The sequence below is a fragment of the Pseudomonas sp. LARHCG127 genome, from assembly GCF_052871455.1.
This window is the reverse complement of sequence record NZ_JBIXJT010000004.1, coordinates 247,660-302,066: the sequence shown is the minus strand read 5'-3', so window position 1 is coordinate 302,066 and position 54,407 is coordinate 247,660. Positions and strand designations below refer to the sequence as shown.

Here is a 54,407-nt window from a genome sequence, read left to right as displayed (position 1 = left end):
ACCACCGGCCGTGTCTACGAGCACGTCCTGCGCAAAGAGCGTCGTGGTGACTACCTGGGCGCGACCATCCAGGTCATCCCGCACATCACCGACGAAATCAAGCGCCGCATCATCAAGGGTGCCGGCGACGCCGACGTGGCGATGGTGGAAATTGGCGGTACCGTGGGCGATATCGAGTCCCAGCCATTCCTCGAAGCCATCCGCCAGTTGCGTTTCGAAATCGGCGCCAAGCGCGCGATGCTGATGCACCTGACATTGGTGCCGTACATCGCCACCGCCGGCGAAACCAAGACCAAGCCTACCCAGCATTCCGTCAAGGAACTGCGTTCCATCGGCCTGCAGCCGGACGTGCTGATTTGCCGCTCCGATCACCCGATCGACATTTCTTCGCGCCGCAAGATCGCCCAGTTCACCAACGTCGAAGAGCGCGCGGTCATAGGCCTGGAAGACGCTGACACCATCTACAAGATCCCGGGCATCCTGCATTCCCAAGGCCTGGACGACTTCGTCGTCGAGCGTTTCGGCCTGCAGTGTGCCGGCGCCGACCTGTCCGAATGGGACGCCGTGGTCGATGCCAAGCTCAATCCGGAACACGAAGTCACCATCGCCATGGTCGGCAAGTACATGGAGCTGCTGGACGCCTACAAGTCGCTGATCGAAGCGATGAGTCACGCCGGTATCAGCAACCGCACCAAGGTCAACCTGCGCTACATCGATTCCGAAGACATCGAGAACCAGGGCACCGGCCTGCTCGAAGGCGCCGATGCGATCCTCGTGCCGGGCGGCTTCGGCCTGCGGGGCGTGGAAGGCAAGATCACCGCCGTGCAATACGCTCGTGAAAACAAGGTGCCTTACCTGGGGATCTGCCTGGGCATGCAAGTGGCGGTCATCGAGTTCGCCCGTAACGTGCTGGGCTGGAAAGACGCCAACTCCACCGAATTCGATCGCGCCAGCGGCCATCCGGTCGTCGGCCTGATCACCGAGTGGGAAGATGCCACCGGCGCCGTGGAAGTGCGTACCGAAAGTTCGGACCTGGGCGGCACCATGCGTCTCGGTGCCCAGGAGTGCCTGCTCGAAGCCGGCTCCAAGGTGCACGATTGCTACGCCAAGGATGTGATCGTCGAGCGTCACCGTCATCGCTACGAAGTGAACAACAACCTGCTGCCACAACTGATCGAGGCCGGCCTGAAGATTTCCGGTCGTTCCGGTGACGGCGCGCTGGTGGAAGTGGTCGAGTCCCCGGACCATCCATGGTTCGTCGCCTGCCAGTTCCACCCCGAGTTCACCTCGACGCCACGGGACGGTCATCCGTTGTTCAGCGGTTTCGTGAAGGCCGCTTTGGCTCAACACCAGAAAAAGGCATAAGACGATGGCCCAGAAAATCATCCGCGTCGGCGATATCGAGATTGCCAACGACAAGCCCATGGTGCTGTTCGGCGGCATGAACGTACTGGAAAGCCGCGACATGGCGATGCAGGTCTGCGAGGAGTACGTGAAGGTCACCCAGAAACTGGGGATCCCTTATGTGTTCAAGGCCAGTTTCGACAAGGCCAACCGCTCGTCCGTGACGTCCTACCGTGGCCCGGGCCTGGAAGAAGGCATGCGAATCTTCCAGGACATCAAGCAAGCCTTCGGCGTGCCGATCATCACCGACGTCCACGAGCCTGCCCAGGCCGCGGTCGTCGCCGAGGTCTGCGACATCATCCAGTTGCCGGCCTTCCTGTCGCGCCAGACCGACCTGGTGGTCGCGATGGCCAAGACCGGCGCGGTGATCAACATCAAGAAGGCCCAGTTCCTCGCGCCCCAGGAAATGAAACACATCCTGAGCAAGTGCGAAGAGGCTGGCAACGACCAGTTGATCCTCTGCGAGCGTGGTTCGAGCTTCGGTTACAACAACCTGGTGGTGGACATGCTCGGCTTCGGCATCATGAAGCAGTTCGAGTACCCGGTGTTCTTCGACGTGACCCATGCGTTGCAGATGCCTGGTGGTCGTTCCGACTCCGCTGGCGGTCGTCGCGCCCAGGTCACCGACCTGGCCAAGGCCGGTATCAGCCAGTCCCTGGCAGGGCTGTTCCTCGAGGCCCACCCCGATCCGGACAACGCCAAGTGCGACGGCCCTTGTGCCTTGCGCTTGAACAAGCTGGAACCTTTCCTGTCTCAGCTCAAGTCCCTGGATGAGCTGGTCAAGGGTTTTCCGACGATAGAAACCGCGTAACGCGGTTTTCTCCGGTAAAGTACCGCTCGATAAACGCTCTGGCCTGCGGGCCGGGCGTTATCGTCGGCAAGCCTGCCCGCTGCTCTCTACCCGCCGACGGTAAAAGATTTCCTCTCGCTGCGTCGTTTTCGTCAACTTTGGAGTGTTTACAACAATGGCAAAAATCGTCGACATCAAAGGTCGTGAAGTTCTCGACTCCCGTGGCAACCCCACTGTTGAAGCGGACGTGCTTCTCGACAACGGCATCATCGGCAGCGCATGCGCGCCGTCCGGTGCTTCCACTGGCTCGCGCGAAGCGCTGGAGCTGCGTGATGGCGACAAGAGCCGTTACCTGGGCAAGGGCGTGCTCAAGGCCGTTGCCAACATCAACGGTCCGATCCGCGAACTGTTGCTGGGCAAGGACCCTGCCGACCAGAAAGCCCTCGATCATGCGATGATCAAGCTCGACGGTACCGAGAACAAAGCCACCCTGGGTGCCAACGCAATCCTCGCCGTGTCCCTGGCCGCCGCCAAGGCTGCCGCCCAGGACCAGGACCTGCCGCTGTACGCGCACATCGCCAACCTCAACGGTACTCCAGGTGTCTATTCGATGCCGGTGCCGATGATGAACATCATCAACGGCGGCGAGCATGCCGATAACAACGTCGACATCCAGGAATTCATGGTGCAGCCGGTTGGCGCCAAGACCTTCTCCGAAGGCCTGCGCATGGGCACCGAGATTTTCCATCACCTCAAGGCCGTGCTGAAAGCCCGTGGCCTGAGCACCGCCGTTGGCGACGAAGGCGGTTTCGCACCGAACCTGGCGTCCAACGAAGACGCGCTGAAAGTGATCTCCGAAGCCGTGGCCAACGCTGGCTACAAGCTGGGCACCGACGTCACCCTGGCCCTGGACTGCGCCGCCAGTGAGTTCTACGAAGACGGCAAGTACAACCTGTCCGGCGAAGGCCAGGTGTTCACCGCCGAAGGTTTCGCCGACTACCTCAAGGGCCTGACCGAACGCTACCCGATCATCTCCATCGAAGACGGCCTGGACGAGTCCGACTGGGCCGGCTGGAAAATCCTCACCGACAAGATCGGCGAGAAAACCCAGCTGGTGGGTGACGACCTGTTCGTGACCAACACCAAGATCCTGAAAGAAGGCATCGACAAGAAGATCGCCAACTCGATCCTGATCAAGTTCAACCAGATCGGCACCCTGACCGAAACCCTGGAAGCCATCCAGATGGCCAAGGCTGCCGGCTACACCGCCGTGATCTCCCACCGCTCCGGTGAAACCGAAGATTCGACCATTGCCGACCTGGCCGTGGGCACCGCGGCAGGCCAGATCAAGACCGGTTCGCTGTGCCGCTCCGACCGCGTTTCCAAGTACAACCAACTGCTGCGTATCGAAGAGCAGTTGAATGGCAAGGCCAAGTACAACGGTCGCGCCGAGTTTCGCGGTTAAGCGGTAAATGGTAAAAAGACAGCGGGTTAGGTCGTAAAGGTCGCCATGACGGCGGTTTTGCCTCTAACCTGATGCCTTATCAAGCACAAGCCTGGGTTCTCCAGGCTTCGTGCTATCAGACGCTTCAAAGTTTGGCATGGCGGTCTTTTTTCACTGGATACCTGATATTCGATGCGCAGTCCCAATTGGTTGTTTCTTGTCTTGCTCCTGTTGCTGGCCGGCCTGCAGTACCGCCTGTGGGTGGGTAATGGCAGCCTGGCGCAAGTGGCCGACCTGACTCAGCAAATTGCCGATCAACACGCTGAGAACGAGGCGTTGCTGGAGCGTAATCGGGTGATGGATGCCGAAGTGACCGAGTTGAAAAAAGGCATGGAGACCGTTGAAGAGCGGGCTCGTCATGAATTGGGCATGGTCAAGGAGGGCGAAACCCTCTACCAGTTGGCCCAATGAGCATTCGTCTACCGGCCTTCTGGGCCGTGATTCCTGCCGCGGGCGTTGGTGCCCGGATGGCCGCCGACCGTCCCAAGCAATACCTGCAGTTGGGCGGACGGACAATTCTCGAACACAGCCTCGGCTGTTTCCTCGATCACCCTACCGTCAAGGGGGTGGTGGTCAGCCTTGCCCACGACGATCCTTACTGGCCGACCCTGGCCTGCGCCAACGACACACGCATCCAGCGCGTCGACGGTGGCGAGCAGCGTTCGGATTCGGTACTCAATGCCTTGTTGCATCTTCACGAGCAGGGCGCCGATGATTTCGATTGGGTGCTGGTGCACGACGCCGCCCGGCCCAACCTGTCCCGGGACGACTTGGACACATTGCTTGGCGAGTTGGCGAACGACCCGGTTGGCGGCTTGCTGGCCGTCCCGGCGCGGGACACCCTCAAGCGCGTCGACAAGCATGGCCGTGTGCTGGAAACCGTTGATCGCAGCGTGATCTGGCAAGCCTACACGCCGCAGATGTTCCGCCTCGGTGCCTTGCATCGGGCCCTGGCCGACAGCTTGGTGGCGGATGCGGTGATTACCGACGAAGCCTCTGCCATGGAATGGGCGGGGCAGGCGCCTCGGTTGATCGAAGGGCGCTCGGATAACATCAAGGTCACCCGGCCGGAAGACCTGGAGTGGTTGCGTCAGCGGTGGGCGAATCGGCATTAAGCTGGATCTGTTTGCTCATTGGATCGTCATCGTCTGGGCCGGCGCCATCGCGAGCAAGCTCGCTCCCACAGGGTTTATCGTCGAATGATGGACGTGTGTTCACACCGGTCCACTGTGGGAGCGAGCTTGCTCGCGATGACGTCACCCCAGGCAACGAAGAACTCTAATCATCCCCGATATTCAGGCCGCTCAGCCAACCCCCCCTTCAAATAATCCACTAACTTGCGCACCTTGGGCGATAGGTGCCGCTGCTGCGGATATAGCGCCCAGACGGCCGTATTCGGCGGTTGATGCGCTTCCAGCAGCGAGATCAACGCACCGCTGTGCAAATGTTCCAGCACGTAATAGTCCGGCAATTGGCACAAGCCCACCCCTTGCAGCGCTGCATCGAGCACCGCTTGCCCACTGTTGCAGCGCCAGTTTCCCTGGACTCGCTGGGAAAACTCCCGCCCGTTCTGCTCCAGTTGCCAGATGTCGGAGCTGCCGATCAGGCAATTGTGGCGGCTCAGCTCCGACACGCTATGGGGGCGGCCGTAGCGTTCCAGGTAAGAGGGTGAGGCGCACAGGTACATGCGTCGCGGTGCCAGGCGCGTGGCGACCAGGCGCGAGTCCTGCAAGCGGCCAAGGCGAATCGCCAGGTCCAGGCCTTCATGCACCAGATCCAGCGGGCGATTGCTCAGCTCGATGTCGACCCGCAGCTGCGGATAAAGCCCCATGAACCGCGTCACCAGCGGCACGATAAACCGCTCGCCATAGGCCACGGCACAGGTCATGCGCAGCATGCCCTTGGGCTCACTGGTCAGGTCGCCGACGGCTCGCAGTGCTTCCTCGCGTCCGTCCTGCAGGCGCTGGCAATGCTGCAAAAAGGTTTGTCCGGCTTCGGTCAGCGTCACGCGGCGGGTACTGCGGTAGAGCAAGCGCGTCTGTAGACGCTCTTCAAGCCGTACGATTTGTCGACTGATATGGGAAGACGACACCCCGAGGCGTTCGGCGGCGGCAGTGAATTGGCTGCATTCGGCCACGGCGACAAACTCGTCGATGCCTTCCCAGCGGTTATCAGACATGCAGGATTATCCCTATGCAGCAATAATGTTTTGCTTTTGGCTGGATTATTCATTGTCCGGCGGAGGATTACACTCCCGGTCTTGTTTTTATTTGCTGGAGAATCCGGATGATCAAGTCGCGCGCTGCCGTTGCCTTCGAGGCCAAGAAACCCCTGGAAATCGTTGAAGTCGACGTGGCCATGCCCAAGGCGGGCGAAGTGCTCTTGCGCGTGGTGGCTTCCGGCGTCTGCCACACCGATGCCTACACCTTGTCGGGCGCCGACCCGGAAGGAATCTTCCCGTCGATCCTGGGCCATGAAGGCGGCGCCATTGTCGAAGCCATCGGCGAAGGCGTGACCTCGGTGGCGGTGGGTGACCATGTGATCCCGCTGTACACGCCGGAGTGCGGCCAGTGCAAGTTCTGCAAGTCGGGCAAGACCAACCTCTGCCAGGCGATTCGCGCCACCCAGGGCAAAGGCCTGATGCCGGACGGCACCTCGCGCTTTTCCTACAAGGGCGAGACGATTTTCCACTACATGGGCACCTCGACCTTTTCTGAATACACCGTGCTGCCAGAAATCTCCGTCGCCAAGATTCCAAAAGAAGCGCCGCTGGAAAAAGTCTGCCTGCTGGGGTGTGGCGTCACCACCGGCATCGGCGCGGTGCTCAACACCGCCAAGGTCAAGCCGGGTGACACCGTGGCGATCTTCGGCCTGGGCGGCATCGGCCTGTCGGCCGTGATCGGCGCCGTGAAGGCCAAGGCCGCGCGCATCATCGCCATTGACATCAACCCGGCCAAGTTCGAAATCGCCAAGCAACTGGGCGCCACCGATTGCGTCAACCCGAAAGACTTCGACCGTCCGATCCAGGAAGTCATCGTCGACATGACGGACGGCGGCGTGGACTTTTCCTTCGAGTGCATCGGCAATGTCCAGTTGATGCGTGCCGCCCTGGAGTGCTGCCACAAAGGTTGGGGCGAGTCGGTGATCATCGGCGTGGCCGGGGCCGGCCAGGAAATCGCCACCCGTCCATTCCAGTTGGTAACCGGGCGCGTCTGGCGCGGTTCGGCCTTTGGCGGCGTGCGTGGTCGCAGCGAGTTGCCAAGCTACGTGGAAATGGCCGAGAAGGGCGAGATCCCGCTGGATACCTTCATCACCCACACCATGGGCCTGGAAGATATCAACAAGGCGTTCGACCTGATGCATGAAGGCAAGAGCATCCGTACCGTAATCCATTTCTGAGGTCGGTCATGAGTCTGGAAAACATCTCTTGCCAGAAAAGCTTCGGCGGCTGGCACAAGCGTTACCGGCACCGTTCCGATGTGCTGGGTTGTGACATGGTGTTTGCCGTGTACCTGCCGCCGCAAGCGGAGCAGGGCGGCAAGTTGCCGGTGCTGTATTGGCTGTCCGGGCTGACCTGCACCGACGAGAATTTCATGCAAAAGGCCGGCGCCCAGCGCATGGCCGCCGAGCTGGGCCTGATCATTGTCGCGCCGGACACCAGCCCTCGTGGCGCCGACGTGCCCGGCGACCCGGACAATGCCTGGGACTTCGGCCTGGGGGCAGGTTTTTATCTGAACGCCACGCAGGATCCGTGGGCGCGGCACTATCGGATGCATGACTACGTGGTGCAGGAATTGCCGGCGCTGGTCGAAGCGCATTTCCCGGCTTCGGACAAACGCGGCATCAGCGGTCACTCCATGGGCGGCCACGGTGCGCTGGTCTGCGCCTTGCGCAACCCGGGGCGTTACCGTTCGGTGTCGGCTTTTTCGCCGATCAACAACCCGATGGATTGCCCATGGGGCCAGAAGGCTTTCTCCCGTTACCTGGGAGAAGACCGCTCGAAATGGCGGGAATGGGATGCCTGTGCATTGATTGCCGAGGCGCAGGAGAAGCTGCCATTGCTGGTAGACCAGGGCGATCGCGATGATTTCCTGGCCAACCAACTCAAGCCCGAAGCGTTGCAACAGGCGGCCAAATCCGCCGATCATCCGTTGGAGCTGCGCCTGCAACCAGGCTATGACCACAGCTACTTCTTCATCGCCAGCTTCATTGACGACCACTTGCAGCATCATGCGCGCGCTCTAAACGCCTAATGCAGGTAGAATCACGCCCTGACAAAAATCGGGGCGTTTTTTTATGCGTATTGGCCACGGCTACGATGTTCACCGTTTCGCTGAAGGCGACTTCATTACTCTGGGCGGCGTGCGGATCGCACACGGCTTCGGGCTGCTCGCGCATTCTGACGGTGATGTCCTGCTGCATGCCTTGAGCGATGCATTGCTCGGTGCCGCAGCCCTGGGTGACATCGGCAAGCACTTCCCCGACACCGACCCGCAATTCAAGGGTGCCGATAGCCGCGTGCTGTTGCGCCATGTGGTCGCGCTGATCCATGCCAAGGGCTGGAAAGTCGGCAATGTCGATAACACCATCGTGGCCCAGGCTCCAAAAATGGCCCCGCATATCGAGGCGATGCGCCAGTTGATCGCCGAGGATCTCCAAGTTGAGTTGGACCAAGTGAACGTGAAAGCCACCACCACCGAGAAGCTGGGTTTCGTCGGTCGCGAAGAAGGCATTGCCGTCCACTCCGTTGCCTTGTTGCTGCGCCCATGACCGAACTGGAATTGTTGGGGCCGCGGGCCTACGGCGAGTCGTTGGGCAGCGCGGTACTCAAGGCCAGCGCTGAAGATTTCCAGGTCGATGAAGTGCTCGACATCCCGTTGACCGGCGATGGCGAACACTTGTGGATCTGGGTTGAAAAGCGCGGCTTGAATACCGAAGAGGCCGCCCGGCGAATCGCCAAGGCCGCCGGCGTGCCGTTGCGCACCGTCAGCTATGCCGGGCTCAAGGACCGTCAGGCCCTGACCCGCCAATGGTTCAGTGTGCAATTGCCAGGCAAGGCCGATCCCGACTTGTCGGCGGCAGAGAACGACACGCTGAAAATCCTCAAGACCGCACGCCATCGGCGCAAGCTGCAAAGGGGTGCGCACTCGGCCAACGGTTTTACCTTGCGCCTGACTCAATTCAAGGGCGACGCGGCGGCGATCGACGCGCGGCTGCAACAGATTATTCACCAGGGCATCCCCAACTATTTTGGCGCCCAGCGCTTCGGCCATGACGGCGGCAATGTCGTCGATGCTCGTGCCTGGGCCGCGCGCAAGGCATTGCCAGAACAGCGCAATGTGCGCTCGCGGCTGTTGTCCACCGCCCGCAGTTTCCTGTTCAACCGGGTGCTGGCGGCGCGGGTCGTCGACGGGACCTGGCAGCGTGCCCAGGTAGGCGATCTACTCGCCTTCACCGACAGCCGCAGTTTCTTCCCCGCCGGGGAGGCTGAGTGCAGCGATCCGCGCCTGGCGATTCTCGACTTGCACCCGACCGGACCCCAGTGGGGCGAAGGACCTTCGCCCGCCGCTGGCGTGGTCTTCGAGTTGGAGCAGGCTATCGCCGAAGGCGAAGCGGATTTGCGCGACTGGTTGATAAACGCGGGAATGAGTCACGAACGTCGCATCCTGCGACTGCCCATTGGCGGGCTGTCGTGGCATTATCCCTCGCCTGACATTCTGCAACTGGAATTCGTCCTGCCGGCCGGATGTTTCGCCACTGTATTGGTGCGCGAACTCGTCGATCTGGTGCCGGTGGGGCAGACGGACAGCCCATGCGTATTCTGATTTCTAACGACGACGGGGTGACAGCACCCGGTCTTGCCGCGCTTTATGCTGCGCTGGCGGATTTTGCCGAGTGCGTGGTCATCGCCCCGGACCAGGACAAAAGCGGCGCCAGCAGCTCGCTGACGCTCGACCGTCCTTTGCATCCCTGCTATCTGGACAACGGTTTCATCAGCCTCAACGGCACCCCGACCGATTGCGTGCACCTGGGCCTCAACGGCTTGCTGGAGCGTGAGCCGGACATGGTGGCCTCGGGCATCAACCTGGGGGCCAACCTGGGGGATGACGTGTTGTATTCCGGCACGGTTGCCGCTGCCCTGGAAGGTCGCTTCCTGGAAAAGCCGTCGTTCGCCTTTTCGTTCGTATCCCGGCAGGTCGATAACTTGCCGACCGCCGCCTACTTCGCCCGAAAACTGGTCGAAGCCCATGGCGAGTTGGACTTACCGCCACGCACGGTACTGAACGTGAATATCCCCAACCTGCCGCTCGATCACATCCGTGGCATCCAACTCACGCGCCTGGGCCATCGTGCCCGCGCCGCCAAACCGATGCACGTCGTCGACCCGCGCGGCAAGGCCGGTTACTGGATCGCCGCCGCCGGCGATGCCGAGGATGGCGGGCCGGGCACTGATTTCCATGCGGTGATGCAAGGTTATGTCTCGATCACGCCGTTGCAACTCGACCGTACCTTCAACGATGCCTTCCGAAGTCTCGATGGCTGGCTGGAGGGGCTGCGCTGATGGCTCGTGAGCAAGACGATATGCTGCGCCGTGGAATCGGCATGACCTCCCAGCGCACCCGTGAACGACTGATCCAGCGTCTCTACGAAGAAGGCCTGTCCAACGCCCAAGTGTTGGAGGTGATCCGCCGCACGCCGCGTCATTTGTTCGTCGATGAAGCCCTGGCCCATCGCGCCTATGAAGACACGGCGTTGCCGATTGGCCACAACCAGACCATTTCCCAGCCGTACATGGTGGCCCGCATGAGCGAGTTGCTGCTGGAGGCGGGACCGCTGGACAAGGTGATGGAGATCGGCACCGGTTCGGGTTACCAGACGGCGGTGTTGTCGCAACTGGTCGAGCGGGTGTTTTCCGTGGAGCGGATCAAGGTCCTGCAGGATCGCGCCAAGGAGCGCCTGGTGGAGCTGAACCTGCGCAACGTGGTGTTTCGTTGGGGCGATGGCTGGGAAGGTTGGCCGGCCTTGGCGCCCTACAACGGCATCATCGTCACCGCCGTGGCCACCGACGTGCCTCAAGCCCTGTTGGATCAGCTCGCCCCCGGTGGACGGCTGGTCATCCCGGTGGGTGCCGGCGAGGTTCAGCAACTGATGCTGATCGTGCGCGAGGAACACGGTTTTTCGCGACACGTCTTGGGGGCGGTGCGGTTTGTGCCGTTACTCAATGGACCGTTGGCCTGAGCATTTATATACAGACGCTGAATTCCGTGGCAACGCCTGTGTCTTACAGCGGTATCGATTCGCTGAACAGAGCCCAATGGCGTCGAGCAAACGTGTGCGGTGGTGAATTGCGCTTCATTAATAGAGGCGCAGTCGTCGCCAGCTATATTTGTATGAACGCTGCCTGGACAGGCAGCCTCCAATTTTTCAGCCACCACAAAGGGAGCGGCGGGTGAGTCTCACAGTCATTGCGCAGCGTATGGGTATCACGAGCTTTCAGCGCCTGGTGACTGGCCTTGTCTTGAGCACTTTGCTGGTCGGTTGTTCCAGTACGCCGTCGAGCAATGTCCGGGTTGTCGATCGCAACAGCGCAACACCTCAACGTCCTACGGTAACGACCGGCCAATATGTAGTCCGTCGCGGCGATACGCTGTTTTCCATCGCTTTTCGCTACGGCTGGGACTACAAGGCCCTCGCGGCGCGGAACAACATTCCTGCGCCTTATACGATTCACCCCGGTCAGACGATTCGCTTCGATGGCCGTAGCGGTTCAACGCCTACCGCGGTGGTGACGCAGTCGGGTTCGACGCCTTCATCGTCGAGCAAAACCACAGTCATCCGCCGGCCAGCGGGGGCTGGAACGGCTGTAGTACCGTCCGTCGCGAGCAAACCGACCCCTGTTCCGATGCCTCCCGCAGGCCCCGCCCCGACAGGCTGGGGATGGCCTTCTAATGGCGTTCTCATTGGAAAATTCTCTTCAAACGGTAGTTTGAATAAAGGAATTGATATCGCCGGGGATTTGGGACAGCCTGTTTTAGCTGCGTCTGATGGCACGGTTGTGTACGCCGGGAGTGGTTTGAGGGGCTACGGCGAACTCGTCATCATCAAACACAGCGATACCTACGTCAGTGCCTACGGTCACAACCGCAGGCTGTTGGTTCGGGAGGGGCAGCAGGTCAAGGTCGGACAGACAATTGCCGAAATGGGATCAACGGGAACAGACCGGGTGAAACTGCATTTTGAGATTCGCCGGCAAGGTAAACCAGTCGATCCGCTGCAATTCCTGCCACGTCGTTGATTTGATTGTCAGCCTGTTCCGTCACGTAGAGGGAACAGGCTCCAGCGTTGCCAAGGATAAAGGCGTCGCTCGAGCTTGAGGTCGAACTCACCAAAGGACTATAACAATGGCTCTCAGTAAAGAAGTGCCGGAGTTTGACATCGACGATGAGGTTCTCCTTATGGAGACCGGCATCGCTATGGATTCGATGTCGAATGATGAAGGGGCGACTCCACCTTCCGTTCGTGCCAAATCCAAACACTCCGCTTCACTTAAACAACATAAGTACATCGATTACACCCGGGCGCTGGACGCCACTCAGCTGTACCTCAACGAAATCGGTTTCTCGCCACTGCTCTCCCCCGAGGAAGAAGTTCATTTTGCGCGGCTGTCGCAAAGTGGTGACCCGGCCGGTCGAAAACGCATGATTGAAAGCAACCTGCGCCTGGTGGTGAAAATCGCCCGACGCTACGTCAATCGCGGGCTTTCGCTGCTGGACCTGATCGAAGAGGGCAACCTGGGCCTGATTCGCGCCGTCGAGAAATTCGACCCTGAGCGCGGCTTCCGTTTCTCGACCTACGCCACCTGGTGGATCCGCCAGACCATCGAACGGGCGATCATGAACCAGACCCGGACGATCCGGTTGCCGATTCATGTGGTCAAGGAACTGAACGTCTACCTGCGGGCTGCCCGTGAGTTGACCCAGAAACTCGATCATGAACCTTCACCTGAGGAAATCGCCAACCTGCTGGAAAAACCGGTGGGTGAGGTCAAGCGCATGCTTGGGCTTAACGAGCGGGTTTCCTCGGTGGACGTTTCCCTGGGGCCGGACTCGGATAAAACCTTGCTGGATACCCTCACGGACGATCGGCCCACCGACCCGTGTGAACTGCTTCAGGATGATGACCTGTCCCAGAGCATCGACCAATGGCTCTCGGAGTTGACCGACAAGCAACGGGAAGTGGTGATTCGCCGCTTTGGCTTGCGGGGGCACGAAAGCAGCACGCTTGAAGATGTCGGGCTGGAGATTGGGTTGACGCGTGAGCGGGTCAGGCAGATCCAGGTTGAAGGTCTCAAGCGTTTGCGAGAGATCCTGGAGAAGAACGGCTTGTCGAGTGAGTCGTTGTTTCAGTAACACCCAGGTAAGTGCAGCAGAAACGCGCCCTGACTGGCGGTGATGCTGTGCAGTTTGAAAAAGCGGTGCTTCCCAGAAATGGGAAGTGCCGTTTTTTTGGGCTTGGGTTTAGGGGGATATCCGTTTCAAAACGGGGTGGCCTTGTAGCCGACCTGGTTCTTGGTGAGACCGCGTTTCCCCTGTGGAGCGGGCTTGCTCGCGAAGGCGGCGTTACAGTCGATGATGATTGAATGTACTGGCCCCATCGCGAGCAAGCTCGCTCCCACAAGGGGACTGGGTGCGCATGAATTTTATGTCTGCTGAAAATCCAATGTGGGAGCGAGCTTGCTCGCGATAGCGGTGGCTCAGTCAATGAAGATTGAAATGTGTTGGCCTCTTCGCGAGCAAGCCCGCTCCCACAGGTTTTGCGGTGTGTATGGGTTTTGTGTCTGCTTTAGATCCAATGTGGGAGCGAGCCTGCTCGCGATAGCGGTGGCTCAACCACATCAGTGCCGGCCTGTGCCCCGCTCTTGCTCTTGCTCTTGCTCTTGCTCTTGCTCTTGCTCTTGCTCTTGCTTTGGATCTTGATCTTGATCTGGGCGCCCCGTTAAACCACGCTGGCCGAACGCAGGCATTGCGCAGTGGGCATCCCGGCATGGATGCCGGGTTAGCCGCGCTGGGCCATGGATGGCCCTTCGCGGCGGCCCACGGAGCAATGCCGGAGTGAGGGCACACCGAGCCTAGGCGAGGTGCCGAGTGGTGGGGCAAAGCGCTTTTGGTTACTTTTGGCTGGTCCGGCTCCCGGCTTTTCCAAAAGTGACCCGCCGTCAGGGCGGAACCCTAAGTGGCCGTTACCGCAGCAATGGATATACACACCAACCTTGAACCCCCTTCGTAAAACGATAGACCAACAGGTTCGAAGCTTCTGCGTTTCCAGAGGGTCGCTTCCCCAACCCAGCTCCATTTATAGGTTCAGCTTGTAAGCTTTTGCCGAGTGTTACGTAAGCGATCGGTTCCCCTGCACCGGGATAGACTGCTATAAACGCCGTGATCTTTTCGTATTCACCTGATTTATAAGGGAAATTATTTGGTGAACATAGTGTGACAGAGCAACCCACCTGTATCACCCGCGTTGCACTCGCCTGGGAAGACACTAATATCAGCCCTGTGTCGACGGACAGACACACCCGTCAAGGACGATGGGAAGGAAGGACATCGCAGGACGCGATTCATCAGGACGATGAATAGGATTAAAGGGATTAGGGAAAAAATGTGGGCGGGTCAAACCGCCCCTTTTTTTTGCCTGCGATTTCTTGATCCGAAAAAGCAAAAAGGCCCGCAAGGGGCCTTTTCGACGAACGCAGGGATGATCAGCGTTCCAGGTCTGCGATCTTGCCAGTCTTGCCATCCCACTCTTCGGCGCCTGGCATAGGGTCTTTCTTCTCGGTGATGTTCGGCCAGATGTCCGCCAGCTCGGCGTTCAGCTCGATGAAATTTTCCATGCCAGCGGGCACTTCATCTTCGGAGAAGATGGCCACGGCAGGGCATTCCGGTTCACACAGGGCGCAGTCGATGCACTCGTCCGGGTGAATGACCAGGAAATTCGGCCCTTCGTAGAAGCAGTCCACCGGACACACTTCTACGCAGTCGGTGTACTTGCACTTGATGCAGTTGTCGGTGACGACGAAGGTCATTTCTAATTCTCTCCTCAGGCGGCTGTCGCGAAGCCCCTTCACGGCGGGGTCGCGAGGTTTGGGAGCGGTAGTCTGCGAACCAGGCTAATAGCCCGCAGCATCCCAAACCGCGCGAGATTCTAACAGCTTGAAAGCCTGTGCGTTAGATCCGTGTCTTCAATGTATAGAGCAATTCGAGTGCCCGACGTGGCGTCAGGTCGTCCACATCGAGCTTGGCCAGTTCATCGAGCACCGGATGCGGCAGGCTGGCGAACAGGTCGCTTTGCTGTGGCGCGGCCGGTTTGCCTTTGGTCGGGCGTGGTGCTTCGTGGGGCAGGCTGGTGGTTTCCAGGCGGCTCAGGTGCTCGCGGGCACGGCTGATCACTTCGCTCGGCACGCCGGCCAGTTGCGCCACCGCCAAGCCGTAGCTCTGGCTGGCCGGGCCGGGCAGCACGTGGTGCAGGAAGACGATGCGCTCGTTGTGCTCGGTGGCGTTGAGGTGAACGTTGGCCACCAGCGGCTGGCTTTCCGGCAACACGGTGAGTTCGAAGTAATGGGTGGCGAACAGCGTGTAGGCCCGCAGGTGCGCGAGGCGTTCGGCCGCGGCCCAGGCCAGGGACAAGCCGTCGAAGGTGCTGGTGCCGCGGCCGACTTCGTCCATCAGCACCAGGCTGCGTTCGGTGGCGTTGTGCAGGATATTCGCGGTTTCGCTCATTTCCACCATGAATGTCGAGCGTCCACCGGCCAGGTCATCACTGGAGCCGATCCGGGTAAAGATGCGGTCCACCAGGGACAACTCGCAACTGGCCGCCGGAACGAAGCTGCCAATGTGGGCCAGCAGCACGATCAACGCGGTCTGGCGCATGTAGGTGGATTTACCGCCCATGTTCGGACCGGTGATCACCAGCATGCGGGTGTTGTCGTCCAGGCTCAGGTCGTTGGCCACGAACGGCGTGGTCAGGACTTGCTCGACCACGGGATGACGACCCTGGCTGATGCGCATGCATGGTTCGCTGACGAAGCGTGGGCAGTTGAGGTCCAGGTTGAGCGCGCGTTCAGCCAGGTTGCTCAGCACGTCCAGTTCCGCCAGGGCGCCGGCGGTGTCCTGCAAGGGCGGCAATTGGCTGATCAGATCCTCGAGCAGCGCTTCGTAGAGCATCTTTTCCCGGGCCAGGGCGCGACTCTTGGCCGACAGCGCCTTGTCTTCAAACGCCTTGAGTTCCGGGGTGATGAAGCGCTCGGCGCCCTTGAGGGTCTGGCGGCGGACGTAGTCAGCCGGGGCTTGCTCTGCCTGTTTGCTTGGCAGTTCGATGAAGTAACCGTGAATTCGGTTGTAGCCGACCTTGAGGTTGGCCAGTCCGGTGCGGGCTTTTTCCCGGGCCTCGAGGTCGATCAGGAACTGGCCGGCGTTCTCGCTCAGGGCTTGCAGCTCGTCGAGTTCGGCGTCGTAGCCGGTTTTCAGCACGCCACCGTCACGGATCACCGCCGGCGGGTTGTCGATAATGGCTTTTTCCAGCAGCGCGGCCAGCTCCGGGTAGGTGCTGGTGGTTTGTGCCAGTTGTTGCAGGTGCGGCGCTTCGAGGTCGGTCATCGCCACCTGCAGTTCAGGCAACGCGCCGAGGGCATCGCGCAAGCGCGCCAAGTCACGGGGACGGGCGTTGCGCAGGCCGATACGGGCGAGGATCCGCTCGATGTCGCCGATTTCCTTGAGCTGCGGTTGCAGCTGCTCGAAGCGATAGCGGTCCAGCAGGCAAGTAATGGAAGACTGGCGCGCTGTCAGTACCGTCAGGTCCCGCAGAGGACGGTTCAACCAGCGGGTCAGCAGGCGGCTGCCCATGGCGGTCTGGCAGCGATCGACCACCGATTGCAAGGTGTTGTCGCGCCCGCCGGCCAGGTTGGTGTCCAACTCCAGGTTGCGTCGGCTCGCGCCGTCCAGCACCACGGTGTCATCCAGGCGCTCGTGACGCAGGCTGCGCAAGTGGGGCAGGGCGGTGCGCTGGGTTTCCTTGGCGTAGGCCAGCAGGCAACCGGCCGCGCCGATGGCCAGGGTCAGGTTCTCGCAACCGAAGCCCTTGAGGTCCTGGGTGGAAAACTGCTGGCAGAGACTTTTCAGCGCCGAGTCGCGCTCGAAATCCCACGGTGCCCGTCGACGTACGCCACGGCGTTTTTCCGCCGGCAGGTCTTTGGGCCAGTCATCGGGAATCAACAGCTCTACCGGATTGACCCGCTCCAGCTCCGCCAGCAGGTTTTCCCAGCCCTTGATTTCCAGCACCGAGAAATTGCCACTGGTGATGTCCAGGACCGCCAGGCCGAACAGGCGCTCATCGCCCAGCACCGCGGCGATCAGGTTGTCCCGGCGTTCATCCAGCAAGGCTTCGTCACTGACTGTACCCGGTGTGATGATCCGCACGACTTGGCGTTCGACAGGCCCTTTGCTGGTGGCCGGGTCGCCGACTTGCTCGCAGATCACCACGGATTCGCCGAGCTTGACCAGCTTCGCCAGGTAACCTTCCGCCGCGTGGTAAGGAATCCCACACATCGGTATCGCCATGCCCGCCGATTGCCCACGTGCCGTCAGGGTGATGTCCAACAGCTTGGCGGCTTTCTTCGCGTCCTCGTAGAAGATCTCGTAGAAGTCCCCCATGCGGTAGAACATCAGCTGATCGGGGTGCTGGTTCTTCAGGCGCCAGTATTGCTGCATCATCGGCGTGTGGGAGGACAGGTCGTTCACGGCGGTATTCATGGGTGTCAGGGAAGCTCGTTGAAAGGTGTGGGGCAAAAGGAGGGGCATTGGCCCGGCTTTTCCGCGATGGGCGCAAGGTTAACATGGGTGGTCGGGGGGGACCCAGTTTGGGATTGGGTGTATATCCGTTGCCGCGGTAACGGCTACTTATGGTTCCGCCCTGACGGCGGGTTACTTTTGAAGAGCGCAAAAGTAACCAAAACGCTCCTGCCCCACCACTCGGTGCCTCGCCTAGGCTCGGCATGCCTGAACGAAGGCATTGCTCCGTGGGCCGCCGCGAAGGGCCATCCATGGCCCAGCGCGGCTAACCCGGCATCCATGCCGGGTTGCCCACTGCGCAATACCTTCGTTCAGCCATCGTGGTTAACGGGGCGCGCCAGATCAAAAACAAAACCGAGGCGGCCTGATAGCCGACCTGGCTCTCCCGGTCGTACATCCATCATATCTGTGGGAGCAAAGCTTGCTCGCGAGGCGGCCTTACAGCCGACCTGTCTCTCCGGCTGTACTCCGATCCAATTGTGGGAGCGAGCCTGCTCGCGATGACGGCTGCCAATACAACTTAGTTGTAACTGGACTACCGCCATCGCGAGCAAGCTCGCTCCCACAGTGATGACTCGGGTTTCTCTTAGGCCGTGGCTTGCATCATGAGTGCTACCTCACCTCAACCACATCCAACGCCCGGTTCGCCAACAACTGGCTCAGCTCGATCATCTGTTGAACCCCCAGCAAGATATTCCGCCGCGAGCCTTTCAGGTCGAATGCCAGGTCACTGACCATGGCGTTGGCCGAGGCCAGGGTTTCGCTGAGGTTGGCGAGCAGGCATTCGGCGTCGACGTTGGGGGCGATGATGAAAAGGGTGTCGGGTGTGTCAGCGGTTTCCTTGTCGGTTTTCGGCTTGAGGTAATAGTCCAGGGCGCGGGTGGCCGCGTCGTCGAGTTTCTTGGCGTTGGCCGATTGGCTGCGGGAGACGTGATCGTCTGGGGGATTTGGAGTGTTCTTGCTCATGATGCTTGGATCCTCGAAGTGGGAGCCGTCACCGATTCGCTACTAAACGAAATGGGTGGCAGCTGTACGCAGGTTAGTAGACCGGGGATCCAAGAAACCGGCGCACCCGAGGGCGCCCTGCGCACAGCTACCATCGAATGCAGGAATGGGAATACCTGACTGGATGGAGCGATGTACATCTTGGAAATACCGGGCTACTAAACCCGATCACTGATGGGCAGTGACAGGATCAAAAGTACCGGTGGCCCCCAAGGCGCACAAGCCGGCGGATTCTGGCGTAGTTGTAGGCAGAGGCGCAAGAAAGCGTAGCCTTGTGACGCATATTTGAAGGACGGCTTTGGAGCCTTTTCCCAACGGCGTGTAGGGCGATTCCGTGGCGAGGGAGCTTGCTCCCGCTGGGCTGCGCAGCAGACCCTTTTGTGAGCGCTTCGCACTCAAGCGGGAGCAAGCTCCCTCGCCACAATGAATGCAACTGGTTGGAATTGCATATTTATGCAAAACAGCATTTGTCTTCTGCGAAAAGAACAAGCACTATGCGCGTTATGCAAAAACGCAACGTTTCGACCGTATTAAGAGCATTGCTCGATCAGCACGGGATCTCCCCCACGGAGCTTCACCGGCGTACCGGCGTGCCTCAGTCCACCCTCTCGCGGATCCTCAGCGGCAAGATCGTCGACCCTTCGGATAAACACATCTCGAAGATCGCCGAATATTTTGCCGTGAGCACCGATCAGTTGCGCGGGCGCGCCGACGTTGTGCCCGTCGGCAATGCCCGCCGCGACGAGCCGCATTCCGAACTCAAGGACATAAGCCTGTGGGACGACGAAACACCCGTCGAAGAAGACGAAGTGTCGGTCCCTTTTCTGCGTGAGGTTGAATTGGCTGCTGGATCAGGAAGATTCGTCATCGAGGAAAGCGAGCGCTCCAGCCTGCGGTTCGGCAAGCGCAGCCTGCGCCACAATGGGGTGCAGTTCGACCAGGCCAAGTGCGTGACGGTGCGCGGCAACAGCATGTTGCCGGTGCTGCGCGACGGCGCCACGGTTGGGGTGAATGCGGGCAAATGCGGAATCGGCGACATCGTCGACGGTGACCTCTACGCCATCAATCACAACGGCCAACTGCGGGTGAAGCAGCTTTACCGCCTGCCCACCGGCATCCGCCTGCGTAGCTTCAATCGCGATGAACATCCGGATGAGGACTACACGTTCCAGGAAATGCAGGACGAGCAGATCGTCATCCTCGGTCACGTCTTCTGGTGGGGCATGTACGCCCGTTAACCCCTCCGCTGTCAGATAAAACCCGCCGCTGCGCGGGTTTTTTTTCGTCTCCTGAAAACTGGCAACCCTCAGTGTTTCTGCGGGTTTCATGCGCTCATGCATTTGCCATGCATAAATAAATGCATTTACGCATTGACTGTATATGCATCCATGCATATTCTGTGTCCAAGCCGCTCGACAAAGCGGCTGGCAACAAAGCTCTTTAGTTCCACCAACAGGCAGCGATGAACCGGCCTTAACGGTTCAGAGGGTTGGCAACTGGCCCGGGTGTGCAGCGTAAAGCACCAGAAGCAGTTATCCGGCGGGCAGGGACCGCGGCCGGAGGAACAATTTGAATGGATCCGTACCGCGCCAGTCGCGCCGAAAGATCAAGCGCATTACTGAAAAGCCTGGGCAACCGGGCTTTTTGGAATGCCTGTGCCGCGAGGCACTTCAAACCGCCGCCAATGGGAGGGCTTTCGATGCTGAAGGATTTCAGATGCGGTCACTGTAAAAAACTTCTGGCCCGCGTGGGCGAGAACACCGAACTCCAGATCAAGTGTTCCCGGTGCGGGACGTTGAATCATGTGAAGGCCGTTGAGCTTCGAGTGAACGCCGTCGAGCGACATGAGCGTTAAAGCCGCGCAGTTCAAATTATCCGACTCAAAAGGTGATCTCATGAAAAAACTTACGATTGCTGCATTGCTGAGCTTGTTTCTATTTTCTGGTGCATCCGTTAACGCTTGGGCAGAAACCGCCCTGTCTTGGAACTTGGCAAAAGATGTGATCTTCGCAAAGGAGCGTATTGCGACAGGCTCGCCTTGGGCGTTCATGGAAAACGCCTCTGGCGTGAATAATCCCGACAACTACATCCTTCTGCCTTCGTTTACGGCCGATGTGTGTGGCGGAAAACCTGCGACCTGCTGGCAAGACATTCCATCCGGGGCTCATGTAACCGTTCACAAGGAAACCTATAACTACAGCGGGAACGGCAGCTTTACTGTTCCGCCAGGTAACGTGATTTTTCATCCAGGCATGAATAGTCAAACCATCATCCGCTGGACCAGCCCTGTCACTGGTGCCGTCAATATTCTGGGGCGTATCAACAGTATCCACAGCGCCTGTGGTGATGGTGTCGCATGGTCGCTTAATCAGGGCGGTGCGGTTCTGCAGTCGGGTAGCTTGGCCAAAGGTACGGGGGCTGTTTTTTCTCTTAGCAATGTACCTGTCACCGCCGCCTCACCCATTTACTTCGTCCTTGATAAAAAGACTAATTACTCTTGCGACTCAAGCACCATCGACATGCTGATTACCAAATAACATTTATCGGTATGTGAGAACACCGAACTCCAGATCAAGTGTTCCCGATGCGGAACGTTGAATCATGTGAAGGCCGTTGAGCCTCGAGTGGACGCCGGCGAGCGAACAGCGTGCGGAATAGATCCTGCACGCCGTACTCAATGACATCAACCGAGGTAAGAAAAATGAAATTGCTCAAAACAATCCTACTGGCGACTGCGTTTCTGTCGTCCTTCGTATCCCTGAACAGTTGGGCTGATACGGCCCTGTCGTGGAACCTGGCCCGGGACATGTACCTGATGACCGAAGCCACACCGGCCGGTTCGCCCTGGTCCTTCATGCAAAACAAATCGGGGGTAAACGCCTCGGCCAACTACACGCTCTTTCCGACGTTCCAGGCCGAGGTGTGTAACGGTAATCCAACCACTTGCTGGCGAGACGACGTCCCGGCTTCCTGGATCGCTATTCCCAAGAAGAGCTTCACCTTCACCGGCTCGGGCACCAGCTTCGTATTCAAACAGGGGGATGTGGTTGCGCATCCGGGCACCAACAGCCAGAGCATCTTCCGCTGGGCCAGTCCTGTCACCGGCAATATCAACGTACTCGGCCGGGTTAATGACCTGCATAACGCCTGCGGAGACGGTGTCGGCTGGTCGCTGAACCTGGGCGACACCGTGCTCCAGTCCGGGAGCCTGGCAAACGGCGGCAGCACTACCTTCATGTTGAACAGCGTCGCCGTCACGCCGACGTCTTCGCTTTATCTGGTCATCGATAGGAAAGCCAACAACTCCTGCGACGCGACCAGCCTCGACATGCTCATCACTCGATAGCGTGATCGATTCTCTCGTTCTTAACCCACCCCCCAGGAAGCCTGACATGACAAACGAGCAACAAGCGTTGCTGGACATGCCGATCTGGCTGGTCATCGTGCTCGCCCTGGTGGGCGGGGTGTCCGGCGAGATGTGGCGCGCCGACAAGGAGGGCGCCCGTGGCTGGCCGTTGCTGCGCCGCGTGGTTCTGCGCTCCGGTGCCTGCGTGGTCTGCGGCGTATCGGCAACGATGCTGTTGTACGCCCTCGGGATGTCGATCTGGAGCGCTTGCGCCCTGGGTTGCCTGACCGCCATGGCCGGTGCCGATGTGGCCATCGGTCTTTACGAGCGCTGGGTCGCCAAGCGGATCGGCGTGTGTGAAGTCCCTCCGCGAGACGTTCCTCCCGACCAGCCGTGAATCGACAGCGCTGATCCCTACACAAGGAGGCGATCAATGCCTGCCCTTATCGAAAAACCGTCGCAGTTGTTCTCGGCCATTGCCCAGACGCTGCGCGCCACTTATCCCACCTTGAAAGTCGGCAGCCCTCAGGCGTTCGATGGCACCGACGATCAACCCTGGATACTGATTGCCATCGAGCGTGATGCGCCCGGTCACCGCGCCAACAATGGGCATATCGCCCATGTCCTGACGGTTTCCCTGCAAGTGGTCATGGCCGTCCCGGGATGGGAGGCCTGCGATTTGGCCGCTGAGCTGAAGCACTTGGTGATGGATAACCGCTGGGGTCTGTCGGGCGATCAATGCGACTTGCCCACGGAGATCGATGGCCTGCCATCTACGTTCATCAACCCGACAAGGTCGTACACCGCCTGGACCCTTTCCTTCCGCCAAACCTTGTACCTCGGCCCGACGCTGATGGATGACCCGTTGGGCATCGCGAAGTTTGCCCGCATTTGGGAAGTGTCGAACATCGACGACCCGGACCAATACACCGCACTCGAGGGCTAAGCCATGGCGAAGCCCTCAAGGTAAAGATCGAATGCCCTGGCAACCCGGGGCTGTCCGCCGAAGGCATCGTACTGCTGGACCCGTCCTGGCCGGACTTCATGCGCGGTCGCTGGTCGATCGACAAAGTCACCGCCAGCGGCGACCGGGAAAAAAGCTACCGCTGCACCATTGACGCGACCTGCCTGGACGCCAAGGCCTGGCCCTACCCACCCTGTGGGAGCGAGCTTGCTCGCGATAGCGGTCTTGCATTCAACATCTCTGCTGCCTGAGACGCCGCCATCGCGAGCAAGCTCGCTCCCACAGGTTTTGTTCAGCGTTGCACATACCCCCGCGTCCAACCGAGTTCTTCTGTGGGAGCGAGCTTGCTCGCGAAGACGTCAGTACATCCAACATCAATGCTGCCTGACCCACCGCTTTCGCGAGCAAGCTCGCTCCAACAGGGTTCACTCGCACCTTCAGATACCGGAGCACCTCCATGAAGATCACCCCGATCCTCACGCAGTTGCGTGAGCAATGCCCCACGCTCGCCCGTCGCGTGGCCGCAGGCTTCGACGTTGCCACGCTGCAAGCCGAGGCCCCGCTGCAAACCCCCTGCGCCTATGTCCTGCCCACTGCCGACATCGCCAGCAAGAACGCGGCGCAAAACGTCACGTTGCAAGCGGTGCGTGATCGCTTCGATGCCGTGCTGGTGCTCGACGCCACTGACGCGACAAAAGCGCTGGATCTGTTGCACGACCTGCGGGCCGAACTGTGGCGCGCGCTGGTGGGGTTCAAGCCGGGCGCTGAGTACACCGGCGTCGAGTACGACGGCAGCGAACTGGTTTCCATCAACAGCAGCCGTGTGTTGTACCGGCTGCGCTTTTTCGCCGAGTTCCAGCTGGGCCGCAATCTGGCGAGCCAGCCTGCCGAAAGCTGGCACGAGCGTGAACTGGACGGCTTGTCGTCCTTTACCGGGGCCACCGTGCGGGTCGATGCCATCGATCCGGCGGACCCCAACCTGAAACGCCCCGGCCCCGACGGGCGCGTGGAACTGACTTTTTCTGGAGACGTAACCCCATGAGCAAACGCATCACCGTGCTGCCGGCCCCGGGCCGTGCCGTACCGGACCCGGAGGCGGGCGATCTGTTGCCCCTCGAGGGCCGTGAAGTGCCGGACAACGCCTGGTGGCGTCGACGTCTGGCCGATGGCGATATCACTACCAAAGCCGTGAAAGCGGCAAAAACACAGGGAGCCAAATAATGGCGATCGGATTCAGCAACATTCCCGCGGACATTCGTGTTCCGCTGTTCTACGCCGAAATGGACAATTCGGCCGCCAATAGCGCGTCGTCAGCCATGCGCCGGTTGATCGTCGCCCAGGTCAACGACAACGTCGCTCCGTCCGAGGTCGGCAAGCTGGTGCTGGTGTCCAGCGTCGCGCTGGCCAAGAGTATTGGCGGGCAGGGCTCGATGCTCGCCTCGATGTACGAGACCTGGCGCAAGACCGACCCGCTCGGTGAAATCTGGTGCCTGCCGCTGCACAACGTCGAAGGCGCCATCGCCCAAGGCGTTTTGACCCTCACCGGCGCCGCGACGCAAAGCGGCGTGCTCAACCTGTACGTCGGCGGTGTGCGCGTCCAGGCCGCCATCGTCAACGGCGCCACGGCAGCCCAGGCCGCGACTGCGCTGGCGTTGAAAATCAACGCCAGCGCCGATCTGCCGGTGACCGCTGCGGCCGCCGAAGGCGTCGTGACCCTCAGCGCCAAATGGACCGGCGACAGCGGCAACGACATCAGCCTGCAATTCAATCGCCTGGGCAAGAGCAATGGCGAAGACACCCCGGCGGGCCTGACCACCGCGATCACCGCGATGACCGGCGGCGCCGGTGTGCCGGACCAGACCGCTGCCGTCGCGGCCCTGGGCGACGAGCCCTTCGAGTTCATCGCGATGCCTTGGTCCGATGTGGCGAGCCTCAATACCTGGCAGGCGGTCATGGACGACAGCACCGGTCGCTGGTCCTGGGCCAAGCAGTTGTTCGGCCATGTCTACAGCGCCAAGCGCGGCACCCTCGGCACCCTGGTTGCGGCCGGCCAGGCGCGCAACGACCAGCACATGACCATCCAGGCGCTGGAGCTGGGCGTACCGCAACCGTTCTGGGTCCAGGCCGCTGCCTTGGCGGCTCGCACGGCGGTGTTCATCTCCGCCGATGCCAGCCGTCCGACCCAAAGCGGCAGCCTGCCAGGCCTCGATCCGGCACCGGCCAGTGAGCGCTTTACCCTGACCGAGCGTCAGTCCCTGCTCAATTACGGCATCGCCACGGCGTATTACGAAGGTGGCTACGTACGCATCCAGCGTTCCATTACCACGTATCAGAAAAACGCTTTCGGCCAGGCTGACAACTCCTACCTGGACAGCGAAACCCTGCACCAGTCGGCGTTCATCGTCCGCCGTCTGCAAAGCGTGATCACCAGCAAGTACGGTCGTCACAAACTGGCCGCCGACGGCACCCGTTTCGGCGCCGGCCAGCCCATCGTGACTCCGAGCACGATTCGTGGCGAGCTGATCGCCCAATACGCCAAGCTTGAGCTGGAAGGCCATGTGGAAAACGCCGAGCTGTTCGCCGAGCACCTGGTGGTCGAGCGCGACAGCCAGGATCCGAGCCGGGTCAACGTGCTGTTCCCGCCGGACTACATCAACGGCCTGCGGGTGTTCGCGCTGCTCAACCAGTTCCGCCTGCAATACGACGCCGCCGCCTGACCGTGGCAAGGGCGCTTGCTCCCGCCGGGTTGCAGGAGCTGTGTAGGAGCCTCCGAGCGAAGCGAGGCTGCGGTCTTTCCAACGCCAATTGAGTCGAGAGCGAAAGATCAAAATCAAAAGATCGCAGGCTTCGCCAGCTCCTACAAAGCCCAGCGGGAGCAAGCTCTCTCGCCACGTAAACAAACCTTAAGTGAACAGCACTGGCCCACCTTGCGTGGGCTTTTTATTGAAAGGGAGAAACACCATGGGTCAACTGATTGCGGGCACCTGCTACGTCAAAGTGGACGGCGCTCAACTGACCATCAATGGCGGCTGCGAAGCGCCACTGATGTTCACCAAACGTGAAACCGTCGTACCGGGTTTCTACAAGGAAACCGACATCGCCCCGTCCTTCAAGGTGACGGCGCTGCACACCGCGGACTTCCCGCTCAAGCAGCTCGTGGCCGGCACCGACATGACGGTCACCTGCGAATTCAACAACGGCAAGGTCTACGTGCTGGCCGGCGCCTACTTGGTGGAGGAGCCGGTGTCCAAGGGCGACGACGCCACCATCGAGCTGAAATTCGAAGGCATCAAGGGGACCTGGCAATGACTGACGTCGTGACGTTGCGCGTGGCCATCGAGGCCCACGGCGAGCCATTGAGCGAGCTGACCCTGCGCCGTCCGACGGTGCAGGAAGTGCGGGCGATAAAGGCGTTGCCCTACAAGATCGACAAGAGCGAGGAGGTGAGCCTGGACATGGACGTCGCGGCCAAATACATCGCGGTGTGCGCCGGTATCCCACCATCGTCGGTCAACCAGTTGGACCTGGCTGACCTCAATGCCTTGAGCTGGGCCGTCGCGAGTTTTTTCATGAGTGCGGCGTCGCAGCCATCGGCGACCTGATCGCCGCCGCCTATGACCTGGCCTGGTTCTGGAAGGTTGACCCCGAACAGATGATGGCCAGGCCACTGGACGTGCTCCGTGAATCCTTGGAGCACGCGCAACGGATCAATGCGATGCAGCAGGTGCAGTGATGGCAGACACAGAAAAGGTAGAGAAAAAAGCAGTGCTGCTGACGGGCATTGACGAGCTGTCACCCAAGCTCGCGAGCCTTCGTGCGAAGGTCGCCAGTTTCAAGCAGAACCTTGATGCCACGGGTTTGGGCAGCCTGGATATTTCCGGCCTGCTGCCCAGCGGCGGCCTGGCCCAGCCGTTCATGGACGGGCTCAAGTCGGCGCTGGCCTTCAAGGGGGAAGTCGGTGCGGTGAACGCGGCGGCCAGCGCCCTGCAGGCGCCGGACGCGCCTCGTGTGGCGGCACAGAGCCTGGATGGATTGAAGACTTCCATCAGCAACGTGTCGGTGCAATTCGGTTCGGCGCTGGGGCCTGCGGTCAACGCGGTGGCGGTCAGTTTGCAACCCATGGTCAGCAGCGTGGCCCAGGTGCTGCAGGACAATCCGCAACTGGTGCAGGGCCTGGCAACGGGCGTCGTGGCGTTCAACGCGATCCAGACCGCGGTCAGCGGTGCGAGCCAGGCCATGGAAGTGGTCAACCTGGCCATGAAGATGAACCCCATCGGCTTGATTGCCATGGGCATCGCCCTGGCGGCAGGGATGATCATTGCCCACTGGACGCCGATTTCGGCGTTCTTTGCCGGGCTCTGGCAACGACTCGCGCCGATCGTGCTGCCCATGGTCGAGTTCTTCAAGACGATGTTCGCCTTCACCCCGATGGGGTTGGTGATCAGCAACTGGGGACCGATCAGCAGCTTTTTCGGCGCGCTCTGGAATGTGCTGGTGGCGGCGGCAACGCCCGTCATCGGTTTCATGCAGACGCTGTTCGCCTGGTCACCCTTGGGTTTGATCGTTGCCAATTGGGCGCCCCTGACCGGCTTGTTCGCGGCGATCTGGGACCTGCTCAAGGCCTTGACCGTGCCGGTGATGGACGCCCTCAAAGGACTGTTCGATTGGACGCCGCTGGGGCTGATCATGGCCAACTGGGGCACGATCGGCGAGGTCTTCGCCGGGATCTGGGAAGGCATCCGCAACCAGGTGTCGATCATGCTGGCGGTGTTCAGCGGCCTGTTCGACTGGTCGCCCATCGAAGGCCTGACCCGACAATGGGGGCCGGTGGGCGAGTGGTTCAGCCAGTGGTGGAACGAGTTGCAGGCGGTGATCGCGCCGATCAAGGCGTTTTTCAATGGCGGCTTCGGCGAGATGATCACCTCGTTCACCGGTAAGGTCGAAGGACTGACCGAGGCGCAGCGCGCCACCAATGCCGAAGGCAAGGGTGAGCTGGCGCCGGCGTTTTTTGGTGGGGCCGGCGAACAGCCAGCGGGCCTGTCATCCAGCCTGGCGCCATCGTCCGCCACCGTGCCAGCGAAAACCTCGCTGGCGCCGGGAGCTTTGCCGAAAACCTCCAGCGCCCTGGTGCAACAAAGCGCCGCCAACAACCGCACGCAACTCGAAGGCGGCCTGACCGTACGCTTCGAAAACGCGCCGGCCGGGCTGCGCGCCGATCCGCCCCAGACCAATCAGCCGGCCCTGGCGGTGAGTTCGCGCATCGGCTACCGCTCACTTTCCGCAGGAGGTTCCAATGAGCTGGCGTGATCGTTTGTTGCCGGCGTCGTTTCGTGGCGTCGGGTTCTGGGTCGATCAGGCGAAAACCCCGGTCGGCCACAAGGGTCAATTGCATGAATATCCGCAGCGCGACCAGCCGTTTTTCGAAGGGCTCGGCCAGCAGGCGAAGATTCATGAGTTGACCGCGTTCATCGTCGGCCCCGATTGCCTGGAGCAGCGTGACAAGTTGCTCAAGGCGTTGGAGCAGGGCAGTGGTGAACTGGTGCACCCGTGGCTGGGACGCCTGCAAGTCAAGGTCGGCGAATGCGACATGACCCAGACTCGCCAGGACGGCGGGCTGGTGACGTTTGCCCTGAAGTTCTACCCCGACCAGCCGCTGCAGTTCCCCTCGGCCACGATCAACAGCCAGAAACTGCTGCTGGTCTCGGCCGATAGCTTCCTCGGATCGGCGGTGCGACGCTTCGAAGACGCCATGCGCTTGATCAAGGCTGCGCGAATCGGCATCGCGGACCTGCGCAACAGTCTCAAGGATATCTACGGCGTGATCGAACAAGCGCTCAAGCCGTTGATCGAGACTTATCGGCAACTCAGCGATCTGGTCAAGGCGGTGAAAGCATTGCCCAAGGAAGTGGTCGCCGAATTCAAGGGGTTGCTGGGCGACATCCGCGAGCTGAAGGACTTTGCCCGTGACGGCTATCGCGGCGTGATTGCCGGCGTGTCGCAACAGGTGGAGGCCATTCGCAAGGCCGATGCTCCGAAACTCACCACCGGCAAGGACACCATGGCGGCGGCTCAGGCCGTGGCCGATCTGGTGCAGGACACGTTGCTGGTGCAGGCCGCGCAATGGATTGCGGCCATGCCGGTGGCGGCGCCTGCGGTCAAGTTGGGCGCCACGCCGTCGGTGGCGCAACAGGCCGTGCAACCGGTCCAGCGCCGGGATGTGCCGGTGGCCGACGATGTGCTGGCCCTGCGCGACGCGCTGAACGATGCGATCTGGCAGGCCTCCCTCAAGGCTGATCCGGAGCACTATCAGGCGATGAACAACCTGCGTCAGCACATGGCCGCGCACCTGACGGCGGTGGCGTCTTCGGGCGTAAGGCTGATCAACCTGTCGTTCAAGCAAAGCCTGCCGGCACTGGTGGTCGCGTACCAGCAATTCGCCGATGCCACCCGGGTGACCGAAGTGACCCAGCGTAATGGCGTCGCCCATCCGGGTTCCCTGCCGCCCAACGACCTGAAAGTCTCGGGGGAGTAAGCCATGGCCGAACTCGACAACGCTGTTTCGCTGACCGTCGGCGGGCTGGATTACGGCGGCTGGAAAAGCGTGGAAATCAGTGCGGACCTGGAGCGCCAGTTTCGCACCTTCAAACTCGACATCACCTGGCAATGGCCGGGGCAGACCCAAGCGGTGCCGATTCGTCCGGGGGATGAATGCCAGGTGCGCATTGGTACCGACCTGGTCCTCAGCGGCTATGTGTTCAAGGCGCCTGTCAGCTATGACGGCCGGCAGATCAGCCTGAGCATCGAGGGCGGCTCCAAGACCCAGGACCTGGTGGACTGCGCGGCCATCAATCGCCCGAGCCAATGGCGTGGGCAAACGCTGCTGAGCATCGTCCAGGCCCTGGCGGCGCAATATGGCGTGGGGGTGGTCAGTGAAATCCCCGAAACGGCGCGGTTGAGCGAACACAGCATCGTACCGGGGGAAACGGTCTTTCAATCCATCGACCGTTTGCTGACGTTGTTCCGCGTGTTTTCCACCGACGATGCCCAAGGCCGCGTGCTGTTGGCCAAGCCCGGCAGCGGCGGGCGGGCCAGCGATGTGTTGGAGTTGGGCAAGAACATTTTGTCGGGCAACGCACCGATGGACTACAGCCAGGTGTTCTCCGAATACCGGGTCATCGGCCAGCACAAGGGCAATGACCAGCAGAGCGGGGCGGCGGTGAGCGAAGTCTGCGGCACCGCCACCGATTTGAGCTTCAAGCGCAGGCGGGTGACGGTGATCAGCGAGAGCACGCAGTTGACCTTCGAACTGGCCCAGCAACGGGCCGATTGGGAAAGCGCCATTCGCAGCGGCAGGGCCCTGACCACCACCTATCGCGTGCAGGGCTGGCGCCAGGCCAATGGCGACTTGTGGCGGCATAACACGCTGGTGCGGGTGATCGATCCTGTGCTGGGGTTCGACGGTGACATGCTGATTTCCAAAGTGACGTACTCGCTGTCGGCACAAGGCTCCGTCACCACCCTGCAAGTCGCGCCGCCGCACACCTTCGACGCCAACCCGGTGCCGCCCAAAACCTGAGCCCCACGCTGCTGCTGCCACCACCGATCCCCTGTGGGAGCGAGCCTGCTCGCGAAAGCGGTGGGCCAGCTTGCATCAATGTTGGAGGTGCCGCCGTCTTCGCGAGCAGGCTCGCTCCCACAGGTGTCTGCAGCTAAATCCGATTCTGAAGGAAAACCCAATGAGCCTACTGACCCGCCTCCTGGCGCGCGGCACTGTCGTGCTCGCCAACTCGGCCACCAAGTTGCAATCGCTGCAAATGCGCCTCACCGCCGGCGAAGTGAACGACGACATGGAGCACTTCGAACCCTACGGTTTCACCAGCAACCCCCTGGCCGGCGCCGAAGGCATCGCCACGTTCCTGGGCGGCGACCGCTCCCATGCCGTGGTCCTGGTGGTCGCCGATCGCCGCTTCCGCCTCCAGGCCTTGGCCCCGGGCGAAGTGGCGCTCTACACCGACGAAGGCGACAAGCTCCACTTCAAGCGCGGCCGTGTCATCGACATCCAGACAGCCACCCTGAATATCCGCGCCAGCAGCGCGGTGAACATCGACAGCCCGGTCATCAACCACACCGGCAAGATTGTCTCCCAGGGCGACCAGATCGCCGGCGGTGTCAGCCAGATCAAACACGTGCACGTCGGCGTACAGGCCGGCAACGGTCAGACCGGCGCTCCGGCGGGAGGCCAATGATGTTCATCAGCCAGAACCTGCACGCCGCGCTGACCCGTTCGGTGCTGATCAGCCTCTTCACCTGGCGTCGTGCCGCCGACGACGATGCCGTCGATGACGAGGAACGTTTCGGCTGGTGGGGCGATACCTTTCCCACTGTGGCCGACGACCGCATTGGCTCGCGGCTGTGGCTGTTGCGCCGGGTCAAGTTGACTCGCCAGACCCAGCTCGACGCCGAATTCTATGCCCGCGAAGCCTTGCAATGGCTGATCGACGACGGCCATTGCAAGGCCATCGACATCATCAGCGAACGCCTCGACGCCCAGCGCCTGAACCTGCGCACGGTCCTGACCCTGGCTGACGGCGAGCGCCTGGACATCAACCCCGATAACAGTTGGCAGGTGACCTATGCCGTTTGAAACCCCTTCGCTGCCGGTGCTGATCAAACGCGCCCAAAGCGACCTGGCCAGCGATTCGCTGCGCCAGTCCGATGCCCAAGTGCTGGCCCGCACCCTCGGCGGCGCCGCCTATGGCCTGTATGGCTACCTGGATTGGATCGCCGAGCAAATCCTGCCGGACAAGGCCGATGAATCCACCCTGGAGCGCATCGCCGCCTTGCGCCTGAACCAGGCGCGTAAGGCCGCCCAGGCGGCGAGCGGCAGTGTCAGCTTCACCGCCACGGCTGGCGCCGTGCTGGATGTCGACACGCTGCTGCAATCGACCGATGGGCGTACTTATAAAGTGATCACCGCCGGCACCACCAGCAATGGCTTGAACACCGCCACCGTCGCAGCACTGGAGGCCGGTAGCCTGGGCAACGCGGAGACCGGCCTGGTGCTGACACCGGTGCAGCCGCTGCTGGGCATTGGCAATCGTTTCACCGTGCTGGCGCCAGGGTTGACCGGCGGTGTCGCCCGGGAAAGCCTTGAATCCCTGCGAGCCAGGGTGATCCGTTCCTATCGCGTCATTCCTCACGGCGGTTCGGCCCAGGACTATGAAACCTGGGCCCTGGAAATTCCGGGCATCACCCGCGCGTGGTGTCGGGGCAGCTACCTGGGACCCGGCACTGTCGGCCTGTTCGTGATGCGCGACGACGATCCGCAGCCGATCCCCAACGCCGAGCAATTGGAAGAAGTGCAAGCCTATATCGAGCCCTTGCGTCCGGTGACCGCCGAGCTGCATGTGCTGGCGCCAACGCAAGTGCCGGTGAGCTACAAGCTGCGCATCACCCCGGACACCAGCGCCGTGCGGGCGGCCATCGAGGCGCAACTGCGCGATTTGCATAACCGCGAAGCCGGCCTCGGCGAAACGCTGTTGCTGAGTCATATCGCCGAAGCCATCAGCAGCGCCGCCGGCGAAACCGACCATAAGCTCAGCGCGCCGGTCGCCGACGTGGCCGCCGCCAGCAATCAGTTGCTGACGTTCGGAGGCTGCACATGGCTGGAATAAGAACCGCCGAACAGTACCAGGCCCAACTGCGCAGCCTGCTGCCCAGCGGGCCGGCGTGGGATCCGGAGCGTGTGCCGGAACTGGAGGAAGTGTTGCAAGGCATCGCCCAGGAACTGGCTCGCCTCGACGCCCGTGCCGCCGACTTGCTCAATGAGATGGACCCGGCAGGGGTGAGTGAACTGGTGCCGGATTGGGAGCGGGTGATGAACCTGCCGGATCCGTGCCTTGGGGCTACGCCGCTGTATGACGATCGTCGCTTGGCGGTGCGCCGTCGCTTGCTGGCGGTCGGCAGCCAGGCCATCGCTTATTACGTGGAAATCGCCAAGAGCCAGGGTTACCCCAACGCCACCATCACCGAACTCAAGGCGCCGCGCATGGGCCGCGCACGGTTCGGCGAGGCGCATTTCGGAACCTGGCAGGCGCAATTCATGTGGACCCTCAACACGGGCGGCCGCCTGCTATTGGGCCGCCGCTTTGGCGCCAGCTATTGGGGCGAGCGTTTTGGGGTTAACCCAGGCTCGGCCTTGGAATGCCTGATCCACCGCAGTGCGCCGGCGCATACCAAGGTCCACATCAATTATGACTAGGGAGTAAACGGATGGATTATCCGAAGAGTGTGCCCAGCGCCGGGTTGGTGAATGGGAAGTTCGTTGATGAAAACCCATTGACCGGGACGCCGGGGTCGTTGATTCCGGCCGCTTGGGGAAATGGGGTGACGCAGGAGATCGTGAATGTCATCAAGGCGGGGGATCTGACGCCGGATGAAACCCAGAACGATCAATTGCTCGAGGCGATTCAGTCGGTCACGGCCAAGGGCTGGAACCAGGACCTCGCGCTTCCGATCGCCGCGTTGCCGCTGCCAACGATTGCGACCGCGGACGCCCGCCTGGCAGTCACGCCAATGGCACTGTCCACCAGCGGCGGCCGTGTTTCGATTCCGGCGGGTGTGTACATCTGCATCGGACAAGAGGTGGTAAGTGGGCGGTTGGCTCGATCACGCACTTACGTGACGTCGGCGTGGAGCAGTGCCGATTTGTTGCCCAGCGCCAGTTACTTTCTACGAGCGCAAGTCATAGGCGGTGCGCTGACGTTCTACCTGCAGCGTGGAAGCTTGTATGACCTCGCGCCGGAGTCCTTGAAGGGGACTGTCAACGGCGCGTCCGGCGGCGGGTTTGCGTCCACGCCCCTGGACATGTGCCTGGCCTGGGTGATGACCGGGGCGCCGGGCTCCTTGCCGACGATTCGTACGATCTACAACCGTGCCCAATTGACCTGGACTCAAACGGTGAATGGCACGGGGGTGGTTTATCTGCCGCTGGATCCCCATGCGCGTGCGGCGCGGCTTGTGGCGGGCAATCCCACCCCCTCTCCGAGTGCCGTGACTTCGTTGGCCTTCGTTCAGGCCGGGTGGGTTGGAGGCAATTACAGCTACCTGTCACCTGTCGCGGCGACGCCCGGCAACAACGCCGCCGGTTGGACAAACCCCGCAAGTCCGTCCATGTGCGTGCTGTTCTCCAGTAACGTAGTCAATGATGTGAGCGTTTCCACGGTCACGGCCAGTTTTGACCATACCCAGTTGCGTTCGCTTTGGCAGTCGTACCAGGCCGAGCACACATTGGGCGTTACCAATGCCGATAGCGACGAATTGCTATTGAGCATGGGGATCAAGGGGCACCAGGCCCTGACGGATTACAGCGTGGGCATCGGCGTCAATTTTACCAACGCAATAAACGTTCATTTGTCCTGGGAGCTGATCCGATGAAAGTCATTCAAGAGTTGCACCAGTACGAAGACGGACTTCGCCCGCCTGCACCTTCCGCGGCGCATATCTGGGTGGACGATACCTGGGTGCTTACCGAAGAGAATGCTGCCGAGCAGTTGCGCCAGGAAGCCGAACGCCTGTGTGCCAAGGTCGATGCCGCTGCCGACAGCGCGCGTCGCACGTTGGCCGGTGATCCCTTGCGTGCCTTGGAATATCAACAAGCCGCCCTGGAGGCGCAGGCTTTCAAGGACCAGGGCTACCCGAAAAAAGCGGTGCCGTTGTCGGTTTCCGCTTGGGTCGTCAAAGGCCGCACCGCCAGGCAGGCAGCGGATCAGATTCTCGCCAAGGCTACTGAATTCGACGCGAACCTGGTGGCGCTTCGCGAGCTGCGCCTCAAGGCCAAGGCACAGATCCGCGCATACATCGCCAAAGGCAAGGCGGATCTCGCCGCCCAAGTCGCTGATGACGTGCTCGCGACCCTCCGAGCGCTACCTCTTCAGGCTTGAGCCCGGTCTCATAGAGAGAAAATAAAACATGGATTATCCAAAAAGTGTTCCCAGCGTTGGGCTGGTGAACGGTCGGTTTGTGGATGAAAACCCCGTTGAGGGCTCGCCAGGATCCTTGATCCCCGCTATGTGGGGTAACAGCGTCACACAAGAAATCCTGGGGGTGATTGCGGGCGCCGATATGGCGCCATCCGAAGCGGACACCAACCAGCTTTTCAAAGCTGTTCAGAAAATTATCGGTACTACCACCCCTACACGCTCAGTGGTTACACGGCTGACCCTGTCGAAAGCGCTGACAGCAAATGAACTTGGCCTCGTATTGATTGATGCCAACGCTGGCGTCACCTCGATCGGACTGCCCCCGGCCAACGTTGCCCTGGGTGTTCGAGACGTCATCATTCGACGCCTGGACAACAGTGGCAATCGTCTGGTGGTCCAGGCGGCCGGCACTGATCGAATCAAGTTCCACACCCATCTTTCGGCTGTCGGTTATCCGTTCCTGGTATTGATGGGCAGTGGTGACTGGTGGCATTTGCGCAGTGATGGGGCAGGGAGCTGGTGGCCCATGGGGCGGTTTGACAACACGCCTTTGGGACGCCCGTTTTTTGAAACGACTATCCAATTGAGCCCGGGAGGTTACGGTGCGCTAAATGGCACCGTCATGAAGCGTGCTGAATGGCCTTGGCTTTGGGATCACGCCCAGCAGTCTGGAATGCTCGGCACAGAGGCCGCTCGGGAAGGTAATGAAGGCAAATGGAGTTCTGGTGATGGCGCGGTCACTTTCCGTGCGCCAGAGGGACGAGGTGAGTTCCTGCGAATTCTGGATGAAGGGCGTTCTGTTGACGCCGGACGGGCGATGGGGACCTTTCAACCCGGCACTGTCCATTCTCATGCACTAGGAGCTCAAGGAGCGGGTGCGGTTGGATCAAGGTGGTCCGATAGCCTTACCGGATTTGGTGCCAATACTCGCGAAGAAATCAAAATCATCGGGGACTTGGTTAATGGCGGTCCCACTTTTCCGGCCGGGACCACTTACCAGATGGATCCGGCCAATACGCTGCTCTACTCGTTCCGGTCCCGCCCGCGCAACGTCGCCTATCCCGCGCGTATAAAACTAATCTGAGGTGTCTGTGTTTTATTATCTATTCGATAAAGCCGGCGCATTGTCCGGACCCGTGGAGTTTTCCGTAACGCCGGGTGTTGGCGTTCAGACCCCCAGCAATGCCGTTGAAATTTCTTTTGAGCTACCGTCACCTGAAAGTGGCCGTACGTGGGCGCTGGTCAATAATATTCCGCGAGAGGTGGTTGATCAGCGCGGTTTGGTTTATCGCAAGGAAGATGGCGGCCAGCAGATCTGGAGCGAACTGGGAGAATTGCCGGCGGCATTCACAGTTGAACCCTGGCCGGGTAACTATCACATCTGGAAAGACAACACCTGGCAGTTCGACGCTGAGTCACAGTTGAGCGAGCTCAAGGCCCAGGTACTGGCTCAGCGTGATGCTCTTCTTCGCGATGCGGTTCTGCGCATAGCTCCGCTTCAATACGCCGAAGACATCGGCGACGCCAGCGACCAGGAACAACTGGCGCTGATGGAATGGAAGCTCTACAGCGTTGAATTGAATCGAGTTCAGCATCAGGTTGGTTTTCCAAGTGATATCAACTGGCCGGTCATGCCTGAGCCTGCCGCTTAAGCTCCTCCACAGTAGCCTATTTTTAAAAACTCAATTTCCCATGCCGCTGCTGAATGAATCAACAGGCGAGACTTCATATCGCCTTCGTTTCGCCGCTGGCCAATCTGGAGAGAAAAGTTGGATTATCCAAAAAGTATACCCAGTGCGGGTTTGTCGAATGGCAGGTTCGTGGATGAGGATCCGCAGGCGGGTACGCCGGGCTCCTTGATTCCCGCCAGTTGGGGCAATGGCGTGACGCAGGAGTTGCTGAGTGTCATTCAAGCCGCAGGACTGACACCGTCGGAACAACTGGATAATCAGTTGTTGACGGCCTTGCGTAGCAGCGGATTATTCACCACGGCTCCGCAATTTGATAACGACAGATCCGTGGCCACCACGGAGTTTGTAAAACGCAGCGGTGTTCAATACTCCGGCTTTTCCGCGTACGCCGTCAGTACGGCGCTGACACCCGCCCATGTTGGCGGAGCCGTCAGTTTTGCCAGCACGACGGCAATCAACGTCACGTTGCCCAATACAGTGGGAATCATCCATGGAGCGACGCTGACACTGATCAACGTTGGGGCCGTCGTGAACGTATCGACAGCCTCGTCTGCGGATACGCTGGGACCTTCATCCTCAACGCTTGGGCCAATCGAACTGGGCCGTGGTGAAACGGCGGAATTCGTCAAGTTGGATAATCAATGGCGATTGATAGGTGGCACCGTTCTTCTGAAATATACCTCGTTGTTTTCAGGCCAGTTGGGCAATCCGGGTTACCAAAAGTACGCGAGCGGAAACATCGATCAGTGGGGCTACGGTACAACTGACGCCAATGGAGAAGTGTTCGTTACGTTCCCGATATCATTCCCCAATGCTTTTGTTTCGGTCGTTGCGAACCATGTAGGTGGTGATGGCGCCATGGTGATTATGGTCAGTGGAACCGCCACCCGCCAAGGCGTGCGTCTGAAAGTCCGAGACTATTCTGGACACTTCAGTGCGGGATGGGGCGTTACCTATTTTGCGAAGGGTTATTGAATGAATGAATTCACTTTGTTGTTCAGTCCAAGCACTTGCGGAGCGTATGTTCCAGGTATCAATGTTTCTGATATTCCCGACGATGTCATCGAGATTCCTCGGGCTTACTGGCTATCGCTACTCCAGCAACTCGCCATCTCGCCCAAGCGTGTTTCGGCCAACCCCGACAACGGTTATCCCATTCTCGTTGACCCACCCGCGTTGACATCGGCCCTGGCTTCAGAAAACGAATACACCTGGCGCAACGCCCGGCTCACAGCGACCGACCGCCTCATCGCGAGAGATCGCGACGAAATGGATGACGGCGGTGGTACGACGCTGGACCAGACGCAGTACACACAGCTCCAGGCTTACCGTCGGGCGCTGAGGGACTGGCCGCAGGATGAGCATTTTCCAGCCGCGGAGTATCGTCCGGTTGCGCCATCCTGGCTGGCCGGACATCTTTGATCATGCACTGGCGATGACCTGAACATGGACCTTACGCAACAGCAACTCATCAACATCATGCCCAACGCCCGCGCCCAAGCGGGCGTTTTTATTTCCGCGCTGAACACCGCCATGTCGCGCCATCGTATCGACACACCCAAACGAATGGCCGCGTTCCTGGCCCAGGTCGGTCATGAGTCGGGACAATTGCGTTATGTGCGCGAGCTAGGCAGCGAGCAGTACCTTGGAAAATACGATACCGGAACCCTGGCCGTTCGCCTGGGCAACTCGCCCCAGGCTGATGGTGACGGTCAAAAGTATCGCGGCCGAGGGCTGATCCAGATTACCGGCCACGACAACTATCTGCGTTGCAGCCTCGGCCTGTTCGGCGACGAACGCCTGCTGGCCTTGCCTGAGCTTCTCGAACGGCCGCAATGGGCCGCCGAATCCGCCGCCTGGTTCTGGGAGCAGAACGGCTTGAACGAATTGGCCGACCGCGATCAGTTCAACACAATCATTCGCCGTATCAACGGCGGTTTGAACGGCCTGGAGGACCGCCTGCAATTGTGGGCGCGGGCGAAGGAGGTGTTGTGCCAACCTTCGACCTGATGCCTTTTTCATCCCGTGCCCTGGGCGTTGTCGTGTTGCTCGCGCTGCTGGCCGGCGGTTCGGCGCTGCTTGCGTGGCGGTTTCAGGACTGGCGTTACGGTCAGCAACTGGCCCGACTCGCACAGGCCCAGGCCGAAACGCTGAATCAAATCACCCAGGCGGCGGCGATACAGCAAAAGGCCGAGCAGGACAAGCGCCTGGCCCTGGAGCTACAACTCGCTGCCAGCGAACAAACCCATTACCGAGCCTTGAGCGATGCCCAACGTGACCAGGATCGCCTGCGCGATCGCCTTGCTACTGCCGATGTCCGGCTGTCAGTCCTCCTCGACGCCGACGAGGTTGCCGCCGGTTGTGCAGTGCCTGCCGCCGCCCGCGCCAGCGGCGTGGATCATGGCGCCCCACGCGCCCGACTTGACCCGGCGCATGCTCAACGAATTATCGCCATCACCGACGCCGGTGACCGCGGATTGATCGCGTTGCAGGCTTGCCAGGCCTACATCAGGGCCCTGGGTCAGTAGTCTGGCGAGCCTTGCAAGCTTCGACTGCTCGTGTACGGTAGGCCCCAATTGCGTGGAATCAGGAGAGCACCGTGGACGACATTACCGAACTGGCCGCGGAACTGGGCAGGCGCCTGCAGCGGCTCAATGCCCATGTGACCACAGCCGAGTCCTGTACGGGCGGGGGGATTGCCGAGGCCATCACGCGGATCCCCGGGAGTTCGGCCTGGTTCGAGGCCGGTTATGTCACCTATTCCAATCGTCAGAAGAGCCAGCAGTTGGATGTGCCCGCCGGGTTGTTCGAAAAGGTGGGGGCGGTCAGCCGCGAGGTGGTCGAGGCCATGGCGCTAGGTGCCCAGCGCAAAAGCCTGGCGCGATTTGCCGTGGCGGTCAGCGGCGTGGCCGGGCCGGACGGGGGCTCGCCGAGCAAACCGGTGGGTACCGTGTGGATCGCCTGGAGGGTCGGCGAGACGGTGTACAGCGAGCAGAAATTCTTCCCAGGCAGTCGCGACGAGGTCCGCCGACAAACGGTGAAGGCCGCGCTAGACGGGCTGTTACAACATGCCGCCGTAGAAATCTCAAATCAGGGGTAGGCGATCCCGGATCGCTGTGGAATAATACTGGCTACTTATACAGGTGTTGGCCGCCAGGCCTTATTGATTACGTGAGGACTTTAATGGACGACAACAAGAAGAAAGCCTTGGCTGCGGCCTTGGGTCAGATCGAACGTCAATTCGGCAAGGGTGCCGTAATGCGTATGGGCGATCAGGACCGTCAGGCTATTCCTTCCATCTCCACCGGCTCCCTGGGCCTGGACATTGCGCTAGGCATTGGCGGTCTGCCAAAAGGCCGGATCGTTGAAATCTACGGTCCTGAATCGTCCGGTAAAACCACACTGACCTTGTCCGTGATCGCCCAGGCCCAAAAAGCCGGCGCGACCTGCGCCTTCGTCGATGCCGAACACGCCCTGGACCCGGAGTACGCCGGCAAACTGGGTGTCAACGTCGACGACCTGCTGGTTTCCCAGCCGGACACCGGCGAGCAAGCCCTGGAAATCACCGACATGCTGGTGCGTTCCAATGCGGTTGACGTGATCATCGTCGACTCCGTGGCTGCACTGGTGCCAAAGGCTGAAATCGAAGGTGAAATGGGCGACATGCACGTGGGCCTCCAGGCTCGCCTGATGTCCCAGGCCCTGCGTAAAATCACCGGTAACATCAAGAACGCCAACTGCCTGGTGATCTTCATCAACCAGATCCGTATGAAGATCGGCGTGATGTTCGGCAGCCCGGAAACCACCACCGGTGGTAACGCACTGAAGTTCTACGCCTCGGTTCGCCTCGACATCCGCCGTACCGGCGCGGTGAAAGAAGGTGACGAAGTGGTCGGCAGCGAAACCCGCGTCAAGGTCGTGAAGAACAAGGTGGCTTCGCCGTTCCGCCAGGCCGAGTTCCAGATTCTTTACGGCAAGGGCATCTACCTCAATGGCGAGATGATCGACCTGGGTGTGTTGCACGGTTTCGTCGAGAAGTCGGGCGCCTGGTACGCCTACAACGGCACCAAGATCGGTCAGGGCAAGGCCAACTCGGCCAAGTTCCTGGCGGATAACCCGGAAGTTGCCGCGGCCCTCGAGAAGCAGCTGCGTGACAAGCTGTTGAGCCCGGTGGCAGACGTCAAGTCCGTGGCTAATCGCGAGCCCGTTGACGACCTGGCTGATGCCGACATCTGATTGATCCGATGACCGTCGTACTCGATACCCTCGTCGCGGTGCGGCGAACCGCGATGGACCTGCTCGCCAGACGCGAGCACGGTAGGGTCGAGCTGACGCGTAAACTGCGTCAGCGCGGCGCAGCCGATGAGTTGATCGACACAGCCCTCGACCGCTTGACTGAAGAGGGCTTGTTGTCGGAGTCCCGTTACCTGGAAAGCTTCGTCGCTTATCGTGCTCGCTCCGGCTATGGTCCTTTGCGCATTCGTGAGGAACTGGGCCAACGCGGCTTGCAACGCCCGGACATCGAACTTGCCCTGCGCGAAAGCGGTATCGATTGGCAGGAGCAACTGACGGACACCTGGCGTCGCAAGTTTTCAGGGCATTTGCCCATCGATGCACGGGAGCGAGCCAAGCAGGGGCGTTTCCTGGCGTACCGAGGGTATTCCATGGAAATGATCAACCGCTTGTTCAGCGGTCGCGGTATGGATGATTGAATAAAAACGGCCCGCTATTTCGATAGCGGGCCGTTTTTTTATGGCTCAGGTTACCTTGATCGGCTCCCATGTGAGGGGGTGGGTCTTCTGGGTGGGCTGGGCCCAGTTTTCCGGCAGGTTGATGTAATCCACCAGCTCCCTCAAGCGACCGTGGTTGCGGGCGTTGAAGGCGAACGTCAGCCGCGTCAGATGACTGAATCGGGCCTCGTCGTGCTCTTCACCGCCGTAGTCATGTTGATGAAAACAGTCGTTCAGGCACAGATCGGCAAAATCCACCTGCATCTGCTGCACGGCCTGTTCGCTTAGCTTGTGATTCATGCGGATCACGAACTGGTGCTTGAGCCAGCGACTGGAATGGAAGTTGCGGTAGAACTGGTTGATCTCGTCCACGGCCTCCTCGGCGTTGTACACCAGGCGCATGAGCTTCATGTCTGTGGGCAGGATGTAGCGATTTTCCTCCAACTGCTCGCGGATAAAATCCAGGGCGCCTTGCCAGAACTTGCCTCCGGGAACATCCAGCAGGACCACCGGTACCAATGGGCTTTTACCGGTCTGTATCAGCGTAAGGACTTCCAGTGCCTCATCAAGCGTGCCGAAACCGCCGGGACAGAGCACCAGTGCGTCGGCCTCCTTGACGAAAAACAGTTTGCGGGTAAAGAAGAAGTGGAACGGCAACAGATTCGACGTGCCTTCAACGGTCGGGTTTGCATGCTGTTCGAAAGGCAGGGTGATATTGAATCCCAGGCTATGGTCACGCCCTGCGCCTTCATGGGCTGCGGCCATGATGCCACCGCCGGCACCGGTGATGACCATCATGTCTGAGCGGGCCAGCGCAGCGCCCAACTCTCGGGCCAGGCCGTACAGAGGATGTTCGATGGGCGTTCGGGCCGAGCCGAAGACCGTCACCTTGCGCCGGCCCTTGAATGGTTCGAGCGTACGAAAGGCCTGTTCCAATTCCCTTAGGGCTTGCAGCGTAATCTTGGCATTCCAGCGGTTGTGATCCTCCTGGGCCATGCGCAGCACAGTCAGGATCATGTCGCGGTAAATGGGGAGGTTGGGGCTGTCGGGGGATACCAGGTTGAGTTGTTCTTCGACCTTGCGGGTGAGGTCGTGGCCGTGGTTCTCAAAATGACGATTGAGCAGGTCATTCGGTTTATAAGGCATTCAGCTTCTCCTTCTTAACAGGACCCCGGCCCGAACGAGAGATTCGTTCGGGCCACGACACTCCGTGTGTCGTTGTCAGCCCAGGCATCGGCTGGCGGCTGACCTGGCTCGACGCGGCCTGAGGCAGGCGACCAAGCCATCCAACGGGTTCTGTTCTTCCCTTTGATAAAAACAAGCACGCCAAAGTGTTGGCCGGACAGGCTCTTTCTGCCCGGTGCAACTGCTAAGAATACTTCTGAATCTAGCCGATCTTTGCTGTCTGATCATGGCGCTCAAAAGTGACCGTTGGCAACCGCTGGATAAGCACACGGCAATATCGCGCCGCTCGTCAGATTGCCGGCCGACTGCGTGTCGCTCTGATTTACTGATAACAAGCGTGCCAACGTAATTGACGCCCAGGGCTGGGTGCCACGTGATTGGATTGAAGCGGATCGGGCAGGGAGGCGGGAGAGATGGCCAGGGTGACTCTGGAACTCGACAGGCAGTTGTACTTGATGCTGTTGGAATCGGCACAGGCCAATCGGGTGAGTCTTGAGGAAGAATGCTGTCGCCGGCTGGGCGGGCGAGCATGGCGCTCGCGCTATCTACAGGCGCTGGTGGCGGAACTGCGCGCCGACGATGAGCAGCGGCGCGCAAGCTCGGGTTGATTACTTCTTCGTCTTGGCGGGTTTCGGGCAATCCGATTCCTGGAAGCGTTCGGTCGCGACCGGACGGTTGGTCTTAACCTCGGTAAATTCATAGCGCATCGTCGCGCCCTTGGCCATCAACTTGCGAAAGCCCGGATTGGTGCACACCGTGGAACCCAGTTGGAAATACACGGCCTTGGGGTCTGCGCGCATCTTCTGGGCATGGCTGCTCTGCACGCTGAGGTGGTTGATCAGCTCGGTGCCTTCGACGGTATAACCTTGGTCGAGAATGTCTTCGTTGATCGCCCGCGGCGTGCCGACGCTACTTTCCTTGGCAACGTTCTGCAGCATCTTGTTCAGTTCGAGTTCTTTCAGCGAGGCAGCCTGAGCGCTGAAGGACGTCGCCAGCAGAACGGCAACGGTAGGGACGATAAGGCGCAGCATGAAACTCTCCTGGTTCAGTGACTGGTGGTTCGACCGATCACATGACTGTGCGTTCAGTGGCCGGGGATTATAGGGGAGCCCGTGTGGACGGTACAGGTTCGTGCGCTCTGGTAGACTGCCGGCCTTTATTGCCCTGCCGAGTGTTGTTCGTGTCGAGTTTTCCTGTCCGCCGGCGTTGCCCACGATGAATCACGCCCCTAACGCCGTAGCCCGCCTGCGCGACCAGCGCATCGATGAAGGCATCAAGCCGATTCAGGCCCGGGGCTGGCGCGCGCCCCGTTGCAGCGCCTGCCGTGTGATCGAGAGCCATTGCCTGTGCGCCTGGCGTCCGAGCGTCGAGACCCGTTCCGGGGTTTGTTTGATCATGACCAACAAGGAGGTGTTCAAGCCAAGCAATACCGGTTGGCTGATAGCCGATGTGGTGCGGGACAACCATGCGTTCATCTGGTCGCGCACCGAGGTCGATGAGCAACTGCTGGCGTTGCTGAACGATCCGCAATGGCAACCTTACCTGGTGTTCCCCGGCGAATATGTCGAGCCATCGCGAGTCACCCATACGGTGGATCTCGATCACGCCAAGCGTCCGCTGTTCATTCTGCTGGACGCGACCTGGACGGAGGCGCGGAAGATTTTCCGTAAAAGCCCGTATTTCGACCGACTGCCGATCCTGAGCCTGCTTCCCGACAAACTGTCGCGCTACCGCTTGCGCCGTTCGACCCGCAGCGAGCACTTGTGCACCGCTGAGGTGGCGGCGTTGTGCCTGGAATTGGCGGGGGACAGCGACGCCGCGTCGGCCCTGGATGCCTATTTCGATGTGTTCAGCCAGCATTACCTGGGCGCCAAGGGCCAGCGGGAGGTGAACCTGTCGACTCCGGCCCATGCCGAGTTGCAACCCTTCATCCGTACGCCGCACGCAGTATTGGCCCAATAGTGGCCCATACTGGACAAAGGGGCGGCCGTGCTGCTTGACCACCCTGGCTTCGCTGGGCATGCTTGGCGCCGACCAGGGCGCCGCCCACTGTTTGAAACGCTATGTTTGGCGTTGAACGTGCCCCTGTGGATACCGTCGCCGGGCGGTGTCTCGAGTTGTCTTGGCGAGGCGCGAATGCATCGGGCCTGCCATTAAAAACAGGATCATTTGAAAAATGGCCACATACGAAATCCTGATTGCCGATGACCACCCGCTTTTTCGCAGCGCGTTGCATCAGGCAGTGACCCTGGGCCTTGGCCCGGCTGTCCGGTTGACGGAGGTGGCCAGCATCGCGGAACTGGAGGCCCGGCTGACGGACAAGGCCGACTGGGACCTGGTGCTGCTGGACTTGAACATGCCCGGTGCCTATGGTTTTTCAGGGCTGGTGCTGTTGCGCGGCCAATATCCGCAGATCCCCGTGGTCATGGTCTCGGCCCAGGAAGAAGCCTCGGTGATGGTGAAGGCCCGGGAGTTCGGCGCCAGTGGCTTCATACCCAAGTCCAGTTCCCTTGAAATGATTCAAAAGGCCGTGAAGGCGGTCCTGGACGGCGACGTCTGCTGGCCTCCCCAGGCGTTCGAAGCCGTGAGCGTGTCCGAAGAAGCCAAGGCCGCCAGCGCGGGCCTGGCCAGCCTTACACCGCAGCAGTTCCGGGTGTTGACCATGGTCTGCGAAGGCTTGCTGAACAAGCAGATTGCCTATGAACTGAACGTGTCGGAGGCCACCATCAAGGCTCACGTCACGGCGATCTTCCGTAAACTGAATGTACGCACCCGGACCCAGGCGGCCCTGTTGTTGCAACAACTTGAGTCAATTTCGCCGCAGGCTTGATGCGCTGCTTCACGCTTTTTTGACCGGGTTTGAATTAGTTTCTCCACTCCTTTTCGATCAGTTGCCCACTCTATGTCACCTTTTAAAGGCCAGACCGGCCTGAAACGCATCCTCAATGCCTCCGGCTATTCCTTGGACGGGCTGCGCGCGGCTTTTGTCGGCGAAGCGGCTTTCCGTCAGTTGGTGCTGCTCAACGTCGTCCTGATTCCGCTGTCGTTCTTCCTGAACGTCAGTCGTGTCGAACAGGCGATGCTGATTGCCGTGTGTCTGCTGGCACTGATCGTGGAGTTGCTCAACTCGGCGGTGGAGGCAGCCATCGACCGCATCTCCCTGGAGTTGCACCCGTTGTCGAAAAACGCCAAGGACATGGGCAGCGCCGCCCAGTTCGTCGCCCTGACGATGATCGCATTGGTGTGGGGCCTGATCCTGCTGTAACGGGTCAGGCAATGGCCGGCAGCACGATTTCGTCGCTGCGTTGGGCCCCGGCGGTGAAGGCCCGGCACAGTTCGAGGAATTCGCGCATGGCCGAGGTCTGGTACTTCTGTTTGTGCCAAATGAAATAGAACTGCCGCGCCAGGTCCATGTCCGGGGTTTCAACCGCGACGAGGCTGCCGCGGCGAAAGGCGTCGCGCAAGGCCAGGCGGGAGATGCAGCCAATGCCCAGGCCGGACTCCACGGCGCGCTTGATGGCTTCGGTGTGTTCCAGCTCCAGGCGGATATTCAACGCGCTACGGTGGTGGCGCATGGCCTGGTCGAAGGTCAGTCGCGTGCCCGAACCCTGCTCCCGCAGAATCCAGGCTTCATGGGTCAGTTCCTCCATGGTTGCCTGGCCGCGCTTGGCCAGCGGGTGTTGAGGGGCACAGAACACTACCAGTTCGTCCTCGACCCAGCTTTGCACTTCGATGTCCGGGTGGCTGCAGTCGCCTTCGATTAGACCCAGATCAATTTCATAGTGGGCAACCTGGTGCACGATATTGGCAGTGTTCTGCACATGCAGCTTCACCTGGCTTTCCGGATGGCGTTGCATGAAACCGCCGATCAACAAGGTCGCCAGGTAATTGCCAATGGTCAGTGTCGCGCCGACCGCCAGTGAGCCGAAACCGGATTTGCCATTGAGCAGGTCTTCGATCTCCTTGGCCTGGTCCAGCAGCGCCACGGCCTGGGGCAGCAGTTGTTTGCCCAGGGCATTGAGGCTCAGGCGTTTGCCGGCACGGTCGAAGAGCTGGCAGCTCGATTGCCGCTCCAGTTCGGTGATGGAGGTGCTGGCCGCCGACTGCGACAGATTGAGCTGGCCCGCAGCGCGAGACACGCTTTCCTGCTGGGCGACGGCGACGAAGACTTGAAGTTGACGTAGAGTAAATCGCATATCTATATAACCGATAACCCTTATCTTAATAATCCATTTAACAGATATTGTCGCCGCCATTAGAATGCGATGCAATTGCGCAGATTATCGGCGCAGGCATCATTCCCAGGAGTCCCCGTACATGAGCAACATGAACCACGAGCGTGTCCTCAGTGTTCATCACTGGAACGACACTCTGTTCAGCTTCAAGTGCACCCGCGATCCGGGCCTGCGCTTCGAGAACGGTCAGTTCGTGATGATCGGCCTGCAGCAGCCCAACGGCCGCCCGCTTATGCGCGCTTACTCGATTGCCAGCCCGAACTGGGAGGAGCATCTCGAATTCTTCAGCATCAAGGTGCCTGATGGTCCGCTGACTTCCCAGTTGCAGCACCTGAAGGAAGGCGACGAGATCATCATTAGCAAGAAACCCACCGGCACCCTGGTGCTGGACGATCTCAAGCCTGGCAAGCATCTGTACCTGCTCAGCACCGGTACTGGCCTGGCGCCGTTCATGAGCGTCATCCAGGATCCGGAAACCTATGAGCGTTTCGAAAAAGTGATCCTGTGCCACGGCGTGCGCTACGTCAATGAAGTCGCCTATCGCGAGTTCATCACCGAGCACTTGCCGCAGAACGAGTTCTTCGGCGAAGCCCTGCGTGACAAGCTGATCTACTACCCGACCGTGACGCGCGAGCCGTTCGAGAACGAAGGCCGCCTGACCGACCTGATGCGCAGCGGCAAGCTGTTCCGCGACATCGGCCTGCCACCGATCAACCCGCAGGACGACCGCGCCATGTTGTGCGGCAGCCCGAGCATGCTCGACGAGACTAGCGAAGTGCTCAACAGCTTCGGCCTGACCGTTTCGCCGCGTATGCGCGAGCCGGGTGATTACCTGATCGAGCGGGCGTTTGTAGAGAAGTAAGCTGTATTTGTGGCGATTGATAGATCGCCATCGTCGGATCGCCGCCCGGAGCAAGCTCGCTCCCACAGTTGATTTGTGTTGTTCGAGAGATCTGACACAACACAAAACCCTGTGGGAGCGAGCTTGCTCGCGATGGCAGCGACTCGGTCACACTGACAGACCAAGAAAAAAGCCCGCGCCGCCTGATGAAGGCCGCGCGGGCTTTTTCGTTTCCGGCGATTACTCCTTCGTTGGGATTACTTCAAACACCCGGATCACCCCCGGCTGCGGGTAATGCCAGCGCACATCCAGATCCCAGAACTGCGCACCATATTCCCGTTCGGCTGTAGGAATCTGGTACGCCGGGCGTGGGTCTTGGGCCAGGCATTGTTCAATCAGCTCCACCAGGGGTTCCCCCAGTCGCATGGCATGCTCGCGTGCTTGCAGCAGGGCGGTATCCGCCCATTGCACCGGAATCAACTCAGGCGCGGCGCTGGCGATGCTGTTGGAGGCCGAGCCGATGATGTCGGCATAGGGCACGTAGGGCTTGATGTCCAGCACCGGGGTGCCGTCCAGCAAATCGATGCCCGAGAGCCACAGGCGTCCGGCTTCCACCCGTTCCAGCTTCACCACCGACTGGCCGATGCCGTTGGGGCGATGGGTGGCGCGGGTGGCGAACACGCCCATGGACTTGTTGCCGCCCAGGCGTGGCGGCCGCACTTTCAGGCGTGGCTTGTCTTCCAGGGCCTGGTGGAACAGAAACAGCAGCCAGACATGGCTGACTTGCTCCAGGCCCTGCACCGCCTCGCCCTGGTCGAACGGCGCCACCAGTTCCAGCACGCCGCGTGCGGCCGGCGCCAGTTGCGGTTGGCGGGGAATGGCGAACTTCTCCTTGAAGCAGGAGCGTAGGAAGCCGATGGGGGAGACGCTGTAGGTCATGGGTTGGGATCGGGGCGAGGTTGAAAAGGCATCATAACGCGAGGGACCAGGTTGGCACTGTTCTCCATGGCAAGAGCGCTTCTGTGGCGAGGGAGCTTGCTCCCGCTAGGCCGCGAAGCGGCCCCCTGGTGTTGTCTGACACACCGCGAGGGGACGCTGCGCGTCCAGCGGGAGCAAGCTCCCTCGCCACAAAGGCCCAGGAGGCCTGGGAAGTCAGCCGCGAACGCGCAGCGTCAGGCCCTTGAGGAAGTTGCGCAGCAACTGGTCACCGCACGGCCGGTAGTTGGTGTGGCCGAACTTGCGGAACAGCGCGCTCAGTTCCGGCTTGGACACCGGGAACTCGGCCGCCTTGAGGATGGCGTGCATGTCGTCTTCCTTCAGTTCGAAGGCCACCCGCAGTTTCTTGAGGATGATGTTGTTGGTCACCGGCACTTCGATGGGCTGCGGCGGACGGCTTTCGTCCTTGCCGCGCTTGAAGATCACCAGGCCATCGAGAAAATGCGCCATGACCTCGTCGGGGCAGAACACGAAGCCTTCTTCCTCGTCTTTCTTGAGGTAGCCCGCCAAGTCCGCCAGGGAGACGTCGAGGCCGCCCAGCTTGATGATCTCGATGACTTTCTTGTCGCTGATGTCGAGCATGTAGCGCACGCTGCGCAGTACGTCGTTGTGAATCATGTGTGCTGTCCTGATCAATCGGCAGTGGGCGCCTGCGTTCGGTGCGGCGCCGGGAAAATTAGAATTTCTCTTTGGCAGACAAGTAGCGCCACTGGCCCAGCGGCACTTTGCCGATGGACACGCCGCCGATGCGGATGCGGCGAATGGCGACGACCTTGAGGCCGACCGCCTGGCAAAACAGCGCGATCACGCCGGGCTGCGGGTTCTTCATAGCAAAGCGCAGGCGGTTCTCGTTCTGCCAACTGGCCTTGACCGCCGGCAACTCCTTGCCCTTGTAGGTCAAGCCATGGTTCAGGCGATTGAGGCCATGGGCGACCATTTCGCCTTCGACTTCCACGACGTATTCCTGCTCGATCTTGGCGGCGTCGGCGGTGAGCTTGCGCAAGATCTTCCAGTCCTGGGTGAACACCAGCAGCCCGCTGGCGTTGGCCTGCAGGTCGGCGCTGGCGGTCAGGCGCAGGAAATGCCCCTTGAGCGGGCGTTTGCCGAAGCGATGTTCTTCGCTCAGGGTCTGCGGTCCGAGGGAAGCCATTGCGGTGTCTACATCCATGCCAGCCGGGACGTTCAGCAGGAGCGTCACCGGCTCCGGCGCGGTGGCCTTGGCCTCGGGATCGAGTTCGACTTTCTGGGCCGTCACCTTGAACTGCGGCTCATCGATCACTTCGCCGTCCACAGTGACCCAGCCGCCCTCGATGAACAGCTCAGCCTCCCGACGGGAACAGCCGACGAGTTCGATGAGGCGTTTGGAGAGACGAATCGGGTCAGTCATGACGGGGGCCGTAACAAAAAGAGGGTGGGCATTGTACCTGCCTGGCGCCGGTTAATCGCGGGTCCATTTGCCTCATGCAACTTTTAGCCGCGTCCCGCCTTCAGGTCAGGCTGCTTGTAGCGCATGTGCAGTAGCGGGTAGGGCTGGTTCATGCCATCTTTTGCCGAGCGCCCGACCACTTCGAAGCCTTGCTTGAGGTAAAAGCCCAAGGCTTGCGGGTTCTGTTCGTTGACGTCCAGTTGATCGGCGTTCAGGTGTTCCATGGCGTAGCGCAGCAACAGCTTGCCCAGGCCCTGGCCACGGTGTTGCGGGTCGATAAAGAGCATCTCGATCTTGCCCGCCGCGACACCGGCGAAACCGGTGATCCGTTGGCGCGCGTCCCGGGTGCAAATGAGCATCACCGCATCCAGGTAGCGAGTGAGTACCAGATTTTTCAGCAATTCGATGTAGCTGTCCGGTAGAAAGTCATGGGTGGCCCGCACCGACGCTTCCCAGACCTGGGTCAGTTCCTGGTAATCGCTCGGTTTCGGTGTGTGGATGACCGAATGCTGACGCATGCCCGCCTGCTCCTTGTGCTGGATATCTCCATACGATAGCCGTAAAAAAGCCCCGCATCTTGTCGCAAGAGCGGGGCTTGAGGATTTTTTGGGTGCTGGCAGGTGAGAGGCTTGCAAACAACCTGTGGCGAGGGAGCTTGCTCCCGGAGGGAGCTTGCTCCCGCTCGATTGCGTAGCAATCGCAAAGATGGGGCTACTTCGTAGCCCAGCGGGAGCAAGCTCCCTCGCCACAACAGCGGTCCCGCTTTGTGCGGATCAACCGATCTGCTCAGCCCACAAATCGTACTCATCGGCGTCGGTCACCTTGCACCAGACCTTGTCGCCTGGCTTGAGGTTGCTGCCGTTGTCGATGAAGACGTTGCCGTCGATTTCCGGCGCGTCGAAGAAGCAGCGACCCACGGCGCCTTGCTCGTCCACTTCATCCACCAGCACTTCGATTTCACGGCCGACGCGCATTTGCAGGCGCGCCGAGCTGATGGCCTGCTGGTGCGCCATGAAACGCTCCCAACGGTCCTGCTTGACGTCGTCCGGCACCACGTCCAGGTCCAGGTCGTTGGCCGGAGCGCCTTCGACAGGGGAGTACTGGAAGCAGCCGACGCGATCGAGCTGGGCTTCGGTCAGCCAATCCAGCAGGTACTGGAAGTCTTCTTCGGTTTCACCGGGGAAGCCGACGATGAAGGTTGAACGGATGATCAGGTCCGGGCAGATTTCACGCCAGTTCTTGATGCGGGCCAGGGTCTTGTCTTCGAAAGCCGGGCGCTTCATGGCCTTGAGGACTTTCGGGCTGGCGTGTTGGAACGGGATATCCAGGTACGGCAGGATCTTGCCGGCTGCCATCAGCGGGATCAGCTCGTCGACATGGGGATACGGGTAGACGTAATGCAGGCGGACCCAGACGCCGAGGGTGCTGAGGGCTTCGCACAGCTCGGTCATGCGGGTTTTCACCGGTGCGCCGTTCCAGAAGCCGGTGCGGTATTTCACGTCGACGCCGTAGGCGCTGGTGTCCTGGGAGATCACCAGCAGCTCCTTGACGCCGGCCTTGACCAGGCGCTGGGCCTCGTCGAGGACGTCGCCCACCGGACGACTCACCAGCTTGCCGCGCATCGACGGGATGATGCAGAAGCTGCAGCTGTGGTTGCAGCCCTCGGAAATCTTCAGGTAGGCATAATGGCGCGGGGTCAGCTTGATGCCTTGTGGCGGCACCAGGTCGATCAGCGGGTTGTGGTCCTGGCGTGGTGGCACCACCTCGTGCACGGCGTTGACCACCTGCTCGTACTGCTGCGGGCCGGTCACGGACAGCACGCTTGGGTGCACGTTGCGGATGTTGCCTTCTTCCACGCCCATGCAGCCGGTGACGATGACCTTGCCGTTTTCCTTGATGGCTTCGCCGATCACTTCCAGGGACTCGGCCTTGGCCGAATCGATGAAGCCGCAGGTGTTGACCACCACCACATCCGCGTCCTGGTACGTGGACACGACGTCATAACCTTCCATGCGAAGCTGGGTCAGGATGCGCTCGGAGTCGACCAGAGCTTTCGGGCAACCCAGGGATACGAAGCCAACCTTCGGATTGGCGGGCGCGGGAGTGGTGGACATGTCTAACCTCGGTGTAGGGGGATCGTCTCTTGTCGAGACAGGGCGCCTGGCGCGCCTCTGATCAAAAAGTGCGCAATTCTATCTGTGGCCGGGCTGCTTGACCAGCTTTATACCGGGAAATACGACGAGTGCTGCGCTATGCTGCGCGCCTTTGCGCTCTGGCGATTGCTACAGTCAACAAAACGTCTGTAACAATACGTAAAACAGCGCACGCTGCCTCAACAAAGCATCGTGTTTCGTTCAAGAAGACAGGTCTGGGAATCGGGAGTGTTGGATGGGTCATGCAAGTAGTCAGGTGGCAGGTGCCGAGCATTCGGCAGCGAAGCCGCTGAGCATGCTGGTCGCGGCGGTCGGAGTGGTTTATGGCGACATCGGCACGAGCCCTTTGTACACCCTCAAGGAAGTGTTTTCCGGGGCCTATGGCGTACCTGTCAATCACGATGGGGTGCTGGGGATCCTGTCGCTGATTTTCTGGTCGCTGATCTGGGTCGTGTCGATCAAGTACATGATGTTCGTCCTGCGCGCCGACAACCAGGGCGAGGGCGGGATCATGGCGCTCACCGCCCTGGCGCGGCGAGCGGCGGCGGGAAGGGCGCGGCTGCGTACATTCCTGGTGATCTGCGGCTTGATCGGCGCGGCGCTGTTCTACGGTGACAGCATGATCACCCCGGCGATCTCGGTGCTTTCGGCGATCGAGGGCCTGGGCCTCGCATTCGAAGGCATCGACCACTGGGTGGTGCCCCTGTCGCTGGTGGTGCTGGTGGCGTTGTTTTTGATCCAGCGCCACGGCACCGCGCGGATCGGCATTCTGTTCGGCCCGATCATGGTGACCTGGTTCCTGGTGCTCGGCGCCCTGGGGGTGTACGGCATCGTGCAGCATCCGGAAGTGTTGCAGGCGGTGAACCCGGCCTGGGCCGTGCGCTTCTTTGTGGTCCATCCGGGCATGGGCGTGGCCATCCTCGGCGCGGTAGTGCTGGCGCTGACCGGCGCCGAAGCGCTGTACGCCGACATGGGCCACTTCGGCCGCAAACCGATTGCCCGCGCCTGGTTCATCCTGGTGTTGCCAGGCCTGATGCTCAACTATTTCGGTCAAGGTGCGTTGCTGCTCGGTGACCCGGAAGCGGCACGCAACCCGTTCTATCTGCTGGCGCCGAGTTGGGCGTTGCTGCCGTTGGTCGGCCTGTCGACCCTGGCCACGGTCATCGCTTCGCAAGCGGTGATTTCCGGTGCGTTCTCCCTGACGCGCCAGGCGATCCAACTCGGTTACATCCCGCGCATGTACATCCAGCACACCTCCAGCGCCGAGCAGGGCCAGATCTACATCGGCGCGGTGAACTGGTCGCTGATGGTCGGCGTGGTGCTGCTGGTGCTGGGCTTCGAATCGTCCGGCGCGCTGGCTTCGGCCTACGGCGTGGCGGTGACCGGTACCATGTTGATGACCACGATCCTGGTGTCCGCGGTGATCTTGCTGTTGTGGAAATGGCCACCGCTGCTGGCAGTCCCGTTGTTGTTCGGTTTCCTGCTGGTGGACGGTCTGTACTTCGCCGCCAACGTGCCGAAGATCATTCAGGGCGGTGCGTTTCCGGTCATCGCCGGTATTGCCTTGTTCGTGCTGATGACCACCTGGAAGCGCGGCAAGCAACTGCTGGTGGATCGCCTGGACGAAGGGGCGTTGCCATTGCCGATCTTCATCAGCAGCATCCGCGTGCAACCCCCGCACCGCGTACAAGGGACAGCCGTGTTCCTGACCGCGCGTTCGGATGCCGTGCCTCACGCGCTGTTGCACAATCTATTGCACAACCAGGTGCTGCATGAGCAGGTGGTGCTGCTGACGGTGGTGTACGAGGACATTCCCCGGGTACCGCCGCAACGGCGCTTTGAGGTCGACGCCTACGGCGAAGGGTTTTTCCGGGTGATCCTGCACTTCGGTTTCACTGACGAGCCGGACGTGCCCGAGGCGCTCAAGCTCTGCCATCTGGACGATTTGGATTTCAGCCCGATGCGCACCACCTACTTCCTCAGCCGCGAAACCGTCATTGCCTCCAAGCTCGAAGGCATGGCCCGCTGGCGTGAGTCGTTGTTCGCCTTCATGTTGAAAAACGCCAACGGCAACCTGCGCTTCTTCAATCTACCATTGAACCGGGTGATCGAACTGGGGACGCAGGTCGAGATGTAGCACCAGGAAAACAAAAAGCCCTCGTTGCCTTGCGGCGGCGAGGGCTTTTTTATGGGCTACACAATGTCGGCGCCAGGCGTACCTTGTGGGAGCGGGGGGGGGGGGGGGGGGGGGGGGGGGGGGGGGGGGGGGGGGGGGGGGTGGGGGGGGCCCCGGGGCAGCCGCGGCCCCCCCC

At 60.7% G+C, this 54,407-nt stretch carries 60 protein-coding genes and 2 pseudogenes (1 of these 62 running past the window's edge); 50 read left to right on the top strand and 12 right to left on the bottom strand.

Translation table 11 applies throughout. The features are described 5' to 3' along the window. From ACIPQ1_RS09640 to ispD, 5 genes are all read left to right on the top strand, one after another. Positions 1–1,365, top strand: partial view of a CTP synthase gene (locus tag ACIPQ1_RS09640; protein WP_003184880.1) — the 3' portion only. The gene continues 267 nt to the left of window position 1, outside the view; only the last 1,365 of its 1,632 coding nucleotides appear in the window; the start codon falls outside the window, past its left edge; its stop codon occupies positions 1,363–1,365. Between the two features lie 4 nt (positions 1,366–1,369). Beyond that, positions 1,370–2,215 carry a 3-deoxy-8-phosphooctulonate synthase gene (kdsA, locus tag ACIPQ1_RS09635; RefSeq protein ID WP_053118876.1) on the top strand — a complete coding sequence of 282 codons (846 nt, stop codon included), beginning with the start codon at positions 1,370–1,372 and terminating at the stop codon, positions 2,213–2,215. A 154-nt stretch (positions 2,216–2,369) separates the two neighbouring features. After that, the gene (eno, locus tag ACIPQ1_RS09630) at positions 2,370–3,659 is read left to right on the top strand and encodes a phosphopyruvate hydratase (protein ID WP_013692387.1); all 1,290 of its coding nucleotides are present in this window, start codon (positions 2,370–2,372) and stop codon (positions 3,657–3,659) included. Between the two features lie 171 nt (positions 3,660–3,830). Further along, positions 3,831–4,109, top strand: coding sequence for a cell division protein FtsB (gene ftsB / locus ACIPQ1_RS09625; protein ID WP_003184873.1), 279 nt, complete (start codon positions 3,831–3,833; stop codon positions 4,107–4,109). Beyond that, complete coding sequence (ispD, locus tag ACIPQ1_RS09620; protein ID WP_250965186.1) at positions 4,106–4,813, top strand: 2-C-methyl-D-erythritol 4-phosphate cytidylyltransferase; 708 nt, start codon at positions 4,106–4,108, stop codon at positions 4,811–4,813. The genes ftsB and ispD overlap by 4 nt, the downstream gene beginning before the upstream one ends. Before the next feature lie 167 nt (positions 4,814–4,980). On the opposite strand, the gene ACIPQ1_RS09615 is transcribed toward ispD, so the two are convergent. Then, positions 4,981–5,877 carry a LysR substrate-binding domain-containing protein gene (locus tag ACIPQ1_RS09615; protein WP_186705509.1) on the bottom strand — a complete coding sequence of 299 codons (897 nt, stop codon included), beginning with the start codon at positions 5,875–5,877 and terminating at the stop codon, positions 4,981–4,983. 107 nt (positions 5,878–5,984) lie between these two features. On the opposite strand from ACIPQ1_RS09615, the gene ACIPQ1_RS09610 reads away from it, so the two are divergent. The 8 genes from ACIPQ1_RS09610 to rpoS all read left to right on the top strand — a co-directional run bounded on the left by ACIPQ1_RS09610 (position 5,985) and on the right by rpoS (position 13,108). Next, positions 5,985–7,097 carry an S-(hydroxymethyl)glutathione dehydrogenase/class III alcohol dehydrogenase gene (locus tag ACIPQ1_RS09610; protein ID WP_060738985.1) on the top strand — a complete coding sequence of 371 codons (1,113 nt, stop codon included), beginning with the start codon at positions 5,985–5,987 and terminating at the stop codon, positions 7,095–7,097. 8 nt (positions 7,098–7,105) lie between these two features. Beyond that, the gene (gene fghA, locus ACIPQ1_RS09605) at positions 7,106–7,951 is read left to right on the top strand and encodes an S-formylglutathione hydrolase (RefSeq protein WP_250965184.1); all 846 of its coding nucleotides are present in this window, start codon (positions 7,106–7,108) and stop codon (positions 7,949–7,951) included. Between the two features lie 43 nt (positions 7,952–7,994). Continuing rightward, positions 7,995–8,468 carry a 2-C-methyl-D-erythritol 2,4-cyclodiphosphate synthase gene (ispF, locus tag ACIPQ1_RS09600; RefSeq protein WP_057451684.1) on the top strand — a complete coding sequence of 158 codons (474 nt, stop codon included), beginning with the start codon at positions 7,995–7,997 and terminating at the stop codon, positions 8,466–8,468. Beyond that, a complete protein-coding gene (gene truD / locus ACIPQ1_RS09595) occupies positions 8,465–9,523 on the top strand; it encodes a tRNA pseudouridine(13) synthase TruD (protein ID WP_446534011.1) in 1,059 nt (352 codons plus the stop codon). The genes ispF and truD overlap by 4 nt, the downstream gene beginning before the upstream one ends. Continuing rightward, positions 9,511–10,260 (top strand): 5'/3'-nucleotidase SurE, encoded by a 750-nt coding sequence (surE, locus tag ACIPQ1_RS09590; RefSeq protein WP_186705514.1) that lies wholly within the window; start codon positions 9,511–9,513, stop codon positions 10,258–10,260. The genes truD and surE overlap by 13 nt, the downstream gene beginning before the upstream one ends. Positions 10,261–10,301: 41 nt before the next feature. After that, positions 10,302–10,937: a protein-L-isoaspartate(D-aspartate) O-methyltransferase gene (locus ACIPQ1_RS09585; protein WP_170862085.1), complete on the top strand. Its 636-nt coding sequence runs from the start codon at positions 10,302–10,304 to the stop codon at positions 10,935–10,937. A gap of 211 nt (positions 10,938–11,148) precedes the next feature. Continuing rightward, positions 11,149–11,994, top strand: coding sequence for a peptidoglycan DD-metalloendopeptidase family protein (locus tag ACIPQ1_RS09580; RefSeq protein ID WP_250965180.1), 846 nt, complete (start codon positions 11,149–11,151; stop codon positions 11,992–11,994). A 106-nt stretch (positions 11,995–12,100) separates the two neighbouring features. After that, the gene (gene rpoS, locus ACIPQ1_RS09575) at positions 12,101–13,108 is read left to right on the top strand and encodes an RNA polymerase sigma factor RpoS (protein WP_003198289.1); all 1,008 of its coding nucleotides are present in this window, start codon (positions 12,101–12,103) and stop codon (positions 13,106–13,108) included. 1,349 nt (positions 13,109–14,457) lie between these two features. On the opposite strand, the gene fdxA is transcribed toward rpoS, so the two are convergent. From fdxA to ACIPQ1_RS09560, 3 genes are all read right to left on the bottom strand, one after another. Beyond that, positions 14,458–14,781 (bottom strand): ferredoxin FdxA, encoded by a 324-nt coding sequence (gene fdxA, locus ACIPQ1_RS09570; protein ID WP_250965178.1) that lies wholly within the window; start codon positions 14,779–14,781, stop codon positions 14,458–14,460. A gap of 142 nt (positions 14,782–14,923) precedes the next feature. Further along, on the bottom strand, positions 14,924–17,491 hold the full coding sequence (gene mutS / locus ACIPQ1_RS09565; RefSeq protein WP_434572064.1) for a DNA mismatch repair protein MutS: 2,568 nt from the start codon (positions 17,489–17,491) through the stop codon (positions 14,924–14,926). Positions 17,492–18,154: 663 nt separating this feature from the next. Then, the gene (locus ACIPQ1_RS09560) at positions 18,155–18,508 is read right to left on the bottom strand and encodes a DUF6124 family protein (RefSeq protein WP_186705517.1); all 354 of its coding nucleotides are present in this window, start codon (positions 18,506–18,508) and stop codon (positions 18,155–18,157) included. 542 nt (positions 18,509–19,050) lie between these two features. Between ACIPQ1_RS09560 and ACIPQ1_RS09555 the strand changes: the two genes are divergently transcribed. The 31 genes and pseudogenes from ACIPQ1_RS09555 to recX all read left to right on the top strand — a co-directional run bounded on the left by ACIPQ1_RS09555 (position 19,051) and on the right by recX (position 41,241). Further along, positions 19,051–19,785 (top strand): LexA family transcriptional regulator, encoded by a 735-nt coding sequence (locus ACIPQ1_RS09555; RefSeq protein WP_028237204.1) that lies wholly within the window; start codon positions 19,051–19,053, stop codon positions 19,783–19,785. 461 nt (positions 19,786–20,246) lie between these two features. After that, complete coding sequence (locus tag ACIPQ1_RS09550) at positions 20,247–20,402, top strand: Com family DNA-binding transcriptional regulator (RefSeq protein WP_250965190.1); 156 nt, start codon at positions 20,247–20,249, stop codon at positions 20,400–20,402. A 40-nt stretch (positions 20,403–20,442) separates the two neighbouring features. Continuing rightward, entirely contained in the window at positions 20,443–21,084 is a 642-nt protein-coding gene (locus ACIPQ1_RS09545; protein ID WP_250965176.1) for a hypothetical protein, read from the top strand. 21 nt (positions 21,085–21,105) lie between these two features. Then, positions 21,106–21,205 (top strand): annotated as a pseudogene (locus ACIPQ1_RS09540) (Com family DNA-binding transcriptional regulator); the annotation flags it as partial. Between the two features lie 43 nt (positions 21,206–21,248). After that, on the top strand, positions 21,249–21,893 hold the full coding sequence (locus ACIPQ1_RS09535) for a hypothetical protein (RefSeq protein WP_446534010.1): 645 nt from the start codon (positions 21,249–21,251) through the stop codon (positions 21,891–21,893). Between the two features lie 46 nt (positions 21,894–21,939). Then, a complete protein-coding gene (locus tag ACIPQ1_RS09530; RefSeq protein ID WP_123342521.1) occupies positions 21,940–22,290 on the top strand; it encodes a phage holin family protein in 351 nt (116 codons plus the stop codon). Between the two features lie 36 nt (positions 22,291–22,326). After that, entirely contained in the window at positions 22,327–22,839 is a 513-nt protein-coding gene (locus ACIPQ1_RS09525; RefSeq protein WP_446534009.1) for a hypothetical protein, read from the top strand. An 8-nt stretch (positions 22,840–22,847) separates the two neighbouring features. Further along, positions 22,848–23,036: pseudogene (locus tag ACIPQ1_RS09520) on the top strand (phage late control D family protein); the annotation flags it as partial. 278 nt (positions 23,037–23,314) lie between these two features. After that, positions 23,315–23,899: a phage tail terminator protein gene (locus ACIPQ1_RS09515; RefSeq protein ID WP_446534008.1), complete on the top strand. Its 585-nt coding sequence runs from the start codon at positions 23,315–23,317 to the stop codon at positions 23,897–23,899. After that, positions 23,896–24,078: a DUF2635 domain-containing protein gene (locus ACIPQ1_RS09510; RefSeq protein ID WP_186705535.1), complete on the top strand. Its 183-nt coding sequence runs from the start codon at positions 23,896–23,898 to the stop codon at positions 24,076–24,078. The genes ACIPQ1_RS09515 and ACIPQ1_RS09510 overlap by 4 nt, the downstream gene beginning before the upstream one ends. Beyond that, the gene (locus ACIPQ1_RS09505) at positions 24,078–25,574 is read left to right on the top strand and encodes a phage tail sheath subtilisin-like domain-containing protein (protein WP_446534007.1); all 1,497 of its coding nucleotides are present in this window, start codon (positions 24,078–24,080) and stop codon (positions 25,572–25,574) included. Before ACIPQ1_RS09510 ends, ACIPQ1_RS09505 begins: the two co-directional genes overlap by 1 nt. A 244-nt stretch (positions 25,575–25,818) precedes the next feature. Beyond that, on the top strand, positions 25,819–26,166 hold the full coding sequence (locus ACIPQ1_RS09500; RefSeq protein ID WP_003198314.1) for a phage tail tube protein: 348 nt from the start codon (positions 25,819–25,821) through the stop codon (positions 26,164–26,166). Then, on the top strand, positions 26,163–26,459 hold the full coding sequence (locus ACIPQ1_RS09495; RefSeq protein WP_045155211.1) for a phage tail assembly protein: 297 nt from the start codon (positions 26,163–26,165) through the stop codon (positions 26,457–26,459). The genes ACIPQ1_RS09500 and ACIPQ1_RS09495 overlap by 4 nt, the downstream gene beginning before the upstream one ends. Before the next feature lie 130 nt (positions 26,460–26,589). Next, on the top strand, positions 26,590–28,164 hold the full coding sequence (locus ACIPQ1_RS09490) for a phage tail protein (RefSeq protein WP_446534006.1): 1,575 nt from the start codon (positions 26,590–26,592) through the stop codon (positions 28,162–28,164). Beyond that, positions 28,151–29,389 carry a DNA circularization protein gene (locus tag ACIPQ1_RS09485; protein ID WP_446534005.1) on the top strand — a complete coding sequence of 413 codons (1,239 nt, stop codon included), beginning with the start codon at positions 28,151–28,153 and terminating at the stop codon, positions 29,387–29,389. Before ACIPQ1_RS09490 ends, ACIPQ1_RS09485 begins: the two co-directional genes overlap by 14 nt. Positions 29,390–29,392: 3 nt before the next feature. Next, entirely contained in the window at positions 29,393–30,433 is a 1,041-nt protein-coding gene (locus ACIPQ1_RS09480; RefSeq protein ID WP_446534004.1) for a phage baseplate assembly protein, read from the top strand. A gap of 160 nt (positions 30,434–30,593) precedes the next feature. Then, entirely contained in the window at positions 30,594–31,103 is a 510-nt protein-coding gene (locus tag ACIPQ1_RS09475) for a phage baseplate assembly protein V (protein ID WP_411386636.1), read from the top strand. After that, on the top strand, positions 31,103–31,501 hold the full coding sequence (locus tag ACIPQ1_RS09470; protein WP_079303617.1) for a phage GP46 family protein: 399 nt from the start codon (positions 31,103–31,105) through the stop codon (positions 31,499–31,501). The genes ACIPQ1_RS09475 and ACIPQ1_RS09470 overlap by 1 nt, the downstream gene beginning before the upstream one ends. Continuing rightward, positions 31,491–32,531, top strand: coding sequence for a baseplate J/gp47 family protein (locus ACIPQ1_RS09465; protein WP_411386637.1), 1,041 nt, complete (start codon positions 31,491–31,493; stop codon positions 32,529–32,531). The genes ACIPQ1_RS09470 and ACIPQ1_RS09465 overlap by 11 nt, the downstream gene beginning before the upstream one ends. Then, positions 32,519–33,118, top strand: a complete 600-nt coding sequence (locus ACIPQ1_RS09460; protein ID WP_446534003.1) for a YmfQ family protein — start codon at positions 32,519–32,521, stop codon at positions 33,116–33,118. The genes ACIPQ1_RS09465 and ACIPQ1_RS09460 overlap by 13 nt, the downstream gene beginning before the upstream one ends. 11 nt (positions 33,119–33,129) lie before the next feature. Next, on the top strand, positions 33,130–34,293 hold the full coding sequence (locus tag ACIPQ1_RS09455; RefSeq protein WP_411386639.1) for a phage tail protein: 1,164 nt from the start codon (positions 33,130–33,132) through the stop codon (positions 34,291–34,293). After that, positions 34,290–34,799: a phage tail protein gene (locus ACIPQ1_RS09450; RefSeq protein ID WP_411386640.1), complete on the top strand. Its 510-nt coding sequence runs from the start codon at positions 34,290–34,292 to the stop codon at positions 34,797–34,799. Before ACIPQ1_RS09455 ends, ACIPQ1_RS09450 begins: the two co-directional genes overlap by 4 nt. Before the next feature lie 28 nt (positions 34,800–34,827). Continuing rightward, positions 34,828–35,922: a phage tail protein gene (locus ACIPQ1_RS09445; protein WP_446534002.1), complete on the top strand. Its 1,095-nt coding sequence runs from the start codon at positions 34,828–34,830 to the stop codon at positions 35,920–35,922. A 7-nt stretch (positions 35,923–35,929) separates the two neighbouring features. Beyond that, positions 35,930–36,490, top strand: a complete 561-nt coding sequence (locus ACIPQ1_RS09440) for a tail fiber assembly protein (RefSeq protein ID WP_446534001.1) — start codon at positions 35,930–35,932, stop codon at positions 36,488–36,490. A 117-nt stretch (positions 36,491–36,607) separates the two neighbouring features. After that, positions 36,608–37,504, top strand: a complete 897-nt coding sequence (locus ACIPQ1_RS09435) for a gp53-like domain-containing protein (protein ID WP_446534000.1) — start codon at positions 36,608–36,610, stop codon at positions 37,502–37,504. Then, on the top strand, positions 37,505–37,951 hold the full coding sequence (locus ACIPQ1_RS09430; protein WP_411386644.1) for a phage tail assembly chaperone: 447 nt from the start codon (positions 37,505–37,507) through the stop codon (positions 37,949–37,951). 24 nt (positions 37,952–37,975) lie between these two features. Then, positions 37,976–38,539 carry a glycoside hydrolase family 19 protein gene (locus ACIPQ1_RS09425; protein ID WP_446533999.1) on the top strand — a complete coding sequence of 188 codons (564 nt, stop codon included), beginning with the start codon at positions 37,976–37,978 and terminating at the stop codon, positions 38,537–38,539. Continuing rightward, complete coding sequence (locus tag ACIPQ1_RS09420) at positions 38,521–39,057, top strand: lysis system i-spanin subunit Rz (protein ID WP_446533998.1); 537 nt, start codon at positions 38,521–38,523, stop codon at positions 39,055–39,057. Before ACIPQ1_RS09425 ends, ACIPQ1_RS09420 begins: the two co-directional genes overlap by 19 nt. A 71-nt stretch (positions 39,058–39,128) precedes the next feature. Continuing rightward, positions 39,129–39,629 (top strand): CinA family protein, encoded by a 501-nt coding sequence (locus ACIPQ1_RS09415; protein ID WP_411386646.1) that lies wholly within the window; start codon positions 39,129–39,131, stop codon positions 39,627–39,629. Positions 39,630–39,712: 83 nt separating this feature from the next. Then, on the top strand, positions 39,713–40,765 hold the full coding sequence (gene recA / locus ACIPQ1_RS09410) for a recombinase RecA (protein WP_014336835.1): 1,053 nt from the start codon (positions 39,713–39,715) through the stop codon (positions 40,763–40,765). An 8-nt stretch (positions 40,766–40,773) separates the two neighbouring features. Next, positions 40,774–41,241 carry a recombination regulator RecX gene (gene recX / locus ACIPQ1_RS09405; protein WP_186705553.1) on the top strand — a complete coding sequence of 156 codons (468 nt, stop codon included), beginning with the start codon at positions 40,774–40,776 and terminating at the stop codon, positions 41,239–41,241. Between the two features lie 45 nt (positions 41,242–41,286). Here the strand turns inward: recX and ACIPQ1_RS09400 are convergent, their stop codons facing one another. Next, positions 41,287–42,405 (bottom strand): LOG family protein, encoded by a 1,119-nt coding sequence (locus tag ACIPQ1_RS09400; RefSeq protein WP_446533997.1) that lies wholly within the window; start codon positions 42,403–42,405, stop codon positions 41,287–41,289. 452 nt (positions 42,406–42,857) lie between these two features. Between ACIPQ1_RS09400 and ACIPQ1_RS09395 the strand changes: the two genes are divergently transcribed. After that, positions 42,858–43,052 carry a hypothetical protein gene (locus tag ACIPQ1_RS09395; RefSeq protein WP_186705555.1) on the top strand — a complete coding sequence of 65 codons (195 nt, stop codon included), beginning with the start codon at positions 42,858–42,860 and terminating at the stop codon, positions 43,050–43,052. Here the strand turns inward: ACIPQ1_RS09395 and ACIPQ1_RS09390 are convergent, their stop codons facing one another. Next, entirely contained in the window at positions 43,053–43,475 is a 423-nt protein-coding gene (locus tag ACIPQ1_RS09390; protein WP_003198359.1) for a quorum-sensing-regulated virulence factor family protein, read from the bottom strand. It lies immediately after the preceding gene. A gap of 184 nt (positions 43,476–43,659) precedes the next feature. Between ACIPQ1_RS09390 and ACIPQ1_RS09385 the strand changes: the two genes are divergently transcribed. The 3 genes from ACIPQ1_RS09385 to ACIPQ1_RS09375 all read left to right on the top strand — a co-directional run bounded on the left by ACIPQ1_RS09385 (position 43,660) and on the right by ACIPQ1_RS09375 (position 45,709). Next, positions 43,660–44,406: a tRNA-uridine aminocarboxypropyltransferase gene (locus tag ACIPQ1_RS09385; RefSeq protein ID WP_250965941.1), complete on the top strand. Its 747-nt coding sequence runs from the start codon at positions 43,660–43,662 to the stop codon at positions 44,404–44,406. A gap of 214 nt (positions 44,407–44,620) precedes the next feature. Beyond that, complete coding sequence (erdR, locus tag ACIPQ1_RS09380; protein ID WP_186705557.1) at positions 44,621–45,274, top strand: response regulator transcription factor ErdR; 654 nt, start codon at positions 44,621–44,623, stop codon at positions 45,272–45,274. A 72-nt stretch (positions 45,275–45,346) separates the two neighbouring features. Further along, entirely contained in the window at positions 45,347–45,709 is a 363-nt protein-coding gene (locus ACIPQ1_RS09375) for a diacylglycerol kinase (protein ID WP_250965940.1), read from the top strand. A 4-nt stretch (positions 45,710–45,713) separates the two neighbouring features. On the opposite strand, the gene ACIPQ1_RS09370 is transcribed toward ACIPQ1_RS09375, so the two are convergent. Then, a complete protein-coding gene (locus ACIPQ1_RS09370; protein ID WP_024617637.1) occupies positions 45,714–46,640 on the bottom strand; it encodes a LysR family transcriptional regulator in 927 nt (308 codons plus the stop codon). 121 nt (positions 46,641–46,761) lie between these two features. Here ACIPQ1_RS09370 and fpr point away from each other — a divergent pair, with 121 nt between their 5' ends. After that, a complete protein-coding gene (fpr, locus tag ACIPQ1_RS09365; protein ID WP_003184787.1) occupies positions 46,762–47,541 on the top strand; it encodes a ferredoxin-NADP reductase in 780 nt (259 codons plus the stop codon). A 219-nt stretch (positions 47,542–47,760) separates the two neighbouring features. Here the strand turns inward: fpr and tsaA are convergent, their stop codons facing one another. The 5 genes from tsaA to rimO form a co-directional block, all read right to left on the bottom strand. Continuing rightward, entirely contained in the window at positions 47,761–48,459 is a 699-nt protein-coding gene (tsaA, locus tag ACIPQ1_RS09360) for a tRNA (N6-threonylcarbamoyladenosine(37)-N6)-methyltransferase TrmO (RefSeq protein ID WP_250965939.1), read from the bottom strand. 213 nt (positions 48,460–48,672) lie between these two features. Next, a complete protein-coding gene (locus ACIPQ1_RS09355) occupies positions 48,673–49,134 on the bottom strand; it encodes a DUF1456 family protein (RefSeq protein WP_053182473.1) in 462 nt (153 codons plus the stop codon). A 58-nt stretch (positions 49,135–49,192) separates the two neighbouring features. Then, on the bottom strand, positions 49,193–49,903 hold the full coding sequence (locus tag ACIPQ1_RS09350; protein WP_411386649.1) for an rRNA pseudouridine synthase: 711 nt from the start codon (positions 49,901–49,903) through the stop codon (positions 49,193–49,195). A gap of 83 nt (positions 49,904–49,986) precedes the next feature. Beyond that, positions 49,987–50,460, bottom strand: a complete 474-nt coding sequence (locus tag ACIPQ1_RS09345) for a GNAT family N-acetyltransferase (RefSeq protein ID WP_186705560.1) — start codon at positions 50,458–50,460, stop codon at positions 49,987–49,989. 255 nt (positions 50,461–50,715) lie between these two features. Then, complete coding sequence (rimO, locus tag ACIPQ1_RS09340) at positions 50,716–52,056, bottom strand: 30S ribosomal protein S12 methylthiotransferase RimO (protein ID WP_186705561.1); 1,341 nt, start codon at positions 52,054–52,056, stop codon at positions 50,716–50,718. A gap of 334 nt (positions 52,057–52,390) precedes the next feature. Between rimO and ACIPQ1_RS09335 the strand changes: the two genes are divergently transcribed. Then, positions 52,391–54,232 carry a potassium transporter Kup gene (locus ACIPQ1_RS09335; RefSeq protein ID WP_434576609.1) on the top strand — a complete coding sequence of 614 codons (1,842 nt, stop codon included), beginning with the start codon at positions 52,391–52,393 and terminating at the stop codon, positions 54,230–54,232. The last annotated feature ends 175 nt before the right edge of the window (positions 54,233–54,407 follow it).

Excerpts from the sequence above, each read along its gene's own strand:
- ACIPQ1_RS09470 (WP_079303617.1), top strand. The coding sequence starts at position 31,103 with ATGTTCATCAGCCAGAACCTGCACGCCGCGCTGACCCGTTCGGTGCTG.
- ACIPQ1_RS09430 (WP_411386644.1), top strand. The coding sequence starts at position 37,505 with ATGAATGAATTCACTTTGTTGTTCAGTCCAAGCACTTGCGGAGCGTAT.
- ACIPQ1_RS09530 (WP_123342521.1), top strand. The coding sequence starts at position 21,940 with ATGACAAACGAGCAACAAGCGTTGCTGGACATGCCGATCTGGCTGGTC.
- ACIPQ1_RS09500 (WP_003198314.1), top strand. The coding sequence starts at position 25,819 with ATGGGTCAACTGATTGCGGGCACCTGCTACGTCAAAGTGGACGGCGCT.
- ACIPQ1_RS09450 (WP_411386640.1), top strand. The coding sequence starts at position 34,290 with ATGAAAGTCATTCAAGAGTTGCACCAGTACGAAGACGGACTTCGCCCG.
- ACIPQ1_RS09400 (WP_446533997.1), bottom strand. The coding sequence starts at position 42,405 with ATGCCTTATAAACCGAATGACCTGCTCAATCGTCATTTTGAGAACCAC.
- ACIPQ1_RS09425 (WP_446533999.1), top strand. The coding sequence starts at position 37,976 with ATGGACCTTACGCAACAGCAACTCATCAACATCATGCCCAACGCCCGC.
- rpoS (WP_003198289.1), top strand. The coding sequence starts at position 12,101 with ATGGCTCTCAGTAAAGAAGTGCCGGAGTTTGACATCGACGATGAGGTT.
- ACIPQ1_RS09385 (WP_250965941.1), top strand. The coding sequence starts at position 43,660 with ATGAATCACGCCCCTAACGCCGTAGCCCGCCTGCGCGACCAGCGCATC.
- ACIPQ1_RS09460 (WP_446534003.1), top strand. The coding sequence starts at position 32,519 with ATGGCTGGAATAAGAACCGCCGAACAGTACCAGGCCCAACTGCGCAGC.
- ACIPQ1_RS09485 (WP_446534005.1), top strand. The coding sequence starts at position 28,151 with ATGAGCTGGCGTGATCGTTTGTTGCCGGCGTCGTTTCGTGGCGTCGGG.
- ACIPQ1_RS09495 (WP_045155211.1), top strand. The coding sequence starts at position 26,163 with ATGACTGACGTCGTGACGTTGCGCGTGGCCATCGAGGCCCACGGCGAG.
- ACIPQ1_RS09505 (WP_446534007.1), top strand. The coding sequence starts at position 24,078 with ATGGCGATCGGATTCAGCAACATTCCCGCGGACATTCGTGTTCCGCTG.
- ACIPQ1_RS09510 (WP_186705535.1), top strand. The coding sequence starts at position 23,896 with ATGAGCAAACGCATCACCGTGCTGCCGGCCCCGGGCCGTGCCGTACCG.
- eno (WP_013692387.1), top strand. The coding sequence starts at position 2,370 with ATGGCAAAAATCGTCGACATCAAAGGTCGTGAAGTTCTCGACTCCCGT.
- fghA (WP_250965184.1), top strand. The coding sequence starts at position 7,106 with ATGAGTCTGGAAAACATCTCTTGCCAGAAAAGCTTCGGCGGCTGGCAC.
- ACIPQ1_RS09350 (WP_411386649.1), bottom strand. The coding sequence starts at position 49,903 with ATGACTGACCCGATTCGTCTCTCCAAACGCCTCATCGAACTCGTCGGC.
- recX (WP_186705553.1), top strand. The coding sequence starts at position 40,774 with ATGACCGTCGTACTCGATACCCTCGTCGCGGTGCGGCGAACCGCGATG.
- ACIPQ1_RS09550 (WP_250965190.1), top strand. The coding sequence starts at position 20,247 with ATGCTGAAGGATTTCAGATGCGGTCACTGTAAAAAACTTCTGGCCCGC.
- ACIPQ1_RS09525 (WP_446534009.1), top strand. The coding sequence starts at position 22,327 with ATGCCTGCCCTTATCGAAAAACCGTCGCAGTTGTTCTCGGCCATTGCC.
- ACIPQ1_RS09560 (WP_186705517.1), bottom strand. The coding sequence starts at position 18,508 with ATGAGCAAGAACACTCCAAATCCCCCAGACGATCACGTCTCCCGCAGC.
- ACIPQ1_RS09545 (WP_250965176.1), top strand. The coding sequence starts at position 20,443 with ATGAAAAAACTTACGATTGCTGCATTGCTGAGCTTGTTTCTATTTTCT.
- ACIPQ1_RS09535 (WP_446534010.1), top strand. The coding sequence starts at position 21,249 with ATGAAATTGCTCAAAACAATCCTACTGGCGACTGCGTTTCTGTCGTCC.
- ACIPQ1_RS09390 (WP_003198359.1), bottom strand. The coding sequence starts at position 43,475 with ATGCTGCGCCTTATCGTCCCTACCGTTGCCGTTCTGCTGGCGACGTCC.
- ACIPQ1_RS09490 (WP_446534006.1), top strand. The coding sequence starts at position 26,590 with ATGGCAGACACAGAAAAGGTAGAGAAAAAAGCAGTGCTGCTGACGGGC.
- fdxA (WP_250965178.1), bottom strand. The coding sequence starts at position 14,781 with ATGACCTTCGTCGTCACCGACAACTGCATCAAGTGCAAGTACACCGAC.
- ACIPQ1_RS09335 (WP_434576609.1), top strand. The coding sequence starts at position 52,391 with ATGCTGGTCGCGGCGGTCGGAGTGGTTTATGGCGACATCGGCACGAGC.
- ACIPQ1_RS09475 (WP_411386636.1), top strand. The coding sequence starts at position 30,594 with ATGAGCCTACTGACCCGCCTCCTGGCGCGCGGCACTGTCGTGCTCGCC.
- fpr (WP_003184787.1), top strand. The coding sequence starts at position 46,762 with ATGAGCAACATGAACCACGAGCGTGTCCTCAGTGTTCATCACTGGAAC.
- surE (WP_186705514.1), top strand. The coding sequence starts at position 9,511 with ATGCGTATTCTGATTTCTAACGACGACGGGGTGACAGCACCCGGTCTT.
- ACIPQ1_RS09515 (WP_446534008.1), top strand. The coding sequence starts at position 23,315 with ATGAAGATCACCCCGATCCTCACGCAGTTGCGTGAGCAATGCCCCACG.
- ACIPQ1_RS09615 (WP_186705509.1), bottom strand. The coding sequence starts at position 5,877 with ATGTCTGATAACCGCTGGGAAGGCATCGACGAGTTTGTCGCCGTGGCC.
- ACIPQ1_RS09355 (WP_053182473.1), bottom strand. The coding sequence starts at position 49,134 with ATGATTCACAACGACGTACTGCGCAGCGTGCGCTACATGCTCGACATC.
- truD (WP_446534011.1), top strand. The coding sequence starts at position 8,465 with ATGACCGAACTGGAATTGTTGGGGCCGCGGGCCTACGGCGAGTCGTTG.
- rimO (WP_186705561.1), bottom strand. The coding sequence starts at position 52,056 with ATGTCCACCACTCCCGCGCCCGCCAATCCGAAGGTTGGCTTCGTATCC.
- recA (WP_014336835.1), top strand. The coding sequence starts at position 39,713 with ATGGACGACAACAAGAAGAAAGCCTTGGCTGCGGCCTTGGGTCAGATC.
- ACIPQ1_RS09585 (WP_170862085.1), top strand. The coding sequence starts at position 10,302 with ATGACCTCCCAGCGCACCCGTGAACGACTGATCCAGCGTCTCTACGAA.
- kdsA (WP_053118876.1), top strand. The coding sequence starts at position 1,370 with ATGGCCCAGAAAATCATCCGCGTCGGCGATATCGAGATTGCCAACGAC.
- ACIPQ1_RS09375 (WP_250965940.1), top strand. The coding sequence starts at position 45,347 with ATGTCACCTTTTAAAGGCCAGACCGGCCTGAAACGCATCCTCAATGCC.
- ACIPQ1_RS09465 (WP_411386637.1), top strand. The coding sequence starts at position 31,491 with ATGCCGTTTGAAACCCCTTCGCTGCCGGTGCTGATCAAACGCGCCCAA.
- ACIPQ1_RS09455 (WP_411386639.1), top strand. The coding sequence starts at position 33,130 with ATGGATTATCCGAAGAGTGTGCCCAGCGCCGGGTTGGTGAATGGGAAG.
- ACIPQ1_RS09445 (WP_446534002.1), top strand. The coding sequence starts at position 34,828 with ATGGATTATCCAAAAAGTGTTCCCAGCGTTGGGCTGGTGAACGGTCGG.
- ACIPQ1_RS09345 (WP_186705560.1), bottom strand. The coding sequence starts at position 50,460 with ATGCGTCAGCATTCGGTCATCCACACACCGAAACCGAGCGATTACCAG.
- ACIPQ1_RS09610 (WP_060738985.1), top strand. The coding sequence starts at position 5,985 with ATGATCAAGTCGCGCGCTGCCGTTGCCTTCGAGGCCAAGAAACCCCTG.
- ACIPQ1_RS09480 (WP_446534004.1), top strand. The coding sequence starts at position 29,393 with ATGGCCGAACTCGACAACGCTGTTTCGCTGACCGTCGGCGGGCTGGAT.
- erdR (WP_186705557.1), top strand. The coding sequence starts at position 44,621 with ATGGCCACATACGAAATCCTGATTGCCGATGACCACCCGCTTTTTCGC.
- ACIPQ1_RS09555 (WP_028237204.1), top strand. The coding sequence starts at position 19,051 with ATGCAAAAACGCAACGTTTCGACCGTATTAAGAGCATTGCTCGATCAG.
- ispF (WP_057451684.1), top strand. The coding sequence starts at position 7,995 with ATGCGTATTGGCCACGGCTACGATGTTCACCGTTTCGCTGAAGGCGAC.
- tsaA (WP_250965939.1), bottom strand. The coding sequence starts at position 48,459 with ATGACCTACAGCGTCTCCCCCATCGGCTTCCTACGCTCCTGCTTCAAG.
- ACIPQ1_RS09395 (WP_186705555.1), top strand. The coding sequence starts at position 42,858 with ATGGCCAGGGTGACTCTGGAACTCGACAGGCAGTTGTACTTGATGCTG.
- ACIPQ1_RS09370 (WP_024617637.1), bottom strand. The coding sequence starts at position 46,640 with ATGCGATTTACTCTACGTCAACTTCAAGTCTTCGTCGCCGTCGCCCAG.
- ftsB (WP_003184873.1), top strand. The coding sequence starts at position 3,831 with ATGCGCAGTCCCAATTGGTTGTTTCTTGTCTTGCTCCTGTTGCTGGCC.
- ispD (WP_250965186.1), top strand. The coding sequence starts at position 4,106 with ATGAGCATTCGTCTACCGGCCTTCTGGGCCGTGATTCCTGCCGCGGGC.